Source organism: Legionella sp. 39-23 (genome assembly GCF_001897665.1).
Classification (GTDB): Bacteria; Pseudomonadota; Gammaproteobacteria; order Legionellales; family Legionellaceae; genus Legionella; species Legionella steelei.
On record NZ_MKTO01000007.1, the window covers coordinates 1 to 57,671 of the forward strand.

The following is a 57,671-nucleotide window of genomic DNA, read 5'->3' on the forward strand; positions in this document are numbered from 1 at the left end:
AAGATAAAAAAAATTGCTTTCGGCAAATAACCTGTAAAATGTAATAATTTCTTCCTTTGATAAAAGATGCGCCTATTTTAATCTTAGATGAAGCCACAAGTTCGCTGGATTCTTTAACTGAAAAACTGATCCAAGAATCATTACACATTGCAATGAGTAACCGAACAGTTCTCGTGATTGCCCATAGATTATCAACCATTTTATCTATGGATGATATCTTGGTTATGGACAATGGTAAAATTATCGAAATGGGCAACCATAAACAACTAATCGATGCCGGCGGTTTTTATAACAGACTACGGAATGCTCAAAGCGGACATAGTTTTATTTAAAATAGAATAAGAGGATTCAGCAGTAGAGAGGACGGTCCGGGACGTAAAATTATGCAAATTGAATATTGCTCAAAGGGGGCCGTCCCCATTTGTTCTCGTGTATGAAGAAATGAGCATTAATAAGGACACAAAAACCAAGTGCTCTCTTCTCCTTGAAAAGCTTGCCTGATTTGAGTTATTACCAAGAGATAAGAAATATTTAGACACGTTTTGGTCACAATTTACGAAATAACCAAGTGCCCTAAGGTGGAGAAAATTGAAGTAACTTATTGATTTTAAAACGATATAAATGGCGCGCTCGGAGGGACTCGAACCCCCGACACCTTGGTTCGAAGCCAAGTACTCTATCCAGCTGAGCTACGAGCGCAATGGGGTATGGTTTATGCATTTTGCCAAGGTACATTCTGGTTGATAGTGAAGATGAATAACCAGAATTGGTGGGCCGTGTAGGATTCGAACCTACGACACAGAGGTTAAAAGCCTCCTGCTCTACCACCTGAGCTAACGGCCCTTAAGGCAAAAATATTTTTTAACTGTACTCTAAAACTGGTGGGCCGTGTAGGATTCGAACCTACGACACAGAGGTTAAAAGCCTCCTGCTCTACCACCTGAGCTAACGGCCCTAAAGAGGCTGGAATAATACCGGATTAGCACAGAATTTCAAGTCTTTTTATAATGTTTCATATAATTTTGTTGCTTTTATGGAGCACAAATACTTTTTTTGGGCAAAATTGGCTTAATAAAAAACAGCGTTATTAATATGTTGCGCTTGAGAATGAATGTGTTTTTCTGTGGCCAGTATTGTCCAATTGTGCAATCTTAAGTGCTGAGCAATAGTTGGGGCTTTATCAACTGAGGTAATAAGCAATAAAACATCAGCGCCTAACGCACCACACCCTTTGATTGCTCGTATTCCAGGGTACTTTTTAAACTTATGAATCAATTTTAAACTATGTTCAGCTACCAAATTTAATTCAGTTAACTTTTGATGGTAGTCATTGATGGCCTTAATCAATTTGGGAGAATCAACCTGTTCGAAGGCCTGTTTTGCCTCATCAACTAACAAAGATAAATAATCAATCTGATCTGGTAGGGCCGTGTCTTGCAAATGATGATGCGTTGCAAGCTTCACGCCTGTGTGAATGAGAAAAAACGACAAGTCATGAAAGGGCCAATTGTAGGATTTTATTATTTTCTGCTGCTTATTAATGTACACACATCCTTGTTGTGATTGTGCGATTACATCATACCCACTCGGTTTTAAACCTTTTCCAGTCCAGGACGATTCGTAATAAGCATCAAGCATCTGATTTAAATCAGGCATTGAGTTATTTAAGAAACAATGCGCCAAATAGCTTGCTAAAAATTGTGCACTGGAGGCACCTAAGCCACCTCGACCTGCATAGGGGTCATTCCATAAAAGACCGTGCTCACAATTTTGTTTTAACCACCAATGTCCAGCTGGAGACTCGGGGTGGATTCCAGATAATTCTTTTTGGGTTCTAAGGATGAGTTCAAAACAAGGGGAGGTCGTAAGCAGAAGCGCAGACGCTTCTGCTACCGCAGCATATTCACCTAATAAAAAGGTTTTTGCAGGGATTAACCAGTTCATACTGCAATAGGTGTTTGTCTGATTTTTGCCAGTAAATCATGAGCATTGTTCAGGCTAATTCGTTTATGCAAATCTAGCCATTTTTGCAAATGTTCTTTAAGTAAGGGCATTTCTTTTTCATTGGCTCCCGCAGCCAAGAGCAAATTATCTATATGTAATTTCATGTGGCCTTGAATAATACCTTCGGTACATAATGCTTTAATAGCACCCAAATTTTGTACCAAACCTACCGCGGCAATGACTTGAGATAAGTCATTTGCCGAAGAAATATTCATCATACGCAAACACATTTTAGCCGTTGGATGCAATGAAGTGACACCACCTATGGTTCCTACAATAATTGGTGCGGTTAGTTGCCCCGTAAGTATTCCATCGTGATAGCGCCAACGAGTAATTGCTCTGTATTGTCCATCGCGTGCGGCGTAGGCGTGCACACCTGCTTCAACTGCGCGCCAATCATTGCCGGTTGCAATTAAGACAGGATCAATGCCATTCATTACGCCTTTGTTATGAGTTGCTGCGCGATAAGGATCCATTTCGGCAAAAAGAGATGCTTCATGTAGTTTTTGGCCGAGTTCTGGTTCGATGGTGTGAATAGTCACTTGAGCAGTTGTTAGCTTTTGATCATTCAAGTTAGATAAAATGCACATGGTAACTTCTTCGCCAGTTAACTGCTCTATAGGCGTTTTCAAGTATTCAAGAACTTGATTGATAATGTTAGCGCCCATGGCGTCACAACTATTCATGGTTAAATGAATGACGGCCATGTCGTGCTGATCTTCTCTTTTCAGCTGACGTAATTGAATATCCATGACACCGCCACCACGTTTGACCATGTTTTCAGCGACATCTTTATTCGCTTTATTGATTAGGTATGCGCGATTTTCATGAAAAATCTGAGAAAATTTAGAAAAATCTTTAACTTTTGCCAATTGAATTTGGCCTAAAATGCATTCACCGTGAACCCAGGTTTTTATTTCGCCGCACTGTCTAATCCATTTGGCTGACTTAGATAACGCCGCGATGATGGAGGTTTCTTCAACAGCCATAGGAATCACATAGTCTTGGCCATTAATGTTAAAATTGGTGGCTACTCCTAGAGGAAGCTGAAAATAACCGATGACGTTTTCAATCAGTTTGTCTGCTAAATTCAAGTCTTTGACGCCACCATTTTTAAGAAAACCAATGTCTTCGGAAGTGATTGCCCCTAAGGCTAACAAGCGTTTAAATCGCTCCTCTCGTGAAAGTTTGGAAAAACCACGAAAAAGCTCATCGGTATTAGAAGTTAAAGGCATGCTTTCTCCTTTGAGTAGCCGGCATTAACGCAAGTTTTATAATGCCATGTTTGCGTTGTTCAAATTGGCTGTAGTTGTCTTGCATACCTGAATTTTACTGTATTGAAAAAAATGAAAGCAATTTTATCATAAAACCAGACAGCAAACTACCTGAAAATCTTAAGTTGTATGATTTTGTTTTTATTTGTGTTTGTCTGTATCTGCTTGTTTAGATACCAAAGTATCTATTTCGTCATTTTTAGGTTTATGCATAAAAAATTATCTCATGGTTTTTTTTCTAACAAGGTCTTGTTTTTTTTAATTTAATTGTCCTAGTTTTTCTTTATCAGGGAGTGTAAATTACGCGCATTAAATTGGATTAAATTGTAGGGAGACGTGATGGGAAAAAACACAAAAGAACAAAAGGCTTTTAGTGCAGCTGAAAAGATAAGAACTACATTCATCGATCAATTGAAAAGATGCAAGTCTTTAAAGGAGTTAGAAGGATTTTTAAAAAAATATGAAGAGAAAAAAAGTAAAAGCACAAGAACAGTTAATTTAACCGAGCACCATCAAAAAACTATCAGTGACTTGGACCTAGAGATTGCAGGATTAATCTTAAAATTAAAGCAACGATTTGCACCAGTAACACAAATTGAACCCGTGGCGAGTATTCGTGCACACCATGAAGAAGAGAGAGGCCGTACGGAAGTTTTACCCGTCGCTAAAGAAGAAAGTGAAAAACAACATGTAGGCACTAAAGCCGAAGTAACTGTAGATGCTGCAAGCAAACCTTTAGAAGAACATCCTAAAACTTCTCTTACGATTTCTCGAAGCGGAGAAAAGAGACATAGGCCCGGTCATCAGGGAATGGACAGGAGGGGGCTCTCTAGACCTTCTAGTGTAGAGATTCAGCAATCTGGACATGATTCTGGAAGTGCCAAAAAACATCATAGCCATGTTGATTCGAGAACTAGAAGACATAGAGAAATACACCTTTCTGAAGTTCGTTTAAAATTAAAAACGCTGTATGCGAAAGAGAAAAAATATAAAGAAAAAGCCAAAGAATATCATGGCAAGGATCAAGTAAAAGAAAAGCAATATAAAGAGGCTGAGGCTGCTGCAAGAAGAATTCACCAGAAAATAACCAAATTTTGTAATCAGTACATTCTTGATGGAAATTGGGAATCTTTTAAATTACAAAGTCAAGGTCTACTCAGTAAAGATAGCGCCGATGTAAAAACACTTAAGACACATCGTGGTTGGTGGGAGAAGTTCTTGGACGATCTGGTCGAGCTCATTAATAAAGGGTTTGTTCGTGTTGGTTCTTCAATTCGTGTGGGTGAGTTATCGATATTTAAACCCGCAGCTGACGGAGGAAAGAAAATTGATGCATTAGCCAACACAATAAACTCTGTTCAGCTTCCGTAAGTACTTAATTTTTCTAAAAAAATAAAGTAGTCTGGGTTTTATTTAGTCGTCCGGACTACATTTTTTACCCTACCCGAATAACTTATTCTTGTGTTACCATGTCGAATTGTTTTTGCTCTTAAAGAACATTCACATTATTCTTGAGATTATTTTTCAAAAAAATGACTATGGTACAAAGCAGCGCGCAAATCACTTTTGATAAGGAACTTGCCAGATTTCACTGTATAGGTGCATGGTCTGTTTTGCAAATTGGAAATTTATTAAAAAGATTTAGTGCCGATGATTTGCCCAAGAAAGAAAAAATAGTCATTAGTGGAGAAGGGATTAGTCATTTTGATAGTGCAGGGGCTCTGGCACTCATTAAATGCATTGACATACTAGAACAACAAGAAAATAAGGTCGATCTCAGTCATTTTACTGAAGCACAACAACATCTGGTGGATTTAATTAAATCAAAAAAAGATGCTTTAGATTATCAAATTCCCGCTGAACCGAAAGAGAACATATTTTATCTAGTCGGTAAAGAGTCAGAGAATAAGCTACGTCAAGCAGATGGTCTTCTTAACTTAGTTGGTGATTTAACAACTAAAGTTATCGAAGCTTTTGGCAATTTGCGTCGATTTCAATTGCCGAGCATTATCACAAACATACATTCTACTGGCGTCACTGCGCTACCTATTCTTGCTTTACTTTCCTTTTTGATCGGGGTGGTTTTGGCTTACCAAATGGGGTTGCAATTGCAAACATACGGGGCCAACATCTTTATTGCTTATTTATCTGGAATGGCTGTTTTCCGTGAATTTGCACCGCTCATTACAGCAATTATTGTTGCTGGTCGTACTAGTTCTGCATTTACGGCGCAAATTGGTAGTATGAAACTCAATGAAGAAGTTGATGCGCTGCTCACTATGGGACTTTCTCCTACTGAATTACTCGTGCTTCCTAAAGTGATCGGATTATTGATTGCGTTTCCTTTATTGATTTTTTGGTCTGATATTTTTAGTATTTTAGGAGCAATGATCATGTCCAAAAGTCAACTAGGCATTAGCTTTGTTGATTTTTTACAACGACTAAAGGACTCTGTTGGACTGTCACAGTTGAATTTAGGACTTTATAAAGCACCGGCATTTGCATTGTTAATTGCGTTGGTTGGTTGTTTTCAAGGATTTAGGGTTGAGGCTGGCACGGAAAAAAATATTGGGAGCCAAACTACCAAAAGTGTAGTGCAGGCATTATTTCTGATTATTATTGCGGATGCAATTTACTCAATTATTTATAGCCGGATGCATTTATAGATGAGCGAACCCATTATCGAAATAAAAGGATTAAAGAATTATCTCGGCGGTCAGTGGGTACATTCCGATGTGAATTTGACCGTGGAAAAAGGAGAAATTTTAGCGATCATTGGTGGTTCGGGAAGTGGAAAAACGACGATACTACGTAGCTTGCTGATGTTAATGAAGCCTACGGCGGGTAACATTAAAATATTTGGTCAGGATATTAGCCAACTTGATGTACAGCAATCATCTTCGCTTCGTCGTCGTTGGGGCATGCTTTTTCAGCACAGTGCTCTATTTTCATCAATGAATGTGTTGGAAAATGTCATGTTTCCCATGCAAGAATTTACCAGTCTAGATTATGACTTCATGTATGAATTAGCCTTACTAAAAATCGCTTTAGTAGGGTTGCCTAAAGAGGCGGCAGGTAAGTTACCTTCTGAGTTGAGCGGGGGAATGCAACGAAGAGCAGCAGCGGCACGAGCCATTGCCATGGATCCAGAGTTGTTGTTTTTGGATGAACCGACTACGGGCTTGGATCCATTAAGTGCGAGATTGTTCGATGACTTAATTGTTTTTCTAAGAGATTCATTAAAACTCACTATAGTCATGGTCAGTCATGATATAGAGTCTTTAAAACGAACTACAGATCGCGTAGCCTTTATTGGCGATGGAAAAATTTTAAGTGTTGAGCCAATTAATGATTTAATGAAAAATAAAAATAAAAAAATTGCTGGTTATTTTAGTAAAGTGTAGGCATAACTGGAGACAGAATACTTGGAATCGAAAACCAATTACACCATAGTCGGTGTAGTCGTACTCACATTGTTCGTAGGACTGGTGGCGACCATGTTGTGGTTGTCTGTTGGTTTTAATCAAAAAAAATATACAACTTATACTGTTTACATGCACGAAGCAGCTTCTGGCCTGACGAAAGATGCCTCTGTAAAGTTCAACGGTGTGCAAGTGGGTTATGTAAAAGAAATCAGATTAAATCAAAGTGATCCAAGACAAGTCGAAATTTTATTGAATATTGAAGAAGATACACCAATTACTACCAGTACTTATGCGACATTAAACTCCCAAGGAATTACTGGTGTCAGCTACATTGGTTTAAGCGCAAGTACTTCTGATTTGACTCCAATTCAACAAATGCCCGGCGAACCTTTTCCAGTGATTCCTTCAAAACCTTCGGTCTTTAATCAATTAGATGGCATTTTAAAAAAGGTGTCTGAAGATATAAATACGGTAAGTGCTGAAGCACAACGTCTATTTAACGAAGAAAATGCAAAACATGTACGCCATATATTGGCTAATATCGATCATTTTTCTAAAGATTTGGCAGGTAATGGTAAAAATGTTAATGCTTTTATGGATAATCTTGCCAAGGCAAGTCGTGATTTTCCGCGCATGCTTGATGAGTTGCGAGTTGGGATATCTAAGTTTGAGACTATGGCAGACAGTTTAAGTAAGGCTGGGAATAGCGTATCAAAAACGATGGGATCAGGGAAAAATACGTTGGATAAAATTTCCCAGGAAGCGCTTCCCCCGGCTGTTGTTTTATTAAGAAGATTGAATGCAATTTCTGCAAATTTGGAAAAGGTGAGCAGTGAAATGCGTCAGAACCCTGCGGTGGTTATTCGTGGCAGTAAACCGCCACAACCTGGGCCTGGAGAATAAATGATGAAAAAGTTGACTGTTTTTCTTATAAGTTTAAGCGTGGTGTTGCTTAGTGCATGCTCGCCGGTGAAGGTCTCTGTAAAAAATCAATATCAGTTGAGTGCATACAGTACCAAACAGTTAGCAAAGAATCCGCTGCCGGTTACTTTATTAGTTACCGCACCAGAAGCTGCAGCAGGCTATCAAACCGAACAAATGCTTTATATTAAAAAGCCCTTCGAACTCGAGGCTTTTGCAAAAAATGCATGGGTAAATCCACCGGCAGATATGCTCTATCCCTTGATTCTACAGAGTTTACAACGAGCAAATCTTTTTAAAGCCGTTACGTCCAATGCGTATACTTTGGGTGTAGATTATCGAGTGGATACCCAATTGCTTTCACTTGAGCAAAATTTCCTCAAAAAACCAAGTGTACTAGAGCTTTCGGTCAAAATGGTTTTGACACATGTTAGTGATAATAGAGTGCTTGCTTCGCGGATTGTCAACTTACAGATTCCTTGTCCTAGTGATACTCCTTATGGTGGTGTCATTGCAGCCAATAAGGCAACACAATTGTTTACTGCGAGTCTTGCTCGTTTTGTGGTGTCTCATATTCAACAATAGAGTATCGTCATTTCTGTATATGTTGGGTAATTTTTTGTCAAAAATAGCTCAAACAAACGTAGGCTGGGCTACTAAGCCCAGCATGTAACAATGCCAATGTATGAACACTATGGATAAGCTGCTTGTTAATTGAGATTACAGTGATGGTTTTCATAATGAACATTTTGGAGCGTAGGAATTAACGCAACAAACGCTGGACTTAATAGCCCAGCCTGCAACCTATGATCGTACAGGTTGGTACGATGAATACTGTAGCCAAAAAATAAAAAGAATTGTACAATGTGTCCCCATGAGCCCTATATGGGATTTTGCGATTTATTAATAATAAAAAGAACAAAGGAGATTGAGGATGAAAGCCGGATCATTATGTAAATTGGGTCTGCTTGTAGCAAGTGCTGTTTTAGTTGCTGCGTGTTCTAAAACGCCAGGTAGTGCTGGAGTAGGTGTGACTGACGCTGAGGCTTCTGCTCAAGGTCTAGGACAATTTACTCATTTTGCTGGTCAAGAACCAGGTGAGTCTTACACAACTAAGGCACCTCATAATCAATTGTATTTGTTCTCCTACGATGACAGTAATTTGGCTCCCAAATATTTACCGTCTATTAACGCTCAGGCAGAATACCTGAAGACACATCCTGGTGCTCGTGTGTTAGTAGCTGGACACACTGATGAGCGTGGAAGCCGTGAATATAACGTAGCTCTTGGAGAGCGCCGCGCAAACACTGTAGCCGATATTTTACGGATGGCTGGTGTTAACAGACAACAAGTTCGTGTTGTGAGCTACGGTAAAGAGCGTCCAATTAATTTAGGACATGATGAAGCATCACACGCACAAAACCGACGTGTTGAATTTACTTATGAGGCAACAAGATGATTAATTGCAAAAAACACATTATCGCTGCAGGCTTTATGTTAATACTTCCTTTGGCTTGTTGGTCAGAGGCGCCTGTGGTCGATGATAGTGATAATTTTGCAATTAGTGAGGAACAACAGGCGTATGAAGCGCCTGTTGTTGGCTCAAAGTACAGTGAGCCACAAGAGAGCAGACAGTTTGATGTAGCTCGGAATGAGAATTACGCACTAGATAATTCTCAAATTGATGATGAACGTGCGCTGGCTAAAGATGATCAGGCAAATGATTCAAATAGTAATATCACAGATAATGCTAAGCTGATTGATAAAATCCAAAGCTTACAACAAGAAGTACAAGAACTTCGTGGACAATTAGAAGTACAAGCTCACGATTTAAAATTGTTACAGCAACAACAAGTTGCTTTTTATAAAGATTTAGATGCGCGTTTAAGTGGTGGAACCAGTTCTGCTAAAGCATCGCCAAGTAAAACATCAAATAAACCTGCCCTGGATCTTTCCGTTGGTTCTAAGGAGCCAGCCCCTAAAGCAGTTGTACCTGTATCAAATATTCAAACAAGTAAATCAGCACCAACACCAGTTCCAGTACCTGCTGTTTCTACTTCGAGAGCGAATCCTGCTGACGAACAAATTAGTTATTTGGCAGCTTATGAATTAGTAAAAAACAAGCGATTTGATGATGCCATCAGCTCTATGAATGTGTTTGTGCAAAAATATCCTAAGGGTGGTTATACGGCAAATGCTCAATATTGGCTTGGTGAACTTTATTTAGCGAAAAAAGATTATCCCAATGCCATTGAACATTTTAATGTGGTTTTACAACAATTCCCCACCTCAAGTAAGTCTGCTGCAAGTATGCTCAAGACTGGTTATGCCTATGCCGCACAGGGTAATAAGCAAGAGGCTCAGAAGTTCTTGCAACAAGTAGTAAGAGCTTATCCTGGTACACCTACTGCGCAATTGGCTAATTCAAAATTACGTACGATATGATTGAGGCTTGTTTACATTTCTATTATCCTAGCCAATCTATCCTGCTTTTCTGCACTTTAATGTCCACATACTGTGTGTATGCTGCATATCAGTGTGCGAAAATTAGGTTTTGGGGGTTCAATGTAGTGAAATGCAAACAGAGTCTTTTAACTTTTTTTATACATAGCTCCAAAATTCTGCTTTATCGGGGCTATGCTTATATGTTCACCCAAGCGACTTGAAATAGTTTATGGATTCCAAGGAGAAAATTATGTATTGGCTAGCCCATGCCCCAGCTAATATTGCTCTGATCAAATATATGGGAAAAAAGGATAATCATTCAAACAGTCCTGATAACCCGTCGATATCTTATACATTAAATGAGCTTATAAGTACTGTAAGACTTGAAAAAACAAGCTCAAAAAAAGATATTTGGGAACCGCTGATTATACCTGGTGGAATTGAGAATTTTGTTTTGTCTGCAGAGGGACAAAAAAGGTTTCTTAATCATTTAGTGCGCATAAAAGCATATTTTGATTATGACGGTGGTTTTTTGGTGCAGTCTTGCAATAATTTTCCTCACAGTAGTGGCATGGCAAGTTCTGCTTCAAGTTTTGCGGCGTTAACACGTTGTGCTGTTATTGCCTTAAGTGAGTTAACGAATAAACCCGTGCCTTCTATTGAAGAACAAGCGCAGTTAAGCCGTCTGGGATCTGGTTCATCGTGCCGATCTTTTTATTCTCCTTGGGCCTTATGGGAGGATAATGAGGTAAAAGCGGTCGATTTGCCTTATCAAGAATTAATTTACCAAGGTGTGGTGATTAGTAATAAGAAAAAAGAAGTTCCTTCCAGCGAAGCACATCAGCGGGTAAAAAGTAGTCCCTTTTATGAAACACGTAGTCAAAGAGCAAGAGAAAATTTAAAACTTTTGTTGGATGCATTAATGACTCAAGATTGGACCTCGGCTCATGATATATGCTGGCGAGAATTCCAAGATATGCATCGTTTGTTTAATACCTGCGAACAACCTTTTACGTACATGACAGAAAGTTGTGTCGATCTCTTGCACAAGCTCGAGGCTTTTTGGGATAAAAAAGGTGATGGTCCCATAGTGACTATGGATGCTGGGCCAAACATTCATTTATTATATCGCCCTGACCAAACAGAATTAGCACGTGAATTTAAACGTGATTATTTAGTAGGCAATTATGACGTTCTTTGATTTTGAAACCACAACTTTTGGCAAATGGATTTTAGCAGGTGAGCATGCGGTAGTACGAGGACATCCTGCCTTAGTATTTCCAATTAAGGAAAAAAAATTAACTTTGAGATACTCTGCTGCAGGCTCTTCTTTAGGAGCTGATTATACAGGGAGTAGTGGTGCTGATATGCAACTTCTGTTTTGGAGTGTGCTAGAGCATGGGATGCAGCTATTAGGGCGCTCCTTAAATCAAATCGACGGTCATTTTCATTTAGATAGTACAATTCCTGTGGGTGCAGGAATGGGGGCTTCAGCCGCTCTTTGTGTGGCAATGAGCCGTTGGTTTTGTACACAGAACATGATAGACCTAAGCCAGTGCAATGATTTTGCAAAGGAATTAGAGCATTTATTCCATGGAAAGAGTAGTGGACTTGATGTAGCAGGGGTTGCTGCGGAAAGCGGGGTTTATTTTAAAGCTGGGAGTATTATTCCACTGCAGCAAAAAATTTATCCTGAGTTTTTTTTATCTTCATGCAAACAAATTGGCATTACATCGCATTGTATCCACCAGGTCCAAAATTTATGGACTGAAAATCCTGTTTTGGCCCAGCAAATTGATGTGCAAATGGTCGATGCAGTTGAAGAAGCGAGAAAAGCCTTAGAGCAGGGTGATGACTATGCCATAAATTCTTTGACTCAGGCGATTAATAGGGCTGCTGATTGTTTTTATCAATGGAACCTGGTTAGCGAAAGCTTACAACAACATATGAATCGATTGATTGCAGAAGGAGCCCTCGCTGTAAAACCAACGGGATCAGGAGGAGGAGGGTTTGTGTTAAGTCTTTGGGAAAAGCAACCACCTGAGTATCTCGAATTGTTGGCTGTATAGTGTCTCATGTAACGAAAGGCTGTATTTGACACATCTTGTGAGAAAATCCAGCCTTTCACCAAAATTTAAGTGTACCCTCTGAACAGGCATCTAAGAGATATAAAGCCGTAACCCAGGATCAAAATGCATTAAGTGGGCAGCGATTGTCTAAACAGGAACTGATGATAGATTATTCTAATCTACGAATTGAAAATAGACTTCACTGGCTTTTACCATTCCGAGTTCATAACGAGCTTGCTCTTCCAGAGCTTGGTCACCGTTCTTTAACTCTCTGATATCTGCTTCAAGTACGCGGTTACGTGTTGTAAGTTTGTTATTTTCCTGCTCGTGAGCAGCCAATTTTTTTTCAAGATTATGCCACTGAATCAAATTTCCATCGCCCAGCCATAGCTTATGCTGTAAAACAACTAGAGAAACAATCAAAATGATAAACAAAGGGCGCATAGATTTTGCTTAATTAAAAGAGTGTCCTTTAACCATTGTATTACCATTTCGCAATGTGTAGCAATATCTGCTTGCGTAATTTTTATAGGGTTTTTTTAATATTGTAGCCTGGGTGCGGCGTAGCGAAACCCGGGACTCTACAACCACTATTTCCCGGGTTCCGCTACGCTGCACCCAGGCTACAAGTTCATAAATCAAATCAAAAATGTTTCCTTAAAATATTAAGCTCTTCATTTAATAAATCTATTTTTTCTAATAAATCTAATGCGAGTGCCACTCCGGGTAGATTAACTCCTAAATCTCGATGTAAGCGAAAGGCAGATTCAATTTTACGAAGATCCTTTTGATTTAATTTTAAGTGCTCTGGTTTTGTTGTTTTGCATGAAAATAAGCCATATTCGACCATTTCAATCAATAATTCTTTAGGTATATGATAGGTTTGGCATACCTCATTGAAAGAGATAGTTGTAGTTTCCTCAATAAGCACGCCAATGATTGTATTGTCTTGTTTCATGCTTATGCTCCCATCTTGTCACGTGGATTAAAAGGCATTACCTGTGCCATCTTCTTATACAGCTCTTTTGCGTCTTCAGTCGTTGGTGGCGGAGTAATAATTTTTAGAAGTACATATTGATGCCCAGTTGGGGCACCCGGTAACCCACGATTTTTCAGTCTTAATTTTTGTCCTCCTTGAGATCCAGGAGGAATTTTTAAATCGATTTTTCCTCCCAAAGTAGGAACTACAACTGTTGCTCCTAAAGCTGCTTCCCAAGGAGTAATCGGTAGCGTGAGATAGATATCACCCTCCATGACATCAAAAAGAGAATGTTTATCAACCTGTACCGTTAAATAAATATCTCCACGTGGGCCTCCTTGCATACCTGGTGCACCTTGACCTGCCAGACGAATTTGCTGACCTGATTTTACGCCTGCTGGTATTTTTACTTTCAAGGTTTGGCTGGCTTGCGCATCGAGCGCACTTGGAATCTGGATGTTTTTAACGATTCCTGTAAAGGCTTCTTCCAGGCTTATATTTATTTTTCCATGATAGTCCTGACCTGCCATCGGTTGCTGACGATAACGAGAATGGCCAAATAAAGTTTCAAATAAATCTTCATTTAATGGACCACTATAAAACTGTTCAGAATCTTCAGGATGTGAATAGGTATGCGTCCTTTGTTGGTGAAACGCTTTATTTTTTCTGTAATTATCATACTCTGCTTTTTTTACTGGGTCTCTTAACACTTCATAAGCTTCACCCATTTCTTTAAATTGCTCTTCAGCGTTGGGTTCTTTACTGATATCCGGATGGTATTTTCGAGCCAGTTTTCGATATGCCATCTTAATGTCTTTTTCAGAGGCATCCTCGCTTATTCCCATTATTTTGTAGTAGTCTTTATCCATGTTTTTATATCCAATTTTAAAATCATTTTTTATTTTTGTAACACGTATTCTCCTGGAGCATCAGGTAAATTCTTATCAATTTTAGGGGGGAATGTCTTTTCACCCGATTGTTTCACTAACCAATCATGCCAGGCAATCCACCATGAGCCTTTTCTATGCTCTGCTATTTCTAACCAATGCTTGGGAGAAATATATGTTTCTTCCTTTTTTTGTTCACGAATCAAATAACTGCGTCCTGGATGTCCGGGTTCGCTCACTATACCTGCATTATGACCTCCATTAGTCAAAACAAAAGTAATATCCTTTCGTTTAATCAATGAGTGAGTTTTATAGACGGATTTCCATGGACTCACATGGTCTTTCTCTGTACTGACTACGAATGCGGGTAATCTGATGTTTTCTGGTGCGATATGCTTTCCTTCAACAGTATATTGACCTTCAGAGAATTCATTTTTAAGGAATAATTTTTCAAGATATTCACTGTGCATTTTATAAGGCATGCGTGTTGTATCTGCATTCCAAGCCAATAGGGCGATCATACCTCTTTGGGTTCCATGCATGTAGTCTTGCACCATTTTCGACCAAATCAAGTCATACGAGCGTAGCATCTGGAAACTTCCAGCCATGAGTTTAGTATCTAAATAGCCTTTTTCCCACATAATGTTTTCCAAAAAAGATACCTGGCTGTTATTAATAAAGAGTAATAACTCGCCTGCCTCAGTAAAATCACCTTGAGCCGCGAGTAGTGACAGGCTTTTCAGTCGATGATCATGGTCTTTGGCCATAGTTGCTGCGGTAATCAAAGCTAAAGTCCCTCCAATACAATACCCCATTAAATGAATTTTTGTATTGGGGATTATGGTTGATATTTTATCGATCGCAGCCACAGCGCCTTGCCGATAATAATCATCGATTGCTAAATTCCTGTCTTTTGAAGTGGGATTGAGCCAGGAAACGATAAATACTGTATGTCCTTGTTGTACTAACCAATTTACTAAAGAGTTTTCTGGAAGGAGATCGAGTATATAATATTTCATGATCCAGGCAGGGAGAATTAACAAGGGTTCTTTATAAACTTGTTTGGTTTGCGCTTCATATTGAATGAGCTCAATCAAATGATTTTTAAAGACAACCTTACCTTTAGTCTGAGCAACTTGTTTTCCTGGGATAAAATGTTCAACGCCCGCCGGAGGACTCCCAGTTAATTTCTCAACGAAATCTTGTAAGCCCAATTGTGTACCACGAATTAAATTTTCTCCATATGAATTCAATGTCTCTTGCAGCAAATCTGGATTGGTCAAAACAAAATTGGAGGGGGATATCGCATCAAGAAGTTGTTTTATGGTGAATGATACAATGCGTTGGTTTGGCTCATTTAATCCAGGGATTTCGTTGGCTGCGTTTAAGCACCAATCTTCCATTTGTAAAAATTGTTCAGCCCACAAGCGCCATGGATAGAGGCTCCACTTATCCGTATGAAAACGCACGTCCTCACCATTGCCTGGTTTCTCATGATTTATAAGTCGTTTGCTAAAATCAGCACAATGCATCAAAGGATAAAGATTTAATTTCAAAAAAGTGCCTGGGGCCTGTAACAGTTGCGCCCCCCATGAAAAATAAGAAGTTGCTACAGAGGCTGGGCTGATGCTCGCAGTGAATTTCCCAAGATTGGCTTGAAAATATTTATCAATCAAATTAAATATATCGTAGGTAGCTGCCGCATTTTCTTTGCGATTAACAGTCGCAGAGGGTTTCTTTTTTACTTTTCCTTTTTGTGATGACTTATTTTCTTTTGTAGTAACATGAGCCATTTTTTTCATGGGTTCAGTCTTATCACCGTTATTATTATAAAATAGTATAGCCTCTGCGATATTTATTTGTATATTAATCAGTTAAAGTACATACTATTCACTTTACTTGAGTGTCTTTACCCAATACTACAGCGTCATTTTTACTAAGGTTGTAGCATGAAAATAAATCATTGCACTAAGTATGGTTGGATTGTTTGAATTGATATCGGAGACTTTTTATGCAAAAGTATGTACTTAATATTCTTGTTGTTTTTTTTCTATTTTCATTAGCTGGCTGTCAGTCAAATCAGGCGACCTCCAATATATTTAGACCTTTTACACCGTCAACTGCTACAAGCACAAATTTATCGCAAGCAGTGCAAGAAGCTTTGATGCGTAATGATGATCTTGCGATAGCTCATGTACGTGTTCAAACAAGACAGGATGTTGTGATTCTTACTGGCTATGTTAAGAAAATTCGTCAAAGTGATGTCGCAGAACAGATCGCTCGTCAGGTTCCAGGTGTACGTGCAGTAGAAAATAATATAATTATCCGTCCATAAGCTTAAATATTCTCCATTTGTACTATATTTATACAAAGGGTTAAGTGTATTCAAATGGAGAATAAAATGGCTGACCTAATTCATAATGCTTTGCCAACGCCAAGACGAGAAATGATCTATATTAGTCCAAACGATTCTGTAAAAAAAAGTATTGATATGATGACAGAATATGATATTGGAGCATTGGTTGTAATGGATAATGACAACCAATTAGTAGGTATAGTGAGTGAGCGGGATATTGTTCGTTCTTGCTTACACAGATGCATTAATCTGGAAACAGGAAAAGTTTCTGATGTGGTCAATAAGGACGTCACGATTCTTAACTCTAATGATGTCGTGGAAAAAGCGATGCAGGCAATGACTGCAACGAAAAGAAGACATGTGTTAATTCGTGACGAAACTGATGGGATTATAGCTATCTTATCCATTGGTGATGTGCTTTATCATTTATTGGAAGATAAGGCTAGAGTGATTGAGCAATTAGAAAATTACATCCATACCTATTAACAGAATTTTTTAGGATGATATAGTATCTTTTTTAATGTACTCATGGCTCATATGAAAACAGTCTTCAGATTGATTTTAATTTTTTTGATATTTCAAGCTCCTGCGTGGGCTACTGAGTTATCGCCCACATGGTATTCCAAAAGTACAGATAACCAAGTTGTTATCAACATCGAAATGTTTTTGTCATCCACATGCCCCCATTGTCAAAATGCGGATGCATTTTTTCGCGATCTAGAAGCGAAAAACCCTGATCTGCATGTTCAACGATATTATATTAACCAGGATAAAAATGCATTGGGTCGTTTTTATCAATTATTGAGTGCACAGCAAATGGATGATTTTGCTGTTCCATCAATCTACTTTTGTAATTCACGCTGGGTAGGATTTACCTCAGCAGAAACCACTGGAAAAGATTTATTACAAGGAATTAATTATTGTAAGCAACAAATTCAAAAAAAAGGTAAGCTAACGCAAACAACTGTAGATGCATTGCGACATTTAGCTAATGCAAATCGTTTTATTACCGGATTGGTAGAGAAACCATCTAGGTTACAGTTTACAACAACCATAGCATTTATGGATTCTTTTAGCCCTTGTGCATTCTTTTGTTTCGCTGGATTTCTTGCTTTTCTCTTTATTGAAACTCAAAAGAAAAAACAAATTATCGCGGGCTTCCTATTTATCTTTTCAGTAGCAATAGTTCATTATTTTCAACAGGCTTATCCCAATGTATTTTTTGAGCTATTGCCTTGGTTGCGTATTCCTGCTGCATTATTAGGAGCACTCACTATTTATTTTGTAATACATTATCTTAAAAAACAGTCTTCTAGTGTTTTATACTTTTTATTGGCTTTCTTATTAGGATTAATCACTACAATTTATCAACAAACTTGTGTGATGAATTGGGCGACCATCTTCCAACAATGGTTAAATGATCAGCATTTAACGGGTTCGCAAACAAGTTTGTATCAATTGCTTTATCAGGGAATATACATACTTCCTTTAATTTTGATTTTATTTATCTACTTAGTCTTACTTAAGGTGGAACGTTTTGCTGCATTAAGAACAAAATTTATCAACATTGGTTTATTGTTTCTGATCGCAATTGCAGTAAGTTTAATCGCTTATCCCTTTATCTTGCCATACTTTGGAGTATCTATGGTGACTTTATTTATCCTGGCGGTGTGTGGATACTTTTTAAATTTGACTTGATCTTATTTTGATGATTTGGGATTATCATCTCTCTTTGTTTTTCAGGTGATAACATGAGTAAGCTCATTGATATTCCAGTTGTTGTAGAGAGCGGGCAAAAATATAAAACATCTCATGGCGTAACAGCAATTAAAGATGGCGTCAAAGCAACAGAACATGCTTATGAGCGTTTGCCTAAACCTAAATGGTTACGCGTAGTAAACCATACTACTCCAGCATATCACCAGGTAAAAGAGCAAGTACAAAAGCATCGCCTATCTACTGTTTGCGAAGAAGCAAAATGCCCTAATATTTCTGAGTGTTGGTCGCATGGTACTGCAACAATCATGTTAATGGGATCTGTCTGTACACGCGCATGTCGTTTTTGTGCGGTAGATACAGGCAATCCTCATGGTTGGCTGGATGCACACGAACCAGAAAATACGGCAAATACCGTCGCATTAATGAATCTTGATTATGTGGTGTTAACTTCAGTAAATAGGGATGACTTGCCTGATGGCGGTGCTAATCATTATGCACGGACGATACAAGCGATTAAACAACGTTCTCCAAAAACTAAAGTTGAAGCATTAACCCCTGATTTTCAAGGTGTAGAAAAAGACATCGCAGTATTACTGGATAGTGGTGTTGATGTATTTGCACAAAATGTAGAAACTGTAGCGCGTTTGACACACCCAGTCCGTGATAATAGAGCAGGCTATAGTCAAACGTTGAATGTACTTGCATACGCGAAACGTTATCGACCTGATGTACTGACAAAAACCAGCTTAATGTTAGGTTTAGGTGAAACGGACGAGGAAATTGTGCAAACAATGGATGATCTACGCGCGCATAATGTAGATATTCTTACTCTAGGACAATATTTGCAGCCCACAAAAAACCATTTACCTATTGCACGTTATGTGACTCCCGAGACTTTTGCTGAACTAAGACAGATTGGATTGCAGAAAGGATTTTTTGAAGTAGCTTCTGGTCCATTGGTGCGTTCTAGCTATCGTGCAGATAGAATTTTTAAGCAAGATAATTTGGGTTTAGATAATTAATTTATTCAGCCTGAGTGAAGCAGCGCAGCGGAAACCGGGTTTTTCTGCAGATTCCGCGGGTTACAGCTTACGTCTTCACCCAAGCTAAAAACACTGAATCCCTACATAAGAGACATAGAGCTTGTTGCAGTAACTTTATGATCAGTAGGGCTGAGTTTATGCACTTGGTGTTGCAAGAGATTCACCACTTTATCTGCTACCGCATGGCTATAGGCAAGTACTTTTTTCTCATCCTTAGGATGTTTCAGTTTAATTTCTGCCAATTCAACAGCTAATTGATCAGCACATTCCTGGCACAAGTAAAAATCACTATCCACTACGTTTGAAAGTGGCGCAATATACTGGCTATGTTCCTGTGTAAAAGTTTTATTGATTTGAATTATCGTTTCTTTAGCTACTTTAGTGACAAGATCAGGTATTAACTCTTTTTTATAGGTTGTCAGTTGTTTGTTCAATTGAATGTTTAACAGGTTCTGAAATGAATAAAAATTCATAACCACTGGTGCTTTACTACTCAACTCTTGATTTAGCTGCATACTGAGTTTTAGATTAGATTCTTCAACAATTCCTGATTGAATAACCAAATCGGCTATCTTTTTTAGCTTTTGTTTTATATCTTCAATGACCTCTATAGGCTGTTTGAGCACAAAGTTACGAAAGGAAGTAATTTTTGGCAGAACTTTTTTTGCCTCTTTTTCATTGAGCGCGAGCTCAGGAGTTAATTCTGAGTTAATTAGTACATTGAATTTCATGAGCATGACTTCGGCTCGTAAAGCACGTGCTTTTCCGATTGCATATTCTCTTAGTGCTGGATTTAACTGATCTAGTTCGGGTGTTTCAAACTCAGTTGCCTTATTATTTAATTTTCCATTAAGCATGGCTTCTAATACCGCATTTTGAAAATAATCAAAAACTGCTTTTCTGTTTGTGTGTGTCATTTTTTCAGTACACCAACTGATATAAATTGGATCAAGTACATCCAACAGCCCTCGAATTTCTTGGATTAGCTGCGATTTTAAAGGATAAAGGCGATGATTTTTTTTATATTGCACCATGATATTAAGTGAGGTCGCCGATTGCAGGAGAATGGCCCCACGTGCTTTAGCGTCATTACTTGTTTTTTTCTCAAAGTAGGTTTCATACGCAACTGTATCTCCCCATAAAGAAGAATTCTCATGATCATTTTTGATTAGTTCATCCAAAATGATGCGAGCATACAAGGTGAGGGTGGCAGCGGATGCACTGTGCCTACGAATATTATTACGAGTTGAAAAGAGAGTAGAGCCTTCGAGTGCTTTATCTTTTCTATATTGAAAAAAAGTACTCTGTTGCCTTAGTATGGCGGCTTTAGGTTGAACAATTGTATCTTTTAGTTTATTAAGGTGCTCTAAGCTTTGATACGCCTCGGTAAATGTTCTGACATCTTTAATAATAACTGCCCCATCATCAATAATGACGCCAGGAAATTTTTTAAACATCTCGAGGTCTATTTTAGGTTCAAATCGAGAATAACTCTCTTTTTTAATACAATATAATAAGCATGTCGCTTTATGAGTTTTTTCATCCAGTTCCCATATTAAAGGGCTGCCTTGAAATGTAATATTTTGGAAATAAATCTTCATATAATCGTACACTATGATCAAAAAAACATAGAGTACGAATTATGTAAAGTACACGCAAGTGTCTTATTTACTTTAAGATTAAAAGAAGTGCCATTTGCATTTATTAACATCTTGAATGTTAAAATTAATGCAATAAAGCTTGGTACGTTTAACCTAAAATCACACCTCTTTTTCGCATGAACTTTTGTAAAACATACGCAAAAAGATACATGAGTGTGCCAAGTACCATAGCGGTTATTCCCAAAACTAAATAATAGTTTTCATAATAAGGTAGGCTTTCTATGGCCGAGTGAACAGTATTGGGTATTGCGACCCAAGCGGCAATCCTACCTGAGATGGCATGTGCCAGAGAACTTGCCAGGTACCATACCCCCATGGCAAAAGCAATTGAGTGTTTGTCACAATACAGACCAACCATACTTAAACCAATGGCGCTTACCCATAATTCTGCAATTGAAATGAGAATATAAGTTAATGCAATGTAATTGCCATTAATTATTCCATCTGTAGTAGTCGAAGCAGCAAATGCCATAACCAAAAGAGCAACTCCCGCAAGGGCGGTGCCTGCAGCAAATTGATAGGGAATTGTGAAGCGTGGGAACAGTTTATAAAAACGGGGCAACTGACTGCCAATAGCTAAGATAAGTAATGGATTTAGTATTTGATAATGAGCGGGAGATACCGTTAAACCAAATAAATTATGATCGGAATTATTTTCTGCGAACAAAATTAAGGTGCTATTCATTTGGTTGTAGATAACAAAAAATACGACTGCTTCAATGATGAGTAAAAGAGCAATCATTTGTTTGTCGCGAATGTTCCCTGTAAGGGTTAGCGTTTTCTTTAAAAACCATGCAATTCCTATCCCACAACCCGTAGCGATGATTGTGCTTGCAATATAAACATGAGAATAGGCAAATAAAGTCAGTACATAAATGGTAACTATGTAGGCAATTAAACGCAGGATGCCTGATTGAGACAGTTTGGATTGATCTTTGCCCCAAATCACATTTTCATAAATAGAGTAACGTTTTGCAAAATTTAACGCAGCAATTGACTTACCCACAAAGGCTAAGGTCAGTATGGAAAGTGGGCCATAACGGCTTTCAAAGAGTAATGGGGCAATTAGCGTTGCTAATAAAGCACCCACATTAATTGCTATGTAATAGTATGTCATGGCTGATTTTGCTTTAATCGCATCATCGGAATAAATATGCGACACCATGCTTGAGGAGGTTCCCATTAAGAGAGAGTTGGTCGCAGGAACAAATGCATAGGCAGCAATAAAAAAAGTGTCTCCTAGAGAACTTACGGTGTATCCACTAATCATGATGAGCAAATAAGCAGTGGCCAACATGATACTGCCGAGAAGTATTGATCGCCTGATTCCGACTACAGTATCAGCCATATACCCACCAAGCATAGGCATCAAATAGCCCATTGCATGAGCCACTCCAATAAATGCATATGCTTTGGCTTGGCTGTATCCTAAACCTTGAGACCATACGGGGCGAGTTAAAAATAGAACCATTATGGTATTAAGCGCATATACAGAAAACTGGCTCCAAAAGGTAATGTATATGATGTTACTGGCTTGTTTTTGTCGCAGAGCTAATTCAGGCAAATAGTTTTTCACTTCTTGAGAAATCATTTTTCCCTCATCACCTAAAGATAATTATTTCAGATTATCATTTTCTGGCAAGAACGACATCAATTATGTGAGTATCATGATAGGGGAAGGTGAATATTTTACTGAAAAGTCGCTTAAGCCTTTGAATTAAAAATATTTTTGGCAACATTCTAATGGATAATGTATTGAGAAACCAAGTACCTTCAATACCAAAAAGCGCTAATTCATCAATGGTATTCAGCGTTATGGGTATTTCCAAACGTTGATGTGCAATGACTTCGAATTGATGTTGTTGAAATGCTTGCATCAATTCATTGTTATTGGCGGCAACCGTGGTATTTTTTACAATGGATTTATAATAATGACCAACAACACTACTTAAGATGGAGTCTTCCGTAATAAATTCAGCGAGGCGTTGTTGCGCGACTGGAAACGAATCATAGGTTGTAGTAATCATTGAAAAATGACCATTTGCGCGGGTCAGTAGTTTCGCCTCATTAAATAAAACCTTAATGGGGATATAGGCATTAATAAAATGCGCTAGGATTAAATCTTGGCTATGAGGGGGGAGGAACTTATTGGCTTGTGCTGCACTTCCTTCTATAGTAATTACAGGTAATGTTTCGCGAGCTCGTTTTAACATTTCAGAGGAAACATCAATTCCTGTAAATTCGGCTTGCGGCATTATTTGTTGTAGTTTTTTGAGAAATGCACCATCACCAATACCCAAATCAAGAACTTTATAATGAGGCTTCATACCCAAATAAAAGCTTTTCATTTGTTCAATTGCTACTTGATGACTCTGGCTAATTGCACCAAAACGATTGGCTATAGCATAGTGTTCCGCGATGTCGTTGTACATGGCCTTCAAGGACATGCAAAAATTCCGGTTTAAAAAGGTTTGGTAAGTATATCCTTAAATGGAGGAAATTTGCGACTGCTGACCAAGGAAAAATTTATAGATAATTTATTGTTATCTTTTAATGTATTAGTATATAGTGCTCGTCATCAGTTGATAATGAAGCAAATGCGGTTGAATTTTCAGGATTTATTATGCCTAAGATATTAGTTACTGGTGCCACGGGATTCATTGGAAGAAAATTAGTGCCCGCTCTTATCAGTGCTGGTCATGATGTTCGATGTGCAGTATCTCAAAATGTTAATTGGCTCAAAGCCGAACAAATCAAAGTGAATAAATTAGAATCAGAGACTGATTGGAGCGAAGCACTTTCTGGAATCGATGTAGTTATTCATTTAGCAGCCAGAGTCCATGTAATGAAGGAAAAAAATGCTTCAGACTCCGATGATTATTATAAAATAAATAGTGAAGCAACAAAAAATTTTGCAGAACAGGCAGCGAAACATCAAGTAAAACGATTTATATTTTTGAGTTCAATTAAAGTAAATGGTGAGTTTACATTAAAGGGGCAACCCTTTTCTGAAGAAAGCAAAGCACAACCGGAAGATCCTTACGGGCACAGCAAGTTATATGCTGAGCAATATTTACAAACAATCAGCCAAAATTCTTCTTTGGAAGTGGTTATTCTTAGACCGCCATTAGTTTATGGACCAGAGGTTAAGGCTAATTTTTTAAAAATGCTGCACTTAGTTAAGAAGAGAATGCCTTTACCTTTTGCGAGCATACAGAATAAGCGTCATTTTATTTTTATTGAGAATTTGGTTTCGGCATTATGTATTTCAGTTACTCATCCCGCAGCGGCTAATCAGACCTATTTGGTTGCTGATGATGATTCATTTTCTGTACCCTCATTAATGCATCTCATCGCACAAAAAATGAATACAAAAACTCGCTTAATTCCTGTGCCTGAACGTTTGCTGGAAAAAAGTTTTCAGCTTTTAGGAATGAAAAAATTGAGTAATCGCTTACTTTCATCCTTAGAGATCAATAACAACAAAATCAAATCAGAGTTAGGCTGGAAGCCTCCTGTTAGTTCGGATGAAGGATTGAAAAAAACTGTTGAATGGTATCAAAGTGAATTTAGTTCTTAGTATCTTTTTTTTAACGTGTTCCATTGTACTGACAAAAGTATTCTGTGTTTTTGCACAGAATACCCGTCTTATGGATAAACCCAATAATCGCTCCATGCATACTATCCCAACAATCAGGGGTGGAGGACTTATTTTTATTGGGTTGTCTGTGCTGGCTTTGCCTCTTCTTTGCTATGTGACACATACATCTGTTTTTGAGCAGTTACCGTTCATGCTCTGTATTTTTTTTCTTGCGGCAATTAGTTTTCTTGATGACTTATATAATTTATCAGTAAAACCGAGGTTTTTTGCCCAAAGTGGTGTTGCCTTATTCATTGCTCTTTTTATACGACCTGAGCAATTGGATTTTGGTTTTATTGCAGTTCACTATTCTTTTTTTATTATCCCGTTTATTTTTTTCGCGGTTATCTGGGCCATTAACCATTTTAATTTTATGGATGGCATTGATGGTTTTTGTGCATTGCAATCTGTTTTTTTATTTTGTGCCTATGCAATTCTCTTCGGTATGATGCATGCGACGTTTTACCAAAGTTTTTGCCTTATACTAATTTTTAGCCTTATAGGCTTTTTATTTTTTAATTTCCCACCCGCAAAATTGTTTATGGGAGATGTTGGTAGTGCGACTTTAGGATTGATTACTTTTTGTATCGCGTTAATCGCACAACAAAAATTTCAAATCCCAATTTTTTATTGGTTTATGCTAAACGGTTTATTTCTTTTTGATTCGACTATTACTTTATTGCGCAGAATGATTCATAAAGAAAACTGGTCTGCAGCGCATAAAAAACATGCTTATCAGCGATTAAGACAGTCAGGGGTTAGTGTTCCAACAATTTTATTGGGACAAACAGTAATGAATGTATCCTTTTTAGTTTTGGTGTTGCTGATTCAGGAGCATAGGATTCATTTTGGATTTTTATTCATGCAAATTATTATTATGTTGTTCATATATTATCTAATTGAACGAAAGTTTCCAATGTATCCAACAGCACTTACTTATTAATTTTACTTAGGGTTTTATTTGCCTTCTAAAATCGCATCATTTTGCCTCAAACTAGCGAATTGTAAATAAACCTTAGTTAAAAATGGATTTTTTCTAGTAAAAAAGTAAAATTAATCGATTTCTTAATACTGCGTTAATAATCACAGTGTAAAATTAAATTCGAATAGCAAATATAAATTTGTTTTTAGTCGTTTTTGGCTATCAAGAATACCATGGATTGCGTTCTGTGGAGGAATAGGTAGCTGCTTTGTTAGGGAGATTTTTATGTTAATTTTAACTCGACGAATTGGTGAAACATTAATCATAGGTGATGATGTTAATATTACCGTACTAGGTGTAAAAGGTAATCAAGTACGTCTCGGTATTAATGCACCTAAAGATGTATCTGTCCATCGTGAAGAAATTTATTTACGCATACAGCAAGAAAAACAATCAGACGAATCTGAAGAAGCAGTATAATCGATTTCCTCGCAGCTCATCCGGTTCCGAGCACTTAAAAATGCTCGGGACAAACTTTCCGTTATCCATTCTGTTGTAACTGCTTATGATTTTTGGTGAAGTGAAGTATCTCCTGAGGAGAGAAAGTGCTTTAAGCCTGACTCATCTTGTAGTATTAATTGTCCTAACTCATTAATTCCGCAAGCAAGCCCAGAAAAAGTATTTGCCGATTGAGTTACTTGAATATTCTTTCCGAATAAATAATCCGATTTACTCCACTCATCCATAAAGTAATTAAGATCATGGTGAATAAACTTGATTAAATAAGTTTCTAAATTGGTCATCAGTTTTGCAATAAGGAAATTACGATCAAAATGTTTCTGAGTTATTTCATATAGTGAGCACCAGGGTTTATCTGGAAGAGGATGGTTCTTGGTGTCTGAATTGACGTTTAAGCCAATACCAATAATGACTTGAATATTACCGTTCGATTCGGCCAATATTTCAATCAAACTACCGCATAATTTTTTGTTAGCCCATAAAATATCATTGGGCCATTTAATCTTAATGTTGGATGATATGTCTAACTCGTTTAACGTTGCCACAATGGCCAAACTGGTCACTAAACTTAATCCAGAAAGTTTGGTGAGATCATAGTTGAGGTCCCAACGACTCGAACAATATATATTTTCTCCAAAAGGTGAGTGCCAGTGCCTTCCAAATCGACCTCTGCCCTGAGTTTGTATTTCGGCACAACAAATATCAACTGAATGTGCCAGGGGTAAATCTTTAAGATAACGATTTGTTGAATCAATGCTGGTAAATAGGTGTAACTTGAACGGAGTTGTTCGTTGTGCTGCTGCAAGATGTTCTGCAATCTGTTGTTTATTCAATAAAATCAATTGATTGGGAAGTTGGTAACCTTGATGCCTTATGCGTTTTACAGGGATTCCTGATTCAATTAAATGATTAATTTGTTTCCATATAGCGGAACGAGTAATACCCAGCGCTATCCCTAGCTCAGAGCCACTGTGGCATTCGCCATCACCAAGTAATTGTAATAATGTGAGTTGTGAAGAAGTAAAGTGCATTGATAGAAACCTAAAAAATCAAGCGAGCATCTTGTTGAAGATGAATAAATCCATGTCTAATTTCCCTAACGGTGGGATGATGACATAAAGCACCGCTACAGGCTACTTCTGGCATAAAAGAGCGTAATTGCCACGTCATATTATGCAATGGATCATTCACCAGCTGTTTTGTTGGTATCGATATGGGTACGCTAAAATGTTTGGTTGGATACGAAAGGCCTAAGCCACAGGCTTTAATAAATGCTTCTTTTTGTGCCCAAACATGGAAGAATACAGCAGGTTTTAAAGCGAGTGGAACTCTAATAAATTCTTCATACTCATGATCGGAAAATAAAGTTTTGGCAATGCCCTCATAAGGCCGAGCAGAATATTTTTCTATGTCCACGCCTAAGGGAAAACCTTTTCCCACTGCAAGTAGTGCTAAATCACCGGTGTGGCTTATATTAAATTGCAGTTTTGTTGTATTAATGACCTCTGGTTTTCCATGATTATTATAAGTAAATTCCAACTCTTCTGGAGGCATATTAAGGTAACTTGCCAGGATAATTCTCAAAGTAGCACGAGCAGTAGAGAAGCGGCGTTTATGCCTGCTGAAATAGAATCGTTCCGCACGTGCTTGCTCTTCGTGATTTAATAGTTCATATGCATTATTTAATTCATGCACTAAAGAAAATTGCCAAAGATCAATTCGAGCCTCATTTAAGACGCAGTTTTGTGTATTTAAAGGGTTGAATCCTGTGATGATCATATACGTTGTTTGAATCTGGCATCAATTGTCGGTTAAGGTTATCATATACCATGATTATTTAATTCACCAAAGAGTATTCAATGAGCCGACAGTTTTTGGATTTTGAGCAACCCATCGAAGAGTTGAATCAAAAAATTGAAGCACTTCGTATGTTAGGACATGATAACGAAGTGAATTTAAGTGACGAAATAGCACGATTGCAGGCAAAATGTTCTGATTTAACAGTACAAGTTTTTTCAAACCTGGAACCTTGGCAAATAGCGCAAATGGCAAGGCATCCACTGAGACCACAGACTACTGATTATATTGAACGTATTTTTACTGATTTTCAGGAGTTACACGGCGATAGAAGTTGTTCTGCGGCCCCTGCAATTATTGGTGGTTTGGCACGTTTAAATGGTGAGCCAGTTATGGTGCTTGGCCATCAAAAAGGCAAACGCACCAAAGAGAAAGTATATCGTAATTTTGGTATGGCTCGTCCAGAAGAGTATCGAAAAGCGTTGCGCTTAATGAACATGGCTGAAAAATTCAAATTACCTATTTTTACGTTTATTGATACAGCAGGAGCATACCCGGGGATTGGTGCTGAAGAGCGCAATCAATCTGAAGCAATTGCTCGAAACCTCTTTGTGATGTCAAATCTTAAAACGCCAATTATCTGCGTGGTAACCGGAGAAGCAGGTTCTGGTGGTGCATTGGCAATCGGTGTTGGTGACCGTGTGTTAATGCTGCAATTCGGTATTTATTCCGTAATTTCTCCTGAAGGTTGTGCTTCTATTCTTTGGAAGGATGCATCTAAAGCAAGTGAAGCAGCTCGTGCGATGAGAATCACTGCAGATAAAATTATGGAAAATAAGTTAATCGATATGGTAGTACCTGAGCCATTGGGGGGGGCGCACCGTAATGTCGATGAAATGGCAGCACGTTTAAAAGATATTTTGCTTAGTGAGTTGCGTACTTTAAAGAAATTGCCTCTGGACCAACTCGTCGAAAACAGATATCAGAAATTTATGGCTATGGGAGCAACTGATTAAGCCTCTATTGAATGTCGAGTGGTTTTCTCGCCTAAGTCATTTTAATAAATTAATTGTAGGGTTTAGTGGTGGGCTTGATTCAACGGTGCTTTTACATGTTCTTGCGTCCCACCCATCTTTACTCACTAAATTAGTTGCAGTGCATGTTAATCATGGTATTAGTGCTCATGCATCTCTTTGGCAAACACACTGTCAGCAGGTTTGCCATAATTTAGATATTCCTTTCATGACTCAATCCGTGCAATTTGATCGTGCTGCCAATATCGAAGAGGGCGCACGTATTGCTCGTTATGCTGTTTTTTCTTCCTTGATGACAGAACAAGACTGCTTGATTTTAGGACATCATTTAGATGACCAAGCTGAAACAGTGCTTTTGCAACTATTTCGTGGTGCCGGCGTAGATGGTTTGGCTGCGATGTCGGATTTTGGTCAATTTGAGTTAGGGGGAATGGCTCGACCTTTTTTAAGTCATTCTCGCGAGCAACTTGAGCATTATGCTGTTTTGCATCAATTAAGTTGGATTGAAGATGAGAGTAATCAAGACATCAATTATTCACGAAATTACCTACGCCAACAAGTTATCCCTTTGTTGCAAAAGAAATGGCCGGGAGTAGTGGGGAATATTGCAAGAGCTGCGCTTCATTGTCAGCAAGCCAAAAGAAATTTAGATACGTTGGCGGCACAAGATGTTAGTCCTCTTTCCACATCCACCATAGTAGCGTTTGGAAAGAAGTCTACTGCATTGGAAGAAAATTCAGACGTATTAACAAACAATGTCTTATTAATCACCTCATTAAAAGAACTGAGTCGTGATCGTATAGCGAATGCGCTTAGAGTGTGGTTGAAAAATAATCGGGTTCAATTGCCATCAACAGCCACCTTTGGGCGGTTGATTGATGAGGTGATCTTCGCAAGTTCTGACGCAATGCCCGAGGTGAGTTGGGCTGACGTGAGTGTGCGTCGTTATCAAGGTCATCTCTATTTAGATAGAAAAAAAACCAAAAAACCGTTGCCTTGTGTTGCATGGTCCGTATTTCCTTCACCGTTAATTATCGCTGATGCAGGGATTAATTTGTTGGCAAAAAAAAGCAATCAAGGTCTAGTGATTCCTGAAAATACGCAAATATTTGTGCGATTTAGGCAAGGAGGTGAAGAGTTTTTCTGGCATGGACAAACCAAGCGGTTAAAAAAATTATTCCAAGAGTGGGGTGTTTCGCCCTGGTTAAGAGAACGAGTTCCTTTGATTTATTTTAATGACACACTTGCAGCGATCGTTGGTTATGCGATGAGCGATTTATTTTTTTCTAAAGAATCTGCGAATGCATGGGTTTTCGTTAATAACTATTAAAAATTGTTTTAATTTTCATTAATCTGACTTAGATTAATAAAAGAAATAATTAAATATTAAATTCTGCCTCTCATGAAAAATATCTTAGACATAAAGTCATTACTTGCACTCAGTGGCAAACCCGGCAATATACCAGAAAACCTGATGGCATTTTTTTTATATTTAAAAAAAGTGAGGCGATTGAAAAAAAGTGGGGATCATTTTAATGCATTTGCAATGAGTTACGATGAAATAGATGGGTTAACAGAGATTATTGAGCGAATGGTAAAGGATTGTGGCGAAGACTTACGATTTCAAATTGCTATTTCAAAATGGGACGGAAGTGAAAGGTTAAATCATTGGTCCTTTTTAGAGTTCAATTTTAAAGGATCAGAAACGCCTCCTACTTTAGATATTTTGATTTGTGATCCCTTAGGCTTCATGCGATCTATAGTTTTAGTTAGCTCATTAAGCAGCAAAATGCGGTTTGGCGCTTTAAGTAAATTATGTTCATTGAAGATTTATATTCCTGTTGACACATTACAAATAGCAGGTCGTGCATGTGCTTATTTTGTGGCCGATAGTATTTCAATGTTATCCAATCAGGACAAGTACAGCCCGATTTATGATTATATGAGTACTCATCAACAAGAACCAAAAATGAAAGAAGCAATAAATATATTGGCGCTTATTCGTGAATCCCTCACTAATTGTTATACAGAGGAGGAACTTGATGATATCTATAATTTTAAGATAGCAGTTAGCTCCTTACCAGTCAGGCTATTACGTACAAAACACTCAATCGCCGAATTAGAAAAAGAAGTTCTCTATTCAGAAGAACATAAAGAAGAGGTTGTCAACGGGAAGGGTGAAACTGCCTGGGGCTCCATTAGTAAGAATTTATTTTTTGTTAAAGGTAGAGTTAGTGATGAGGAATATCGAAACATGAGAGTTAATAAAAAAATGGAAAAACTAGAGGGAATTGTAAGTGAGTTAACCTCCTCTACTACAGAGGAGGAGTTTTTATTATTTTATGAGACCATGCATGAACATCAGTTATCCAGTTTAGAGAAATTGGTAGAACAGAATGTCAGAATAGATAGTTATGCCTGCTCTTAGCACTCTGGTAAATTAACAGCCAAACCACCCATAGACGTTTCCTTATAGATGCTTTGCATGTCCATTCCAGTTTGTTTCATAGTCTTGATCACTTTATCCAGCGAAATTTGATGTTGGCCATCGCCAATAAGTGCCATACGTGTTGCATTTACAGCCTTCACAGCACCCATAGCGTTACGTTCAATACATGGTATTTGTACTAAACCTAAAACCGGGTCGCAGGTCATTCCTAAATGATGCTCCATTGCAATTTCTGCGGCATTTTCTACTTGTGCTACAGTACCACCAAGAACGGCTGTAAGACCTGCTGCTGCCATAGAAGAGGCGACACCAACCTCACCCTGGCATCCTACCTCAGCTCCAGAAATGGAAGCCCCTTTTTTATAAAGTATGCCTATAGCTGCTGCAGTGAGAAAATAGGTGTATATGACTTCATTGCTCATTTTATCATGTGCATGCTGACAATATTTAAGGACAGCAGGAATAATACCCGCAGCACCATTTGTTGGCGCCGTAACGATACGTCCACCAGCCGCATTCTCTTCATTGACTGCCATAGCATAAAGATTTAACCAGTTCATGATATCTGATTGTTCGAAAATACTTTTTACACCCTTTTCATTCATAAGCTTTTGATATAAATCAGGGGCGCGTCTTTTTAAATTAAGTCCACCTGGTAAAATACCATCATGCTCGCACCCATTAGCGATACAGTCATTCATCACTTTGGCAATGGCCAGAATGCCATGATGAATTTCCTCTGTACTGCGCCATGTTTTTTCGTTAATCAGCATTAATTCTGCAACGCTTAAATCATTTTGTTGGCATAACTCTAAGAGTTGGGCTGCGGTTGAAAATGGATATGGAGGTGGATTCGTATCCTCAGTGGTTTTGGAAAAATCTTCTTCGGTGGTAATAAAGCCACCACCAATTGAGTAATAAACCTGGTCAATCAATAAATTATTCTGATTGTCGAAAGCAGAAAACCGCATTCCATTAGAATGTTTTGGCAAGAGCTCTTTTTGCAAAAAAAGAAAATCAGTCGATTCATTAAAGTTAATATTTTTCTTGCCTGCTAAATTGAGTGTATGTGTGCTAAGAATTTCATGCATGCGTGGCACCATGGATTCAGGAGCTACAGTCTCAGGGGCTTTGTTTTCTAACCCATTTAAAATGGCTTTATCTGTTCCATGGCCTTTACCTGTTAAAGCCAGTGAACCATAGAGTTCCGTTTTAACGCGTTGTACCTGATTCATGAGCTGCTTGTCTTCAAGCAATTTTAAAAAGGCATTTGCAGCAAGCATAGGGCCGACAGTATGAGAGCTTGAAGGGCCAATTCCAATTGAAAATAAATCAAATACACTGATGTTCATGTGAGTTAATCTCTTGTTAAAATTAGTGCAAAGTGTAGAGGGATCTAAATTATTTGTCTATTTTAATTATAGTGAACATCTTGACTTTATGTTCGGTAGCATTATTTTGCTGGGAGCATTCTGTAACTGATCTGCATTAAGGACAGCCTCAATACAAGAAACTTTATAATATAGTTACAATTAATCGCGTTTAAATACTGGTAATTTCATGTGAATTTAGGCAGAATTATGATGCATTTTAGAATGTAATATCTTCTTATAAAACAATCGGTGAAGATATGCACAACAGAAAGACTACAAGGGGATTCTTTATGAAGATGAAATTGGTCACTGCAGCCATTATGGGGCTGGCAATGTCTACCACAATGGCTGCTACTGATGCTACATCGCTTGTTACGGATAAGGATAAATTATCTTATAGTATTGGTGCTGATTTAGGAAAAAACTTCAAAAATCAAGGTATTGATATTAATCCGGAAGCATTAGCAAAAGGAATGCAAGATGGAATGTCTGGTGCCCAATTGATTTTGACTGAACAACAAATGAAAGATGTTCTGAACAAATTTCAGAAAGATTTGATGGCAAAGCGTAGCGCTGAGTTTAATAAGAAAGCTGAAGAAAACAAATCTAAAGGTGAAGCGTTCTTATCAACCAACAAATCAAAATCTGGTGTTGTTGCATTACCAAGCGGCTTGCAATATAAAATTATTGAAGCAGGCACAGGAGCTAAACCAGGTAAATCTGATACAGTAACTGTTGAATATACTGGTACTTTAATTGATGGTACTGTATTTGATAGCACTGAAAAAACAGGCAAACCTGCTACATTCCAAGTATCACAAGTGATTCCTGGTTGGACTGAAGCATTGCAATTAATGCCTGCTGGTTCTACTTGGGAAGTTTTTGTACCTTCAGATTTAGCTTATGGCCCACGTAGTGTAGGTGGTCCTATTGGTCCAAATGAAACTTTGATTTTCAAAATTCATTTGATCTCTGTGAAAAAATCTGCCTAATTAATGAGAAGGGAATTTCCCTCCTTATCGTACCTCACTCCTAAACGCAGGAGTGAGGTTTTCCTAGAGATAAATTCTCCCGCCTTCTAAGAGATCCGCAAAGTGAATAAACGTCTACTTATTGTTTTCATTTTAGGTTTTTCCTCTGGTTTGCCAATGGCGTTAATCAGCAGTACTTTGCAGGCCTGGTTTGCATACAGCGGGATGTCAATTTTTGCTACTGGAACATTAAGTTTAATTAGTTTGCCCTATGCTTATCGTATTTTCTGGGGACCTATCCTAGACCGTTATTCTCTCTTTAGTATGGGTAAAAGACGAAGTTGGATCTTGAGTATGCAATTTTTATTGCTTCTTGGGTTTAACTTAATGGCTTGGTTTACTCCAGAGCAATATCCTAAGCTAATGGCTTTTTTGGCTCTGATTTTAGCGTGTTTTTCTGCGACTCAAGATGTCGCAATTGATGCACATAGAGCAGAATACTTACCAACCAGTGAACATGCTTTAGGTGCTTCTTTAGCCGTATTGGGATATCGAATAGCGTTATTGTTATCAGGCGGTTTGGCTTTAGTTATGGCAGAGAAATTAGGCTGGGCTTTTACCTACCGTTTTATGGGTTTCATCATGATTGCTGGCATGTTTGCTGTCTTTTTTAGTGAAGAGCCCAGTGTTGCAATCAAAGAGAAAGGTAATTTTGCTTTATCTTTTTTAGCTCCTGTCCGGGAATTAATATCCCGTCCGGGGATTATTCCTCTGTTGCTGTTTATTTTTTGTTATAAGTTGGGTGAGGCATTTACCACGACTACCAGTGGTATCGTCATGCCTTTTTTAATTCAAGGACTCGGCTTTTCTTTAGAGACTATTGGCTACATCAATAAAATGCTAGGTGTCGGCTCCATTTTACTTGGAGGTTTGTGCGCAGGATTTTTATTGATGCGCTATTCTTTATATCGCTCATTATTTTTCTTTGGATTGCTGCAAGCACTGACTAACGTTCTATTTGTTGCTTTGGCAATGATAGGGAAGAATATTACTTTATTGGCAATCGCAGTATTTTTTGACAATTTTGCGGCGGGAATGGGATCTACAGCCCTTGTTGCCTTATTCATGCGTTTAGTGGACAAACAATATACTGGAACTCAATTTTCTATGCTTGTTGCTCTATCTACATTGCCGCGTATTATTTCCGGGCCTTTTGCTGCAACGATTCAAATAGCAATAGGCTGGGTAGGTTTGTATCAACTCTCAATTTTGTTTGCTTTGGCATTCATTCCCTTTTTAATGATGATCAAAGAGCAAACTAAAGAAAATCGACAAGACGTGGCTGAAGTAGAAAAAGAGGGTGAGCTAAATCCCATTCGATAGTGAATTCTGTTTACATATATTTTTTATTTAATTTGATAACAACACCACTGACTCCTACCAAGAGTAATCCAATAACAATCAAGGTAATTGGCCAGCCTACGGCGTGAGGGAAATGTTGGCTTGAAAAATACAAAATGTAGCCTAAAGTTGCCAAGCTTGCCATAAAGAGTAAGACACGGCTGCTTTCGATAATCGCCATATAAATTAATCCACAAGCTAATCCTAAATAGAGAATTTCATAGGGTTGATCTTTAACAATATCAAAGGTCACTGAGAGTAGGGTCAGTGATGAAATGAAAAAGAGTATTCCAGCGATGCTTTGGTATTTTGAATGATTGATAAACGAACTGACAGCCAATAATGAGCTACTAAGCACAAGCCATTTTAAGCGTTCTGGTATCCCCAGCAATTCAAATATTGCCAGGAAAAAGGAATAGAGACAAATCAAAGTAATAAAAGCGAGTACGGTCAGCCGGGTGCTTATAAATGCAATGCCATGTTGTAGAAAAAGAATGAGACTGACAATGAGTACACCCCGTGTTGGCATTAGTATCGAAGTATATTGTGATAAAAGGGTAAGTAAGCCACCGGCCTCAAGAATTGCGGCAACAAGAAATAGTGGGGTTGTAGTTCTAGATGATTTATCTTGATAGTAAAGCCCCAGAAGAAAAGTTAAAAATCCAAAACCTAAATTTAAAATAATACGGTTGTTATCTGTTGTGCTAGCAAAAATAATGCATCCAAATACAACTGTGGTGAGTGTAAGAATGAATGTTTTATCCCATAAAATCGCAAGACGTTGATGGATAAAGTAGATAATTGCAATGATTAACATCCACCATATTGGCAAAATCAAATTATATTCCTGTAATAAGATGGTAAGTCCTATTGGTTCAAGAAATAAGGCAATCAGAAATAATGGTGTCGAAGCTTTTTGGTAATTAGAGTGTTTTAAGCATAAAAATGCCAAAATAAATGATGAGAAACCAAAACCTAGAGTCAGGGTTATGCGTTCATAGATATTGAAATCCCCCCATTTCATGGCAATCAATGCGCAAATCCCTGCAAAGATTAAAATGCCGCCAATATAACTATATAGTTTATTTAGCCAACTATTTTGATCTCGAGGGTTTGTCGTTGGGTTGGGCTTTAGAGCAAAGGCGATTTCCTTAACATCAATTTGATATTGTTTCGCAAGGTCAACAATCTTTTGTAATGCCTGTTCTTTATTCATGGTTTAACCCAACCAATAAATTGAACATTATTTGAAGTAAAATATTGTCCTAAATTTAGGTTGGATAATTTAACGCACGTAGAGTTTTTTTTAAGGCAAATAGAACTATTTTTATAATTGTTACCAATCAGAAGATCGGACAATAACCCGGTATTTAAATTATTATTACCTATGTACAAAATATATCCGTCGGGAGACTCCAGTGATGTATCCAGTTTAAATTGTTTGGCCGATTGCACCAAGTCTTCTTTAAAAGTTGAGCTATCATTAAAGTTTGGGAAATCTAATGGAAGCTCTCGCACTTTTTGTGTTTTTGCATCAAAGAGGTAGAGTTTTTTTATTGCCCAATAAGAATTATTTTGGACTTTTGTATATTGAGCTACCAATTGATCATTTTTAACAATTAGATTAACTTGCACTGGAAAGGACCCAGAAGACGAGTCCAGGACAGAAAATAAGAGACTATAACGTGGCGGATCAGTTTTAAACCAAGGAATATTTGAAACAACAAAAACAAGTATGAGGAGAATGGGTAATGACAGTCCTGCAATCAAAGTCAAATGACTTTTAATCCACTTAGTCGACATCTTCATTCCTTAAGTTGTATCGAGCTGTTTGCGCTTCTTTATAGTATAGGCAGTTTTTTTTAGTTACGAATTGGCAGCCTAACTACGATCAGAATATGGCCATCTATGCGAAAAACCTTTGATGGAGCCTGTTGTCAATTTAATATTGACTTAATAATAATAAATTATAATAAAAATATCTCAACAAGACTTAAATTTAAACAATGAAGCGACATTATTGCACTGCTAGTGATAGTTTAGATCAAAATAAAAACAAAATGTATAAGGTACATATCGATAATAAGGAAATTTCATCAGTCACTTCGGGTAAAGACAACACAGAATTAACTATAAGACTTCCGAAGATGTCAGATTTAGATTATATAGAAGAAAATGGATTAATAATGACCAAAACCATAGATGAAGAAGCTGTTTCTGCTGTAGAACAGGCAGGAAGCTATCTTGACGAGGATGATAAAATTCATATCCCTCTTATTTTATTGTGCAATGGAAAGATTGCTTGCTATCTGCAATTGGTAATATCCCCTGCAACAAAGGAAGCTACCATTGATTGGTTAGGTACAACACCTCCTTTACGAGGAAAAGGATTTGCAAAACTATTCTTATTAACTATTCTGAATCTTCTCGAAAAATATGGGATAGAACAAATTGATTTAACTTCAAGTGAAGAGGGAATGTCCTTGTATTTAAAATGCGGCTTTTTGCCAATCGATGAAAAACTTCTTATTTTTTTAAAGCCGGGACAAAGTTTATTACAATCGATTCCACAAGTTCTGAATTATGTGCATGCTCATGAAGATGGGACTATTAATACAGTGATGTCTCTAGATTTCACTGAGGTATATTGTCAGCAAATATTACAAAACTATTTAGCTGAAAATAGAACGATGCTTGCAAAAATTAATAATGATCCTGAGGTGGAAATGTTATTAAAAGTAGCATGCGCTATTGATAATAGTGTTTCTTCACAAGAAGAGCAAGAGAATGATCCGATTCACTTTTCTTCATATAAACATACATTTTTTAATATGGAAAAAAATAGTGGCGCAGCGCTGCAATTTGATTTGGCTCACTATGTGAACCAAGGACCTATGCAACCTGCAACTGAATTAACGGACACTGTTGCAAAACAATTACAGTTTTGAAATGAAGTGTTGTCAACTAACTTGGTACCTAGGGTGGGACTCGAACCCACACGGTGTCACCACCACCGGATTTTGAATCCGGCGCGTCTACCAATTCCGCCACCCAGGCATTTGAGCGGCCATTATAACAAAGAAATAAATTCTCACAATGGGTTTTAGTATATTATTATTTAAAAATAACTAATTATTAAGCGGGTTTTATGAGGAAATATCATTTTGTTATTCTTAGTTTTTTTCTTGCACAATTTGCAGCACATAGTTATGCAACGAGTTGTCCTGATCCTGAAACAACCTCTTTAAAATGGGGTGTACCACCCGCACCATGGATGGTAAATCCTTATTCCCCTAATCCTCCTCAAGGAGAGAAAAATACCCGTTTTGTACGTGCAAATATTTTAGTTGCTGGTTATGGACAAGGGGTGATTTGTACTTATAAGAACTCAGTAGGGGAATATTCCATTTGGTGGCAGGTTCTTACTAAAATCCCATCACGTCTTGATTACCATTGGATTGAAACATTGAATGGTTTTGTTTGTACTCAAGGATTAGAGCAATGTCTGTTTTACAACGCCTGATTTGATGAGGTCCTATAAATTGGTTTGGTTGATTTTGTACTAAAATTAACTATATATTTTTTTAATCATCAAAAAAGGAGTCCTGATCATGGATTTGAGTACACTTACGAACCAAAGCCCTAAAGTTATGGCTGTGGTAGAAGCTATAAAAAACGATCCTAATTTTTTTAGTGAGTTAAAAGATAATCCTCAGCAAGCATTAAGTAAAATTGGTGTGGAGCTCAGTGAGGAGGAAATGGGTCTCGTGCAAAAATTAGGTGACTTAAAAGAGCTTGAAGCAGAGGCTGAAAGTTTTTTTGCCAAAATTAAGGGACTTTTTGGGTTTAAAGAAAAAGACAGTAATTAAATTTAAAGCAAATTAAATTATGTGCGTCATTTATGGCCTGGGCGTTATTTTTTCATGTCCATATTTCGGGTGCTAGCGTTTATGTAGTTTTAATAAATATGGTCTATATTATTAATGTCATAGACGAAAACGGAGTTTCAAATGAAAAATATGAATTGGGCTTCTAGATGGACAAACCAGCTTATTGCTGTTCTTTTTTTATTGAGCAGTCCTTTAGCTGGCGCGTATGCGGCATGTTGTTCAGGCCACGGCGGGGTTGCTTCTTGTAATAAAACTACCGGATTTCAAATGTGTAAGGATGGTACGGCCTCTCCAACGTGTAAGTGTACGAAGTCAAAAGCTGCAACGACAACAACAACCAAACCAAAAGCTAACAAAACAACTACCACTACAACACCAACCACAACAAACAAAACGACTACGACTACAACGAAACCTAAAAGTCACTGGTGGAGTGGAAAGTCAACAACTACTAAACCTACAACAAGTACAACACCTAAAAGTACTACAACCAATGGTACAAGTAGTAAAGGGTGCTGTTCGAAACATGGTGGGGTAAACCAATGCAATAAATCCACTGGTTTTCTAACCTGTAAAGATGGTTCGCAATCACCTAGCTGTGCTTGTCATTAAACCATTATATTTCATAACCCAACTACGTGGTAATTGTAGCCTGGGTGCAGCATAGCGGAACCCAGGGTTGTCTGAATAAATTTCCCGGGTTCCGCTACGCTACACCCAGGCTACGTTTTTTGGGTTTCAACTCAGACGACAACTCTGTATTATATTATGCATTGGATTTGTGGAAGCCCTGTACTTCTTGAGAAAGAAGCGACATGTACTCTTCACAACTGATAAGCTTGTCCTGTTTGTTGTTTTACAGCCGACTGTTACGTATTTTGTAATGCGTGTTCAGTAGACTGTGTCACTGGTGGCTGATTAGGGGCTGTATTGCTTTGTTGTACTTTTTGCGCTGGATCGATATTCTCATTAGTCACTGCTGTATTTGTGCGCGCTTGATCATTCAGTTTCGCAATAATTCGCGTAATTCCAAATTCACCGCTAGATTTACGCTCCATAGTTAAATAAACATTCAGCAGCTGTGTCGCTTTTACTTGATCGTTTTGATAAATAACTTGTAACGGTAACTCGAAGCTCCATTGATTATTTGTCATTCCAGTGAGTTTTGCTTGGCCGAGCACTTTACTACTCATAATCAAGTTTTGTGATTTAATTGCTGCTAAGTTGCCCGATTTATCTAAAGCATTCTTAAAGTGCTCCCAGCCTTGAGCTGTATAACAGGGCTCCAATTTTTGTAATTCAGTCTCTATCGTTGCAGAACTAAAATTGAAAGATTGGGCTGCGGCTTGCTCTGCCCATTTTGTAACCAAATTTTCATCAATCTTCGTCGTGGCGTCAGGAACTTTGTAATCACAATTAATTATCTTGGGCTTTGGTGGCACGGAGGGCGCATTAAAAATAATTTTTGGAACTTGAGTTGATTGAGAAAGTTCACGTTTGGAGGATGGAGGAGTCGCATTCGGGACGGCTTTCATTTGTAAAATTGCGAGCTCCCCATCCATTTTCCTGCCTATCGTTAAATTAACATCAACTTGTTGGGTCATTTGATTCTTATCATTTTGATAGACTACTACTTGCATTGGCAAGGTAACATTCCACTGATTGTTTTTATTTTCGCTAAGTTGTGGTTCCATATCGCTGTCTGGATTTTGATTTTTAATGATTTTTATTTTATCTAAATTGTGTAATGCTAAATTAAATCCGATGCTTCCTTTTTCCTTAAGATAGGAGAGCACTTTAGGTAGTTTAGTACCCAAAACATCTGATTTAATATCAAGAAATTGATTTTCGGCCTGCTCTTTTGCGGTATCTAAATAGTGTAATACAGAATTCAATCCAATGGTTTCTTGTTCTTTCAAATAGGATGCTAATTGAGGCAATTTAGTATCCAAGATCTCCGATTGAATCGTCAGAAACTGATTTTTGGCCCATTCAAATTCATCTGCATTAAGCGGTTTTTCTCCTTCCACAACCGCTATGGGATTTTTATTATCATCAGAAGTTAAGTTTTGTGCATCTAAGCTTTGATATTTTTGTCCTTCAATAAGATATTGGAGGGGGTTGCTATTATCATGATCTAGTTTGAAGCACAGTTCGGCCTGGTTTGGGGCATCATCCTTCTCTGCGACGGATGATTTTGAATTCGTAACGAATAATGAGGCCACAAAAGAAGCAGCCAGTTTTTGTAGGTTATCCACATTATTGATTTGATGAGTCACGCTCAAAGCAACACTGTTTAACGCCTCTCTTACGGTGATTGCTTTTTGAGATAATGCAGGCAAACGTGGCGTTGTGATCATCTGGACTATCCCGAGTTTAAATGCGTTTCTCCAGCTGATAGTTATGTACACATTGAGAAAATGGGTTACCTCTTCTTTATCGTTTTTATAAAAAACTTTAATGGGTACGTTCATTTTCCATTGGTTTTCCTGGGTATCAATAAATTGAATTTCTCCATCTAATGCGCTGCTCACCTTTAGATTTTGTGTTTTAATTGAATTAATATTTCCTGAATCTTGTAATGCATTCATGAAGCTAGCCCATCCATTTTGCGTATAACATGCTTTTAAATTCTTCAATTGAGAATCAAAAGACAGGAAATTAAAATCAAAAGAATGGAGCACGGCGTATTCTGCCCAGCTTACAATTAAGGTTTTATCAATTTTTTTGGTTTCTGCAGAAATTCTATAATCACAATTGATTTCGATTGATTGCGACTTTTTTGTTGTAATGTAGGATTTGGTATCCGTGGATGTTTTTTCAGAAATAACGCTTGGGGTTTGTGCTGCATGTACTGGCACACAGACTAGATTAAATAACACCCCACAAGCTATAATTTTTTTCATGAGATAACATCCTTATTAATATCAACAATTTTTTGCTAACGTCCTGTAATTATAGATAATATTCTTGATTATACTTTTTTATTAGGATTTGTTTTCACTTCTAATATTTGTTCTGAGCCTATTCTATTTTAAGAGTGTATTAGAGAGTACAAAAATTTCAACATGGCTCAAGAGATCTTACAACAATCTTGTTACCACTAAATGCAGATTTCAAGCATCCATGCCTTTATTTTACATATGAATTGGGGCCTAGATACGGTTTTCCGTAATATCTATCATCATTTGCAGGGATTTTTTGGCATTATCAATAACCCATTGCTGATCATGTGCCGCTAATCTATGTCTGCTTCCAGTGAATTCATTGACCACATCTCCTGCTTTAACTTCATTATACGACATGGTTTTTCCTTGTCTTAGTAAATCGACAAGAGCAACAAGATGAGGGGGATCATTGCGGGACATGGTAGCACAACCACAACCTATACCTTTTTCATTTTCTTTTTTAGGGGCTTCAGCCAAATTAACTACTGCGATATTTAAATTTTTACAATGTTGCTTTAGATTTTCTACCATATGATTTTCAGTGCCAATAGCATAACGTTTGGTTTTAGCTCGATCATGAACCACATAATCCCAGATAAAGGCTGTAGACCCCGAATGTTGTGCCACTTGGATTACTGAATTGCGGCACTCAGGATGTACGATAGTAGCATATCCTTGATTATGCCAATAATCACACATTTCGGGTTGATAATGCGTGTGTACAGCACATTGGCTTGCAAATAGAATGAGCTGTGAGTCATCAAATTGTTTTAGCGTTTTTGCATCTTGATTTGCAAGTGAATATTGAGCTCCTGCAGTTCCACCTGGCCAATAAGCAAGATTTTTTATGCCTAACCAATAAGCTACGTTTTCTCCCATATGTTGATCGGGAATAAATAGAATTTTTTTATTTTGCTTCAGGGCCCATTGAAATATTTTTTTTACATTTGAACTAGTACATACAGCGCCACCTTGGGCACCAGTAAGTGCCTTGACTCGGCCTGAAGTATTCATATAGCACACAGGTAAAATATTCTCAGCGCCATAACGTTCATTTAAATCGAGAAAAGCAGGTTCCACCATAAAGTCTTTCGCAAGCATCTCCATCGTGCAACCAGATTTAGGATTAGTAATATAAACTTGCTGGTTTTTGTTCGCTAAAATACTGATTGACTCGGCCATGAAATGCACCGCCGATTCGATAATAACGGATTTTTCAGGATGCTCAGCGGCCATCAAAGCCAATTGGTAGGAATCACCAATAAGTCCACCAAATTGCTCAACTAAACGGACAATATCGCCACCCATGTAATAATGTGCCAAGAGTAATAGCCGTTCTCCAAAATGATCCTGTGCTTTTTTGAGATAAGGTGTCATCCAAGCTAAAACAGTGGTGAGCTTACGATCAGGCAATGCCTGGTATTCTTGAGCATAGGGGATAAATTCTTCTTGATACCAGTCGATAGGGTAGTCACTTTGGCAAATGCTCATATCATTGCTGATGGGCATTAATGTAGTTTCAGGTGTATAAAGGGTGGGGTTTTTAAACATCTTTTGCCTCAAAATCATTTTAATGTGTCGCTTTTCTAATGTAGCCCGGTGCAGCGTAACCGGGGTTTCGCTGCACCTTGGTTACATTTGGTATTATTCTGGCGAAGTATCCTGTAATCCAAGTTTAGCAATACTTTCTTGTGCCTCAGCTTTTTTATTTGGGTAATCTTCTCGGAAGTGACCACCACGTGATTCCCGTCTTGCTAGAGCAGCTCTGACAATTAATTCAGCATTGAGAATAATGTTTCTTAGCTCAATAAAATCTCGGGTGATACAATGCTTCCAATAATACTCTTCAATTATTTTTTTTCGCTTCATTATTAATTGTAGTAGATCTTCAAGTCCTGCCTCAGTACGAACTATACCTGCATAAGAAGTCATTTCTCCTCTTAAGCCACGCCACTGCGCATTGATTTGACTGGCTCGCCTGGCATTAACTTCACTTGGGGCACTCCAGTTTGGAATATGTTCTGTGTATTTCCAGGGAGCAGAAATGTCTTTTAAAGTACATCGTGCGGCATTAGAACCCATGACTAAGGCTTCAAGTAACGAATTACTTGCAAGGCGATTCGCACCGTGCAAACCAGTAAAAGCCACTTCCCCTATGGCATAGAGGCGTTTTAAATCGGTGCGGCCATCAATATCGGTAAGTATACCACCACACTGATAATGTGCCGCAGGTACAACAGGGATCATGTCCTGACTCATATCGATACCAATGGACAGTAGCGTCGTATATATCTGAGGAAAACGTTTTTTCAAAAACTCTTTGGATTGATGGGTTATATCAAGGTAAACATATCCCATTTGGCTGCGTTCAATTTCACTAAAAATGGCGCGTGCAACGACATCACGTGTTGCCAACTCCATTTGCTCAGGGGCGTAGTGTTTCATGAACCGCTCCCCTGTTTCAGCATTTTTAAGAAAGCCTCCTTCACCACGCACTGCTTCTGAGATGAGGAAATTATTTAAAGAATGATGATGTAATAGGGTAGGGTGAAATTGATAGAATTCCATATTGCCAATACGTGCTCCAGCACGATACGCCATAGCCACACCATCTCCAGTGGCAACCATGGGGTTGGTTGTATATCTGTATGTTTTACCTGCGCCTCCAGTGGCCAGTACCACACAATTGGCCAAAAACGTATGAATTTGATTTGCCGCACAATCTAAAACATAAGCCCCTAAAACTTCTCCTTGAATATCCGTGCGATGGGGGTGGTAATGAGTAATCAGATTCACAGCGACATGATGTTCAAAAAAATGAATCTGCTCTTTTTGTACTGCAAGTTGATTCATTGTTTGAGTTATAGATAAGCCTGTTTGATCACCACAATTAAAAATACGTCGATGAGAATGTCCACCTTCTTGTGCTAAATGAAAACTACCTTTGTTGTCTTGCTTGAAATGAACGTTGTATTCGCCCAATTGCTTTATTGTATCTGGGCCTTGACGAATAATAAATTCAACAGCCGGTGCATAACACAATCCATCACCGGCAATTAGGGTATCTGAAATATGGGATTCCAGGGAGTCTTCTGCTGAAAAAGCAGCAGCAATGCCACCTTGAGCATAACGACTATTGCATTCAATGGCTTCTGCCTTGCTAATTAATGCAATGTTTAAACGTGGTTGCAGACTAAGGAGCTGCAAACAATATTGCAATCCTGCCAGTCCTGTACCAATAACAAGCACATCAAACTCGAAGGTTCGTCCTTGTTGTGAGTGGGTATCACTCATAAAAAGGCCTTTACTAATTGAGTTGCTAGCCCCGTATAGTTCTCTGGTTTCAGTTTAAGCAGTTGCTCTTTCGCTTCTTCGGGTATGGAAAGTCCCTTAATGAATACTTTGAGACTTTGCTCATCAATTCCATGTCCGCGCGTTAACGATTTTAATTGTTCATAAGCATCAGGCACATTATAGCGGCGCATCATAGTTTGTACTGCTTCAGCGAGTACTTCCCAGTTTGACTTTAAATCTTCTTGCAAAGCGCGCTTATTGATTTGTAATTTATCATTACCTTTAGCCAAAGAGAGATACGCGATTAAGCTGTACGAAAATCCCATACCTATATTACGTAAAACTGTAGAGTCGGATAAATCGCGCTGCAGTCTTGATTGAGTGAGTTTATTGGCAAAATGAATAAAGAGGGCATTAGCCATCCCCAGGTTTCCTTCTGCATTTTCAAAATCAATAGGATTTACCTTATGCGGCATAGTGGAAGAACCGACTTCACCTTCTATTGTTTTTTGTTTGAAGTAGCCAAGAGAAATATAGCTCCAGATGTCTTGGGTATAGTCCAGTAAGATATTATTAATACGCATCATAATTTGTGATACTTCAGCCAAACCATCATGCGGCTCAATTTGTGTGGTATACGCATTAAAAGACAAACCTAGAGAGGTAACGAAGTTAGCGCAATGTTTACGCCAGTCTACTTCAGGGTAAGCCACAACATGTGCATTATAGTTACCAACAGCACCGTTGAATTTACCAGGAATCAAGACTTCACATAATTGTTGTTGCGGTCTTTTGAGACGAGCCACAAAATTGATTAGCTCTTTCCCCATCGTTGTCGGTGTTGCGGGTTGTCCATGTGTTCTAGATAACATAGATACATCGCCATGTTGTTTTCCTAGAAGTGTAATGCCGCCCATGATTTCAGCAAGCGTGGGTTGAATGACTTGCGCAATGGCTTGTTTTACCATTAAGGCATAAGCTAAATTGTTGATGTCTTCTGAGGTACAAGCAAAGTGTATGAAAGGAATAATTGCTTTCAAACTGTTATTCTGCTGGAGCTTATCTTTTAGATAATATTCTATTGCTTTAACATCATGATTGGTTTGCTTTTCAAATTCTTTAATCTTGATTGCTTCAGCTTCATCAAAATTGGCCATAAGATCATTGAGAAAATCTTTAGCTTTCTGATCTAACGGAGGGACTTCAGGAATAGAATTATTCGCAGCCAAAGATTCAAGCCAACGAACTTCTACAGTGAGGCGATAATAAATTAAAGCGAATTCACTAAAGTAGGGACTCAAAGCCCGTGTTTTATTAATGTAACGTCCATCGATTGGAGAGATCGCATTTAAAGCAGTAAGAGTCATGAGTAGCTAGCCCTAATGGTAAAGCACATATAATATTAGATGCGCGAGCAGATGTGAATTAAAGTGAGGAATTTTATCAGAAAATTGATATTTTTTTAATATGTTTGTGTATAATAGTTTCATTTTTGCAAATGAGTTACAACATTTTATGAAAACCGTTATTGAATCTTATCAAGTAGGTCTGTTTCACAAGAAATATTGGTTACAAAATATTATATCAGGAATAATTGTAGGCGTTGTTGCTTTGCCTTTGGCAATGGCATTTGCTATTGCCTCGGGTGTTAGGCCGGAGCAGGGAATTTATACAGCAATTATTGCTGGGATAATTGTTTCGGTTATGGGCGGGAGCCGGTTACAAATTGCAGGCCCTACAGGTGCTTTTATCGTGGTACTTTCAGGGATTACTGCAAAATATGGAGTGTCCGGACTGCAAATTTCCACGCTGATTGCGGGGTTCATGTTATTATTTTTTGGACTTGCTCGTTTAGGCGGTATTATTAAATTTATCCCGGCACCTGTGATTATTGGGTTTACTGCAGGAATCGGTGTAGTGATTTGGGTAGGACAATGGCACTACTTTTTTGGTCTTCCCTCTGGAGGCAGTGGCCATTTCCATGAAAAGTTATGGTATTTATTAAACTCTTTTCCACAACTTAATCTATCTACAACTCTTTTGGGATTTTTCTCGTTATTCTTAGTCATTTTTTCCAATAGAGTTCCTGGGCTAAAGCGTGTTCCTGGTCCACTTGTCGCTTTATTAGTCATATCCATATTACAGGCCATCTTTCATTTTTCTGGGGTAGCAACCATAGGTTCCTCATTTGGAGGGATCCCACAAGGCTTGCCAGAATTTAAACTACCCGAGCTGACTGTCGATAGAGTGATTGAATTGATAGGGCCGGCATTCACTATTGCTATGCTGGGTGCGATAGAATCTCTTTTATCCGCAGTTGTTGCTGACGGGATGGCAGGGACAAAACATAATTCCAACCAAGAGCTTATTGGGCAAGGAATCGCTAATATTTTTGCACCTTTGTTTGGTGGATTTGCAGCAACAGGAGCTATTGCACGTACCGCAACAAACATTCGTAATGGTGGTAATAGTCCTTTGGCAGGGATAATTCATGCACTCACTTTGGTTTTAATTATTCTTTTCTTAGCTCCTTTGGCAGTAAATATTCCGCTAACCGTATTGGCGGCAATTTTATTTGTTGTCGCTTGGAATATGAGTGAGGTAAAACATTTTATTAAATTAGTACAACGCGCTCCCAAAGCGGACGTTGTGATTTTGCTGGTAACTTTTTTTCTTACAGTGTTTGTTGATTTAGTCGTTGCAGTAAATATAGGCGTCATTCTTGCTGTGTTGCATTTCATTCGACGGATGGCTTCCAGTGTTGAAGTACAACAAATGACTCAGGAAGAGCTAGCTCATGAATTGGCAGGGCAAAATATGGATGCTTTGCCTGAGGGCGTATTGGTTTATGCTGTAGAAGGGCCTTTTTTCTTTGCTGCTACTGAAGCATTTCAACATGCCTTAGCAGTAACCCATACTGATCCCAAGACCTTAATCATTAGAATGCGTTGGGTACCCTTTATGGATGTTACTGGTTTGCAAACTCTGGAAGAGGTTATTGAGGATTTACAAGAACGAAAAGTGCGGGTGATTGTCAGTGGGGCTAATTCACGAGTAGAGGAAAAACTACGCAAAGGGGGTATTGTGACGCTTCTGGGTGACAAGAATTTCCATAAAGATTTTTCACAAGCCTTAGCTGCATGTAACGTATAGTTTGACTTTTGTATAGGGTACTCATACCTTGGATTAAGGAAATTATCTACTGAATCTGTGGGTATGAGTATGAATATTGTCTCACAATAAAGTTTCTCATTCCCATAGCCGCACATTTTCAGTAAGATAATGATCATTTTACATGGCTTGGGGTAGTTATGACTGTCAAAACACATATTATCGATTTAGCACATCTTGGCATGCACGACCTAGAGCAGGTTGGCGGGAAAAATGCTTCTCTTGGAGAGATGATCAGTCATTTATCCTCAGCAGGGGTTGCTGTCCCAGGCGGTTTTGCAACAACTGCAGACTCATTCAAAGAGTTTTTGGCTCAGGATAATTTAGATAAAAAAATCTATGCAAAATTAGCAACCTTAGATGCAGATAATGTGCAGCAATTGGCTGTCATAGGAAAAGAAATCAGGGAAATGATTATCAATACACCATTTACTCCTGATTTTGAGCGCTCAGTGCGTGTGGCATACGAGCAACTGGCAAAATCTATAGGCCATGATAATTTTAGTGTGGCGGTTCGTTCATCAGCAACAGCAGAAGACTTGCCTGATGCTTCCTTTGCTGGTCAGCAAGAAACATTTTTAAATGTAAAGGGAATTGATGAAGTTCTGCTCTCAATAAAGCATGTTTTTGCATCCTTATACAACGATCGAGCAATTACTTATCGTACTCATCATCAGTTTGAACACCACGAAGTCGCTTTATCTGCAGGTATTCAACAGATGATTCGTAGTGATCTGGCTGTAAGTGGTGTGATGTTTACCATGGATACCGAATCGGGTTTTGATCAGGTAGTATTTATTACTTCATCCTATGGGTTAGGTGAAATGGTTGTTCAGGGAGCAGTCAATCCTGATGAATATTACGTACATAAGCCAGGAGTAAAAGCAGGCAGACCGGCTGTTATCCGCCGTAATCTGGGAAGTAAAGCGTTAAAGATGATTTATTGTGATGATCCCAGCAAGAAACAACGAGTTAAAACGGTCGATGTTGATGCCAAAGAACGATTGTTATTTTCTTTAACCCAAAATGAAGTGGAAAGTTTGGCACGTCAAGCTTTGATTATTGAAGAGCATTATGGCAGGCCTATGGATATAGAGTGGGCAAAGGATGGTTTGAATGGGCAACTATATATTTTACAAGCACGTCCGGAAACAGTAAAAAGCCGTGATAACAAACAAATATTGGAGCGTTATACCTTACAGAAAAAAGGAGAGGTATTGGCTGAGGGACGCAGTATAGGACAACGTATAGGCCAAGGTAAAGCACGAATTATTAAAGACGTCAGCGAAATGGACCGCGTGCAACCGGGCGATGTGTTGATTTCAGATATGACGGATCCTGATTGGGAGCCCGTAATGAAACGTGCTTCTGCTATTGTGACCAACCGTGGTGGTAGAACGTGCCATGCTGCGATTATTGCGCGGGAATTGGGTATTCCTGCTGTAGTCGGATGTGGGGATGCTACGAAAACCATACATGATGGTGATGAAGTGACAGTGAGCTGTGCTGAAGGGGATAATGGTTATGTTTACGCAGGTATATTACCTTATGAACTGATACGTCTTGATGTAGAAACCATGCCTGAGTTACCGATGAAAGTCATGTTAAATGTGGGTAATCCTGAAAGAGCGTTTACATTCCAATCGATTCCTAACTCAGGAGTAGGCCTGGCGCGCTTAGAGTTTTTAATTTCGAATACAATTGGTATTCATCCGCGTGCATTACTGGATTTTGACCGTTTAAAAGATAAAGAGTTAAAACAATTTATTACTGAGAAAACAGCGGCTTATGCTTCTCCTGTTGAATATTATATTGAACGATTAAAAGAGGGGATTGCAACAATCGCTGCTGCATTTTATCCCAAACCTGTAATTGTACGATTATCAGATTTCAAATCAAATGAGTATGCCAATCTTATTGGTGGTAATTTATATGAACCACATGAAGAAAATCCAATGTTGGGTTTTAGAGGCGCATCACGCTATGTTTCTGAATCATTTGCTGAGTGTTTTGCTTTGGAGTGTAAAGCGGTCCGACGAGTTCGAGAAGAAATGGGATTAACTAATGTCGAAGTGATGATCCCTTTCGTAAGGACAGTTTCTGAGGCGGGTAATGTGATTCAGGTTTTAAAACAACATGGACTTGAGCGAGGTAAGAATGGATTGCGTGTGATCATGATGTGCGAACTCCCTTCCAATGCATTATTAGCAGAAAAATTCTTAGAACACTTTGATGGCTTTTCTATTGGTTCTAATGACTTAACGCAATTAACATTAGGTTTAGACAGAGACTCTGGATTGATTGCCGCGCAATTTGATGAGCGCAATGATGCAGTAAAAGCTTTGTTGCACATGGCAATTTCTGAGTGTAAAAAGGCTAATAAATATATAGGTATTTGTGGCCAGGGCCCCTCAGACCATCAGGATTTTGCACTGTGGTTGATGAACGAGGGAATAGAGAGTGTTTCACTCAACCCTGATTCTGTTTTGGAAACGTGTTTATTTTTGGCAAAGCAATAAGCTTCTATAGATCTCTTTACTTGCCGCGCCTCATACGCGGTATCCAGAAAGGTATCCTGGTTGCTTGCAACCAGGATCTATTGAGGTATGCTCTAAGGAAATCGGGTTGCAAGCAACCAGGCTACATCGTAGCAAATTGCTTAAGTGCTCTTTTGCCTAAATAGGTTATCAAGTGGCGTATTATAGCGAGGTATGGAATCGTAATGCAGCGTTTAAAAAGGTGGTTTTTTCTTGCCGGAATATGTCCTGCGATGGCTTTTGCCTCTGCTGATCCTGGGCATGTGGATCCGGTTGCGTTTGTATTACTTGGTGTGACTACTATTTTTTTCTTTGCAATTATTGGACGATATACAGCAAGACGTTTACATCAGCCTAGTGTTCTTGGTGAATTGGTGATAGGGATCCTTATTGGCAATTTATTCTATTATTACGGATTTCCATTAGCTGTTTTATTACGAGAAGGCTCTTCAATTTTTGATATAGTCAAAGCAATACTTGAAGGGGTTTCGTTAAATCAAGCAGTTACATCGATTATACCTAACTCAAATTATGCGCAACAAGTAGTCAATGCGTTAAGCGGACCTCATGGAGCTGATTATTTGAAAATCGCCTATATCGTGGATATTTTTTCGCGTTATGGAGTTATTTTTCTCCTTTTTATGGTGGGTTTGGAAAGCTCCATAGAAGAAATAAAGCATACAGGCCGTGATTCATTTTTTGTCGCGTTGCTTGGGGTGATTGCGCCCATGCTTCTGGGTTTTGGTGTCGCCTATCTATTAATACCTAATGGTACCTATCAATCTGATTTATTTATTGCAGCTACTCTGAGTGCGACCAGTATAGGAATTACAGCCCGGGTACTGACTGAAATGAAAAAATTACGTACCCGAGAAGCAAAAATTATTTTGGGTGCAGCGATGTTGGATGATGTGATGGGCCTGATTATATTGGCCGTGGTCAGCTCTTTAGTAATTAGTGGGGTCGTAGATATGATGGTTGTATTGCGCATTATTGTGAGCGCAGTACTGTTTTTTGCGGGTACTTTATTTTTAGGTCCAATCGTTTTACGTAAGGCTATCCATTTTTTTCGTTTTCTTGAACCCTGGGAGTCAAAGTTATTTATTTCTTTCCTTTTTATTATGATGCTCTCTTGGTTAGCTTCTGTGCTACAACTTGCAACAATTATTGGTGCTTTTACAGCTGGAATTATTCTTCATGATGACTATTTTGATGGTAAGCCTTTAAGCAAGCAAGAAAATCGTAGTATTTACCATCTATTATCTCCTTTGGAAACGATATTGGCTCCTATGTTTTTTATCGTGATTGGTATCCAGGTTAAATTAGAAAGTTTTTATCACTGGAATGTGATTATTTTGGCAAGTGGCTTAATCGTTGCTGCTGTAGTTGGCAAATTACTCTGTGGTTATGGGGCGCGCACTTCAAATGATCGATTGCTTATTGGTATTGGGATGTTACCACGCGGTGAAGTAGGTTTAGTTTTCGCTTCTATTGGTCGAACTCTAGGTGTCATTTCCGATGATTTATTCTCTGCAATAGTTTTGATGGTTATGATTACTACGTTTATAGCTCCTGTGTTATTAAAAGCACGTTATACAGCGAAGGATAGGAAACTAGCACATGAATAAAGCTTTTTTAGAGGTTGAGTCCGATGTAACGCGTGCATTACGTGAGGATGTAGGTGCTGGAGATGTTACTGCGAGTTTATTACCTCCTCAGCTTCAGGTTGAGGCAGAAATTATTTCTCGAGAACCGATGGTCGTTTGTGGCCAAGCTTGGGTTAATGAGGTATTCAATCAGCTTGATGAGCAAATCAAGCTGGAGTGGCGTGTTGCTGAAGGTGAGTGGTTAACACAAGCATCTACGCTATGTACTTTATATGGGCCAGGAAAAAGTATTTTAACAGGTGAACGTACTGCATTGAATTTTTTACAGACTCTTTCAGCTACAGCAACGCAAACGCATCGATATGCACAAAAGCTTCGTGGTACACCGACTCGATTGCTGGATACGCGTAAAACCATTCCGGGCTTAAGAATGGCGCAAAAATATGCAGTGACGTGTGGCGGTGGTTTTAATCATCGCATGGGACTGTATGATGCTGTTTTAATTAAAGAAAATCATATTGCTGCCTGCGGTTCAGTAGCCAAAGCGGTTGCATTGGCAAGACAGAACCATAAAGAAATTTTAGTTGAAGTAGAAGTCGAAACTCTAGATGAGTTGCGTGAAGCAATTTGTGCTCATCCAGATCGAATTATGCTGGATAATTTTAGCGAGAAAATGCTTGAAAAAGCAGTTAGAATGAATCAGCCAAAACATTGTACTTTAGAAGTGTCTGGGGGCGTTACTCTGGAAAACATTGCTGCAATAGGTCGATTAGGTGTTGATTTTATTTCCGTTGGTGCAATTACCAAATCAATTCAAGCCATAGACTTGAGTTTACTTATTAGGAAGATTTTATGATGCCAATGATTGTTTTTACAGGAGGCGGTACAGCAGGGCATGTAGCGCCTAATATGGCGTTGATACGTGAATTGAGTCGTAAAGGTTGGGAAATTGCCTATATAGGTTCTGCTAGTGGTATTGAAAAACAGATGATAGAACCACTCAAAATCCCATTTTATAGCATAAGTAGTGGTAAATTACGTCGATACCTCAGTGTAAAAAACTTATTGGATCCGTTTAAGATCATATTGGGTATCGTGCAATCTTTTTTCTTACTTAATAAGTTAAAGCCGGATGTGATTTTTTCCAAGGGAGGATTTGTTGCATTTCCGGTTGTAGTCGGCGCTTGGTTAAATCGGATTCCTGTTGTTGCTCATGAGTCGGATATGAGTCCTGGACTTGCTAATCGGCTTTGTTTTCCCTTTGTTCATAAAATTTGTCTGACTTTTGAGGCGGGCAAAAAACATTTTAAAAAACAGGATAAAATTGAAATAACCGGAACGCCTATCCGTGAGCAGTTGTTTGCGGGTAATGGTGACCGTGGCCTTCAGTTATGTGGATTTAATGCGGACAAACCATGTCTCTTAGTTATCGGCGGCAGTTTGGGGGCCGGCTCCATCAATCGAAGCATTCGTGATTCTTTAGAGCAATTAACTCAAGAATATCAAATTATCCATATATGTGGAAAAGGGAAATTAGAGCCTTCTTTAATGGCTCGAGAAGGGTACAAACAATTTGAATATGCAAATGAGGAGTTAGCTGATTTGTTTGCTGCAGCCTCAATTGTTATTTCACGCGCAGGTGCGAATTCTCTTTATGAAATTTTGGCTTTAGGCAAGCCCCATATTTTAATTCCTTTATCGGCTGAAGTGAGTCGGGGAGATCAAATCCAAAATGCTCGATATTTCCAAGGATTGGACATTAGTCTCGTAATTGAAGACAAATCTTTAAATACAGATACTTTGCTGCAAAGCTTACATGAACTGGAGAAGAATAAAAGGGATATTATTAATAAAATCAATGCACTAAATATTAAGTCGGCTACGGAGCAAATTGTAGCTATTATTGAGGAGCAAGTTCATGTTCAATCCGCAAGCACTGTATGATTTTGTATGTCACCAATGGGAAAAGGAAATTATCCCTAGCTTATGTGATTACATAAAAATTCCTAATAAATCACCTCATTTTGATCCAAAATGGCAAGAACATGGGTTAATGGAGCAGGCGGTTACCCATATTGCTAATTGGTGTAAGGCCCATGCGCCTAAAGGAATGATGTTAGAAGTGATGCGGTTAGAAGGTCGTACCCCTTTAATTTTTATCGAAGTTCCTGGACAAATCGATGAAACAGTTTTGTTGTATGGTCACCTTGATAAGCAACCTGAAATGTCAGGATGGAGTGACGATTTACATCCATGGAAACCGGTATTAAAAAATGGACGCTTATATGGACGAGGTGCTGCAGATGATGGTTATTCTGCATATGCTTCGTTAACTGCGATTAGCGCTTTGCAGAAACAAGGTTTATCTATTCCACGTTGTATCTTAATTATTGAAGCCTGTGAAGAAAGTGGAAGTTACGATCTACCTTATTATATTGAATTGCTCAATGAGCGCATTGGTAAACCCAAGTTAGTCATTTGTCTTGATTCTGGAGCTGGTAATTACGAGCAATTATGGATGACGACTTCATTGCGTGGCAACTTGGTTGGTGAACTGTCGGTTGAGTTAATTCGTGAAGGTGTTCATTCTGGGGCTGCAAGCGGTATCGTTGCAGACAGTTTTCGGGTGGCTCGTCAACTCATTAGTCGTCTCGAAGATGAAGTTTCAGGAGAAATCAAATTACACGAATTATATTGTGACATTCCTGCAGAACGAACGCAGCAAGCAGAGAAGTGTGCCCAGGTTTTGGGCGATTCAGTTTATGCTGAGTTTCCATTATATGCTGGTGTCGAGCCAGTAACAAAAGATAGAAAACAGTTAATTTTGAATCGAACCTGGAAGCCTGCATTAACAGTTACTGGCGCTAATGGATTTCCTGCTATAGCGGATGCGGGGAATGTTTTGCGTCCACAAACGGCATTAAAGTTGTCTATGCGCCTGCCGCCTTTAGTCGATCCGAAAGTTGCTGCCACGGTGATCTCTGATACATTAACTAAAAATCCTCCCTATCATGCCAAAGTGAGTTTTAAATTAGGGGATGGCTCACAAGGATGGAATGCACCTGAGCTTGCTTCTTGGCTGGAAAAAGCAGCAGATGAAGCTTCAATGACTTACTATGACAAGCCAGCTGCTTACTTTGGGGAAGGTGGTACCATTCCTTTTATGGGAATGTTAGGAAAGAAATTTCCCGAGGCTCAATTTATGATTACTGGCGTTTTAGGGCCTCAGTCTAATGCACACGGACCTAATGAATTCCTGCACTTAGATATGGTAAAAAAATTAACTGCATGTGTTGCTTACGTACTTTATCATGCGAGTTAATCATACGAGCCCTGCTGAACAGCTAATATAGTTGTTAATCTTTCTTCATTGCTAAATCAATTTCCCTTCTCCCCTCAGGGGAGAAGGTGCCCGTAGGGCGGATGAGGGTAAATTTTCGTTACTCATTGAACCTAAAGCAAAAAATAAAAAAAACTCTCGACAGCAAGCCAAAATCTTGGGATACTTTTGCCGGCTCTGGATCGAGCCATTTAGTCCAACAATTAGGAGAAAATTATGAAAGCAAAATTTATTGCTGCTGTATTGTCATTATCTGTAGTTACTCTTTCTGCTCATGCAGTTATTCCCAAAGAATCATCTGTTAAGAAAAAACCTCCTGTCGTAATTCATAAAATTGATCTCAATACTGCGGATTTATCTATGATTACTGGTTCAGTAAAGGGTATAGGCAAAAAACGGGCTGAAGCAATTATTGCTTATCGAAAAAGCCATCATGGCTTTAAGTCTTTGGAAGAGCTTGCCGATGTGAAGGGCTTAGGGCAGCGATTTGTGACTGCGAATCGAGATAAATTAAATCAAGTGTTTGTTATTAATAAAATAGAATAAAAAACATACTGAAAAAACAATTTTTTTATGCCACTGTCGTAAGTGTTAATTAGTACAGCAGTGACAGATAATAGTCGTAATTGCTTACATAATAGCGTCAACTTAGGGGTAATCTGGGTGAAGGTCCGAAGCCCGGATTCACTTCGTTTCACCCAGGCTACAAGTACATTATGAACGTTTGGTGTGCTTAGGTTGACGCTATTACATGAATGCTTACAATAAATCAAATTATTTAGCAGACGTGTGTTGGTGCCTTAATTTGATCTAATTCATCTTTCAAACGGTTAATTCCACTCTTAAAGAAGGTAAAACTTGTTGCTCCGCGAACCGGGATAAATCCTCTTTTATGATGAATTGCTTTAAGGAATTTTCCTATATCACTTTCGTTACCATTTTCTTTGCTTAATTCATCACTGATTTCACCTTCAGATAAGGTGGATAATTTATTTTTGTCTTCAATAGACAACTGCTGAAAAGCTGTTTCAATTGCTTTAGTTTTCTTATGTGGATCGGATGAGAAAAAGCCAGCTCGTGCCAAAATTCCATTATTGATTGTTTCTATAAACTCATTAATCTTTTGCAAGAGTATAATTTCAGTGCTTACCGCTGATAAATCTTGATCTTGGCTCTTAATTATTCTTTCTTTTATTTTGAACGTATCTGCTTTATTTAAGCGCAATCTTCCAAGAGCGATCAATAGATCCGATTTTATACCATTAAAATTAGATGGCTTGGGTTGTTCAACAATAACTTCCTTAGGCAACGGTTGTTTTGCTTTACGTAACTCTTCTTCGAGTTGTGCATTTTCTTGCTGCAATGTCTCTAATCGAGTTCGAAGCTGAGTCACTTCGGATGGAACTTCACTTGATGACTCCGTGGAGTGTTTTCCTATTTCTGGCTGTTGGCGCAATAAGCTATTTTCTTTGCTTAAGGCTTCTAATTGCTGTTTAAGAGAAGTAATAGTTTGCTCTTGTTCTTGTGCAGAGCTTAGTTTTTCTCTTAACCCTTCATTTTCTTTTTGAACAACCTTTAATTGTTCATTCAACTTTTCTAAAGTGGCACTTTTTTCTTGAACCTGAATCTCAGTTCTACCTATTTCTCTCTCTAACTTCTCGATTGTTTCTTTGGAAGTAGACTCAACTTTTTGTAATCGCACGAGTTCTATACGTTGTTGCTCAAGCTTTTCATTCGCTGCACTTAATTCACGCGTAAGAGTTTCATTTTGTTGCTGAATGTTTTTTAGGCGTTGCTCGGATGTATCTAAAGTAGTCACTTTTTCTCGTAAAGTGTCACTTGTCTTTTCTAATTCTGCTCTAGAAGTAGCTAATTCTTTTTTTGTTTTATCTAAAGCTGCTTGCCATTGAGCAGCATAAACTGAGATAAGTTGAGTGAGTGCCATGGCTTTTATTGCTTCAGCCCGTTCCGGTTCTTTGACTAGAAGACTTTGTC

52 protein-coding genes and 4 tRNA genes (1 of these 56 running past the window's edge) are annotated in these 57,671 nt (G+C 38.4%); 33 read left to right on the top strand and 23 right to left on the bottom strand.

Annotated elements, in window-relative coordinates; genetic code table 11:
* The first annotated feature begins 56 nt into the window (after window positions 1–56).
* Window positions 57–332 (top strand): hypothetical protein, encoded by a 276-nt coding sequence (locus tag BGO44_RS03670; RefSeq protein ID WP_273197004.1) that lies wholly within the window; start codon window positions 57–59, stop codon window positions 330–332.
* Between the two features lie 290 nt (window positions 333–622).
* Here BGO44_RS03670 and BGO44_RS03675 read toward each other — a convergent pair.
* The 5 genes from BGO44_RS03675 to BGO44_RS03695 all read right to left on the bottom strand — a co-directional run bounded on the left by BGO44_RS03675 (window position 623) and on the right by BGO44_RS03695 (window position 3,239).
* A tRNA-Arg gene (locus BGO44_RS03675) sits at window positions 623–699 on the bottom strand.
* Window positions 700–767: 68 nt separating this feature from the next.
* Window positions 768–843, bottom strand: a tRNA-Lys gene (locus BGO44_RS03680).
* 36 nt (window positions 844–879) lie between these two features.
* Window positions 880–955 (bottom strand) — tRNA-Lys (locus BGO44_RS03685).
* A 113-nt stretch (window positions 956–1,068) separates the two neighbouring features.
* Window positions 1,069–1,944: a mevalonate kinase family protein gene (locus BGO44_RS03690; RefSeq protein WP_273197005.1), complete on the bottom strand. Its 876-nt coding sequence runs from the start codon at window positions 1,942–1,944 to the stop codon at window positions 1,069–1,071.
* Window positions 1,941–3,239 carry a hydroxymethylglutaryl-CoA reductase, degradative gene (locus tag BGO44_RS03695; RefSeq protein ID WP_058510970.1) on the bottom strand — a complete coding sequence of 433 codons (1,299 nt, stop codon included), beginning with the start codon at window positions 3,237–3,239 and terminating at the stop codon, window positions 1,941–1,943. The genes BGO44_RS03690 and BGO44_RS03695 overlap by 4 nt, the downstream gene beginning before the upstream one ends.
* Window positions 3,240–3,617: 378 nt before the next feature.
* Between BGO44_RS03695 and BGO44_RS03700 the strand changes: the two genes are divergently transcribed.
* From BGO44_RS03700 to BGO44_RS03740, 9 genes are all read left to right on the top strand, one after another.
* A complete protein-coding gene (locus BGO44_RS03700; protein ID WP_058510969.1) occupies window positions 3,618–4,649 on the top strand; it encodes a hypothetical protein in 1,032 nt (343 codons plus the stop codon).
* Window positions 4,650–4,816: 167 nt separating this feature from the next.
* Complete coding sequence (locus BGO44_RS03705; RefSeq protein ID WP_058510968.1) at window positions 4,817–5,944, top strand: MlaE family ABC transporter permease; 1,128 nt, start codon at window positions 4,817–4,819, stop codon at window positions 5,942–5,944.
* Entirely contained in the window at window positions 5,945–6,682 is a 738-nt protein-coding gene (locus tag BGO44_RS03710; protein WP_058510967.1) for an ABC transporter ATP-binding protein, read from the top strand.
* A 21-nt stretch (window positions 6,683–6,703) separates the two neighbouring features.
* On the top strand, window positions 6,704–7,606 hold the full coding sequence (locus BGO44_RS03715) for an MlaD family protein (RefSeq protein WP_273197011.1): 903 nt from the start codon (window positions 6,704–6,706) through the stop codon (window positions 7,604–7,606).
* Between the two features lie 3 nt (window positions 7,607–7,609).
* Complete coding sequence (locus BGO44_RS03720; RefSeq protein ID WP_058511718.1) at window positions 7,610–8,209, top strand: ABC-type transport auxiliary lipoprotein family protein; 600 nt, start codon at window positions 7,610–7,612, stop codon at window positions 8,207–8,209.
* A 349-nt stretch (window positions 8,210–8,558) separates the two neighbouring features.
* Window positions 8,559–9,083 (top strand): peptidoglycan-associated lipoprotein Pal, encoded by a 525-nt coding sequence (pal, locus tag BGO44_RS03725; protein WP_058510965.1) that lies wholly within the window; start codon window positions 8,559–8,561, stop codon window positions 9,081–9,083.
* Entirely contained in the window at window positions 9,080–10,069 is a 990-nt protein-coding gene (gene ybgF, locus BGO44_RS03730; protein WP_273197013.1) for a tol-pal system protein YbgF, read from the top strand. Before pal ends, ybgF begins: the two co-directional genes overlap by 4 nt.
* 250 nt (window positions 10,070–10,319) lie before the next feature.
* Window positions 10,320–11,270, top strand: coding sequence for a diphosphomevalonate decarboxylase (locus BGO44_RS03735; RefSeq protein WP_058510963.1), 951 nt, complete (start codon window positions 10,320–10,322; stop codon window positions 11,268–11,270).
* Window positions 11,257–12,138, top strand: coding sequence for a mevalonate kinase family protein (locus BGO44_RS03740; RefSeq protein WP_273197015.1), 882 nt, complete (start codon window positions 11,257–11,259; stop codon window positions 12,136–12,138). The genes BGO44_RS03735 and BGO44_RS03740 overlap by 14 nt, the downstream gene beginning before the upstream one ends.
* A 174-nt stretch (window positions 12,139–12,312) precedes the next feature.
* On the opposite strand, the gene ftsB is transcribed toward BGO44_RS03740, so the two are convergent.
* From ftsB to BGO44_RS03760, 4 genes are all read right to left on the bottom strand, one after another.
* Window positions 12,313–12,582 (bottom strand): cell division protein FtsB, encoded by a 270-nt coding sequence (ftsB, locus tag BGO44_RS03745; protein WP_058510961.1) that lies wholly within the window; start codon window positions 12,580–12,582, stop codon window positions 12,313–12,315.
* A gap of 199 nt (window positions 12,583–12,781) precedes the next feature.
* A complete protein-coding gene (locus BGO44_RS03750; RefSeq protein ID WP_273199412.1) occupies window positions 12,782–13,096 on the bottom strand; it encodes a chaperone modulator CbpM in 315 nt (104 codons plus the stop codon).
* Between the two features lie 2 nt (window positions 13,097–13,098).
* Window positions 13,099–13,986, bottom strand: a complete 888-nt coding sequence (locus BGO44_RS03755) for a DnaJ C-terminal domain-containing protein (RefSeq protein WP_273199410.1) — start codon at window positions 13,984–13,986, stop codon at window positions 13,099–13,101.
* Between the two features lie 29 nt (window positions 13,987–14,015).
* A complete protein-coding gene (locus BGO44_RS03760; RefSeq protein ID WP_273199409.1) occupies window positions 14,016–15,806 on the bottom strand; it encodes a PHA/PHB synthase family protein in 1,791 nt (596 codons plus the stop codon).
* A gap of 209 nt (window positions 15,807–16,015) precedes the next feature.
* On the opposite strand from BGO44_RS03760, the gene BGO44_RS03765 reads away from it, so the two are divergent.
* The 4 genes from BGO44_RS03765 to lipA all read left to right on the top strand — a co-directional run bounded on the left by BGO44_RS03765 (window position 16,016) and on the right by lipA (window position 19,101).
* Window positions 16,016–16,339: a BON domain-containing protein gene (locus BGO44_RS03765; protein WP_058510957.1), complete on the top strand. Its 324-nt coding sequence runs from the start codon at window positions 16,016–16,018 to the stop codon at window positions 16,337–16,339.
* Between the two features lie 66 nt (window positions 16,340–16,405).
* Window positions 16,406–16,846: a CBS domain-containing protein gene (locus BGO44_RS03770; RefSeq protein ID WP_058510956.1), complete on the top strand. Its 441-nt coding sequence runs from the start codon at window positions 16,406–16,408 to the stop codon at window positions 16,844–16,846.
* A gap of 51 nt (window positions 16,847–16,897) precedes the next feature.
* Window positions 16,898–18,058, top strand: a complete 1,161-nt coding sequence (locus BGO44_RS03775; RefSeq protein WP_286822654.1) for a hypothetical protein — start codon at window positions 16,898–16,900, stop codon at window positions 18,056–18,058.
* A gap of 53 nt (window positions 18,059–18,111) precedes the next feature.
* Window positions 18,112–19,101 (top strand): lipoyl synthase, encoded by a 990-nt coding sequence (lipA, locus tag BGO44_RS03780; protein ID WP_058510955.1) that lies wholly within the window; start codon window positions 18,112–18,114, stop codon window positions 19,099–19,101.
* Between the two features lie 101 nt (window positions 19,102–19,202).
* Here the strand turns inward: lipA and BGO44_RS03785 are convergent, their stop codons facing one another.
* From BGO44_RS03785 to BGO44_RS03795, 3 genes are all read right to left on the bottom strand, one after another.
* Window positions 19,203–20,579, bottom strand: a complete 1,377-nt coding sequence (locus BGO44_RS03785) for a hypothetical protein (RefSeq protein WP_273199407.1) — start codon at window positions 20,577–20,579, stop codon at window positions 19,203–19,205.
* 292 nt (window positions 20,580–20,871) lie between these two features.
* Window positions 20,872–22,374 carry a peptide MFS transporter gene (locus BGO44_RS03790; RefSeq protein WP_058510953.1) on the bottom strand — a complete coding sequence of 501 codons (1,503 nt, stop codon included), beginning with the start codon at window positions 22,372–22,374 and terminating at the stop codon, window positions 20,872–20,874.
* Between the two features lie 37 nt (window positions 22,375–22,411).
* Window positions 22,412–23,230: a class I SAM-dependent methyltransferase gene (locus BGO44_RS03795; protein ID WP_058510952.1), complete on the bottom strand. Its 819-nt coding sequence runs from the start codon at window positions 23,228–23,230 to the stop codon at window positions 22,412–22,414.
* 176 nt (window positions 23,231–23,406) lie between these two features.
* Between BGO44_RS03795 and BGO44_RS03800 the strand changes: the two genes are divergently transcribed.
* From BGO44_RS03800 to csrA, 3 genes are all read left to right on the top strand, one after another.
* Entirely contained in the window at window positions 23,407–24,363 is a 957-nt protein-coding gene (locus BGO44_RS03800) for a UDP-glucose 4-epimerase family protein (protein ID WP_273199406.1), read from the top strand.
* The gene (locus BGO44_RS03805; RefSeq protein ID WP_193393401.1) at window positions 24,347–25,366 is read left to right on the top strand and encodes an MraY family glycosyltransferase; all 1,020 of its coding nucleotides are present in this window, start codon (window positions 24,347–24,349) and stop codon (window positions 25,364–25,366) included. Before BGO44_RS03800 ends, BGO44_RS03805 begins: the two co-directional genes overlap by 17 nt.
* A 264-nt stretch (window positions 25,367–25,630) precedes the next feature.
* Complete coding sequence (csrA, locus tag BGO44_RS03810) at window positions 25,631–25,825, top strand: carbon storage regulator CsrA (protein ID WP_010654169.1); 195 nt, start codon at window positions 25,631–25,633, stop codon at window positions 25,823–25,825.
* Between the two features lie 83 nt (window positions 25,826–25,908).
* Here the strand turns inward: csrA and BGO44_RS03815 are convergent, their stop codons facing one another.
* Both BGO44_RS03815 and BGO44_RS03820 read right to left on the bottom strand, forming a co-directional pair.
* Window positions 25,909–26,895 (bottom strand): biotin--[acetyl-CoA-carboxylase] ligase, encoded by a 987-nt coding sequence (locus tag BGO44_RS03815; RefSeq protein WP_273199405.1) that lies wholly within the window; start codon window positions 26,893–26,895, stop codon window positions 25,909–25,911.
* A 10-nt stretch (window positions 26,896–26,905) separates the two neighbouring features.
* Window positions 26,906–27,643 carry a 4'-phosphopantetheinyl transferase family protein gene (locus BGO44_RS03820; protein WP_058510949.1) on the bottom strand — a complete coding sequence of 246 codons (738 nt, stop codon included), beginning with the start codon at window positions 27,641–27,643 and terminating at the stop codon, window positions 26,906–26,908.
* Window positions 27,644–27,723: 80 nt separating this feature from the next.
* Here BGO44_RS03820 and BGO44_RS03825 point away from each other — a divergent pair, with 80 nt between their 5' ends.
* From BGO44_RS03825 to BGO44_RS03835, 3 genes are all read left to right on the top strand, one after another.
* Window positions 27,724–28,677 (top strand): acetyl-CoA carboxylase carboxyltransferase subunit alpha, encoded by a 954-nt coding sequence (locus tag BGO44_RS03825; RefSeq protein ID WP_058510948.1) that lies wholly within the window; start codon window positions 27,724–27,726, stop codon window positions 28,675–28,677.
* Complete coding sequence (gene tilS, locus BGO44_RS03830) at window positions 28,670–30,025, top strand: tRNA lysidine(34) synthetase TilS (RefSeq protein WP_058510947.1); 1,356 nt, start codon at window positions 28,670–28,672, stop codon at window positions 30,023–30,025. The genes BGO44_RS03825 and tilS overlap by 8 nt, the downstream gene beginning before the upstream one ends.
* Window positions 30,026–30,097: 72 nt before the next feature.
* A complete protein-coding gene (locus tag BGO44_RS03835) occupies window positions 30,098–31,123 on the top strand; it encodes a hypothetical protein (RefSeq protein ID WP_058510946.1) in 1,026 nt (341 codons plus the stop codon).
* Here the strand turns inward: BGO44_RS03835 and BGO44_RS03840 are convergent.
* Window positions 31,120–32,496, bottom strand: a complete 1,377-nt coding sequence (locus BGO44_RS03840) for an L-serine ammonia-lyase (protein WP_058510945.1) — start codon at window positions 32,494–32,496, stop codon at window positions 31,120–31,122. The genes BGO44_RS03835 and BGO44_RS03840 overlap by 4 nt on opposite strands.
* Before the next feature lie 311 nt (window positions 32,497–32,807).
* Here BGO44_RS03840 and bamJ point away from each other — a divergent pair, with 311 nt between their 5' ends.
* Together bamJ and BGO44_RS03850 are read left to right on the top strand one after the other, a co-directional pair.
* Window positions 32,808–33,509, top strand: a complete 702-nt coding sequence (bamJ, locus tag BGO44_RS03845) for a BamJ family beta-barrel-assembly machinery protein (RefSeq protein WP_058510944.1) — start codon at window positions 32,808–32,810, stop codon at window positions 33,507–33,509.
* 102 nt (window positions 33,510–33,611) lie between these two features.
* Entirely contained in the window at window positions 33,612–34,871 is a 1,260-nt protein-coding gene (locus tag BGO44_RS03850; RefSeq protein WP_058510943.1) for an AmpG family muropeptide MFS transporter, read from the top strand.
* A 10-nt stretch (window positions 34,872–34,881) separates the two neighbouring features.
* Here the strand turns inward: BGO44_RS03850 and BGO44_RS03855 are convergent, their stop codons facing one another.
* On the bottom strand, window positions 34,882–36,105 hold the full coding sequence (locus tag BGO44_RS03855; protein WP_058510942.1) for a hypothetical protein: 1,224 nt from the start codon (window positions 36,103–36,105) through the stop codon (window positions 34,882–34,884).
* Window positions 36,102–36,692 carry a hypothetical protein gene (locus tag BGO44_RS03860; RefSeq protein ID WP_058510941.1) on the bottom strand — a complete coding sequence of 197 codons (591 nt, stop codon included), beginning with the start codon at window positions 36,690–36,692 and terminating at the stop codon, window positions 36,102–36,104. The genes BGO44_RS03855 and BGO44_RS03860 overlap by 4 nt, the downstream gene beginning before the upstream one ends.
* A 257-nt stretch (window positions 36,693–36,949) precedes the next feature.
* On the opposite strand from BGO44_RS03860, the gene BGO44_RS03865 reads away from it, so the two are divergent.
* Complete coding sequence (locus tag BGO44_RS03865; RefSeq protein WP_193393400.1) at window positions 36,950–37,837, top strand: GNAT family N-acetyltransferase; 888 nt, start codon at window positions 36,950–36,952, stop codon at window positions 37,835–37,837.
* 22 nt (window positions 37,838–37,859) lie between these two features.
* On the opposite strand, the gene BGO44_RS03870 is transcribed toward BGO44_RS03865, so the two are convergent.
* Window positions 37,860–37,946: transfer RNA gene (locus tag BGO44_RS03870), tRNA-Leu, on the bottom strand.
* 91 nt (window positions 37,947–38,037) lie between these two features.
* Between BGO44_RS03870 and BGO44_RS03875 the strand changes: the two genes are divergently transcribed.
* The 3 genes from BGO44_RS03875 (at window position 38,038) to BGO44_RS03885 (ending at window position 39,391) form a co-directional block, all read left to right on the top strand.
* The gene (locus BGO44_RS03875) at window positions 38,038–38,412 is read left to right on the top strand and encodes a DUF3757 domain-containing protein (protein ID WP_058510927.1); all 375 of its coding nucleotides are present in this window, start codon (window positions 38,038–38,040) and stop codon (window positions 38,410–38,412) included.
* A gap of 88 nt (window positions 38,413–38,500) precedes the next feature.
* Window positions 38,501–38,758, top strand: coding sequence for a hypothetical protein (locus BGO44_RS03880; RefSeq protein WP_058510926.1), 258 nt, complete (start codon window positions 38,501–38,503; stop codon window positions 38,756–38,758).
* Window positions 38,759–38,899: 141 nt separating this feature from the next.
* Window positions 38,900–39,391, top strand: coding sequence for a hypothetical protein (locus tag BGO44_RS03885; RefSeq protein ID WP_273199404.1), 492 nt, complete (start codon window positions 38,900–38,902; stop codon window positions 39,389–39,391).
* 257 nt (window positions 39,392–39,648) lie between these two features.
* Here the strand turns inward: BGO44_RS03885 and BGO44_RS03890 are convergent, their stop codons facing one another.
* The 4 genes from BGO44_RS03890 to purB all read right to left on the bottom strand — a co-directional run bounded on the left by BGO44_RS03890 (window position 39,649) and on the right by purB (window position 46,388).
* Window positions 39,649–41,685: a DotI/IcmL family type IV secretion protein gene (locus tag BGO44_RS03890; protein WP_273199403.1), complete on the bottom strand. Its 2,037-nt coding sequence runs from the start codon at window positions 41,683–41,685 to the stop codon at window positions 39,649–39,651.
* Between the two features lie 249 nt (window positions 41,686–41,934).
* Window positions 41,935–43,278 (bottom strand): quinolinate synthase NadA, encoded by a 1,344-nt coding sequence (gene nadA, locus BGO44_RS03895; RefSeq protein WP_058510923.1) that lies wholly within the window; start codon window positions 43,276–43,278, stop codon window positions 41,935–41,937.
* A 93-nt stretch (window positions 43,279–43,371) separates the two neighbouring features.
* Window positions 43,372–45,021 (bottom strand): L-aspartate oxidase, encoded by a 1,650-nt coding sequence (gene nadB / locus BGO44_RS03900; protein WP_058510922.1) that lies wholly within the window; start codon window positions 45,019–45,021, stop codon window positions 43,372–43,374.
* Window positions 45,018–46,388 carry an adenylosuccinate lyase gene (gene purB, locus BGO44_RS03905; protein ID WP_058510921.1) on the bottom strand — a complete coding sequence of 457 codons (1,371 nt, stop codon included), beginning with the start codon at window positions 46,386–46,388 and terminating at the stop codon, window positions 45,018–45,020. The genes nadB and purB overlap by 4 nt, the downstream gene beginning before the upstream one ends.
* Before the next feature lie 148 nt (window positions 46,389–46,536).
* Between purB and BGO44_RS03910 the strand changes: the two genes are divergently transcribed.
* The 7 genes from BGO44_RS03910 (at window position 46,537) to BGO44_RS03940 (ending at window position 56,222) form a co-directional block, all read left to right on the top strand.
* Window positions 46,537–48,174, top strand: coding sequence for a SulP family inorganic anion transporter (locus tag BGO44_RS03910; protein WP_273199402.1), 1,638 nt, complete (start codon window positions 46,537–46,539; stop codon window positions 48,172–48,174).
* 158 nt (window positions 48,175–48,332) lie between these two features.
* Window positions 48,333–50,711, top strand: a complete 2,379-nt coding sequence (gene ppsA / locus BGO44_RS03915) for a phosphoenolpyruvate synthase (protein ID WP_058510920.1) — start codon at window positions 48,333–48,335, stop codon at window positions 50,709–50,711.
* 203 nt (window positions 50,712–50,914) lie between these two features.
* The gene (locus tag BGO44_RS03920; protein WP_058510919.1) at window positions 50,915–52,357 is read left to right on the top strand and encodes a cation:proton antiporter; all 1,443 of its coding nucleotides are present in this window, start codon (window positions 50,915–50,917) and stop codon (window positions 52,355–52,357) included.
* The gene (gene nadC, locus BGO44_RS03925; protein ID WP_273199401.1) at window positions 52,350–53,192 is read left to right on the top strand and encodes a carboxylating nicotinate-nucleotide diphosphorylase; all 843 of its coding nucleotides are present in this window, start codon (window positions 52,350–52,352) and stop codon (window positions 53,190–53,192) included. Before BGO44_RS03920 ends, nadC begins: the two co-directional genes overlap by 8 nt.
* Complete coding sequence (gene murG, locus BGO44_RS03930; protein WP_058510917.1) at window positions 53,189–54,280, top strand: undecaprenyldiphospho-muramoylpentapeptide beta-N-acetylglucosaminyltransferase; 1,092 nt, start codon at window positions 53,189–53,191, stop codon at window positions 54,278–54,280. The genes nadC and murG overlap by 4 nt, the downstream gene beginning before the upstream one ends.
* Window positions 54,255–55,658, top strand: coding sequence for a M20 family metallopeptidase (locus BGO44_RS03935; RefSeq protein ID WP_058510916.1), 1,404 nt, complete (start codon window positions 54,255–54,257; stop codon window positions 55,656–55,658). Before murG ends, BGO44_RS03935 begins: the two co-directional genes overlap by 26 nt.
* 234 nt (window positions 55,659–55,892) lie before the next feature.
* On the top strand, window positions 55,893–56,222 hold the full coding sequence (locus BGO44_RS03940) for a ComEA family DNA-binding protein (RefSeq protein ID WP_058510915.1): 330 nt from the start codon (window positions 55,893–55,895) through the stop codon (window positions 56,220–56,222).
* A gap of 232 nt (window positions 56,223–56,454) precedes the next feature.
* On the opposite strand, the gene BGO44_RS03945 is transcribed toward BGO44_RS03940, so the two are convergent.
* A protein-coding gene (locus BGO44_RS03945; protein WP_273199399.1) for a coiled-coil domain-containing protein crosses the window boundary here: on the bottom strand, window positions 56,455–57,671 show its 3' portion. Its footprint extends 916 nt past the window's final position; the window shows 1,217 of its 2,133 coding nt (coding positions 917–2,133); its start codon lies beyond the right edge, outside the window; its stop codon occupies window positions 56,455–56,457.

Excerpts from the sequence above, each read along its gene's own strand:
- BGO44_RS03935 (WP_058510916.1), top strand. The coding sequence starts at position 54,255 with ATGTTCAATCCGCAAGCACTGTATGATTTTGTATGTCACCAATGGGAA.
- BGO44_RS03720 (WP_058511718.1), top strand. The coding sequence starts at position 7,610 with ATGAAAAAGTTGACTGTTTTTCTTATAAGTTTAAGCGTGGTGTTGCTT.
- csrA (WP_010654169.1), top strand. The coding sequence starts at position 25,631 with ATGTTAATTTTAACTCGACGAATTGGTGAAACATTAATCATAGGTGAT.
- BGO44_RS03885 (WP_273199404.1), top strand. The coding sequence starts at position 38,900 with ATGAAAAATATGAATTGGGCTTCTAGATGGACAAACCAGCTTATTGCT.
- ftsB (WP_058510961.1), bottom strand. The coding sequence starts at position 12,582 with ATGCGCCCTTTGTTTATCATTTTGATTGTTTCTCTAGTTGTTTTACAG.
- nadB (WP_058510922.1), bottom strand. The coding sequence starts at position 45,021 with ATGAGTGATACCCACTCACAACAAGGACGAACCTTCGAGTTTGATGTG.
- BGO44_RS03940 (WP_058510915.1), top strand. The coding sequence starts at position 55,893 with ATGAAAGCAAAATTTATTGCTGCTGTATTGTCATTATCTGTAGTTACT.
- BGO44_RS03910 (WP_273199402.1), top strand. The coding sequence starts at position 46,537 with ATGAAAACCGTTATTGAATCTTATCAAGTAGGTCTGTTTCACAAGAAA.
- BGO44_RS03695 (WP_058510970.1), bottom strand. The coding sequence starts at position 3,239 with ATGCCTTTAACTTCTAATACCGATGAGCTTTTTCGTGGTTTTTCCAAA.
- BGO44_RS03840 (WP_058510945.1), bottom strand. The coding sequence starts at position 32,496 with ATGAACATCAGTGTATTTGATTTATTTTCAATTGGAATTGGCCCTTCA.
- BGO44_RS03775 (WP_286822654.1), top strand. The coding sequence starts at position 16,898 with ATGAAAACAGTCTTCAGATTGATTTTAATTTTTTTGATATTTCAAGCT.
- BGO44_RS03880 (WP_058510926.1), top strand. The coding sequence starts at position 38,501 with ATGGATTTGAGTACACTTACGAACCAAAGCCCTAAAGTTATGGCTGTG.
- BGO44_RS03765 (WP_058510957.1), top strand. The coding sequence starts at position 16,016 with ATGCAAAAGTATGTACTTAATATTCTTGTTGTTTTTTTTCTATTTTCA.
- nadC (WP_273199401.1), top strand. The coding sequence starts at position 52,350 with ATGAATAAAGCTTTTTTAGAGGTTGAGTCCGATGTAACGCGTGCATTA.
- BGO44_RS03690 (WP_273197005.1), bottom strand. The coding sequence starts at position 1,944 with ATGAACTGGTTAATCCCTGCAAAAACCTTTTTATTAGGTGAATATGCT.
- BGO44_RS03890 (WP_273199403.1), bottom strand. The coding sequence starts at position 41,685 with ATGAAAAAAATTATAGCTTGTGGGGTGTTATTTAATCTAGTCTGTGTG.
- BGO44_RS03755 (WP_273199410.1), bottom strand. The coding sequence starts at position 13,986 with ATGGATAAAGACTACTACAAAATAATGGGAATAAGCGAGGATGCCTCT.
- BGO44_RS03710 (WP_058510967.1), top strand. The coding sequence starts at position 5,945 with ATGAGCGAACCCATTATCGAAATAAAAGGATTAAAGAATTATCTCGGC.
- ppsA (WP_058510920.1), top strand. The coding sequence starts at position 48,333 with ATGACTGTCAAAACACATATTATCGATTTAGCACATCTTGGCATGCAC.
- BGO44_RS03760 (WP_273199409.1), bottom strand. The coding sequence starts at position 15,806 with ATGAAAAAAATGGCTCATGTTACTACAAAAGAAAATAAGTCATCACAA.
- BGO44_RS03770 (WP_058510956.1), top strand. The coding sequence starts at position 16,406 with ATGGCTGACCTAATTCATAATGCTTTGCCAACGCCAAGACGAGAAATG.
- BGO44_RS03860 (WP_058510941.1), bottom strand. The coding sequence starts at position 36,692 with ATGTCGACTAAGTGGATTAAAAGTCATTTGACTTTGATTGCAGGACTG.
- BGO44_RS03920 (WP_058510919.1), top strand. The coding sequence starts at position 50,915 with ATGCAGCGTTTAAAAAGGTGGTTTTTTCTTGCCGGAATATGTCCTGCG.
- BGO44_RS03795 (WP_058510952.1), bottom strand. The coding sequence starts at position 23,230 with ATGTCCTTGAAGGCCATGTACAACGACATCGCGGAACACTATGCTATA.
- BGO44_RS03740 (WP_273197015.1), top strand. The coding sequence starts at position 11,257 with ATGACGTTCTTTGATTTTGAAACCACAACTTTTGGCAAATGGATTTTA.
- lipA (WP_058510955.1), top strand. The coding sequence starts at position 18,112 with ATGAGTAAGCTCATTGATATTCCAGTTGTTGTAGAGAGCGGGCAAAAA.
- BGO44_RS03790 (WP_058510953.1), bottom strand. The coding sequence starts at position 22,374 with ATGATTTCTCAAGAAGTGAAAAACTATTTGCCTGAATTAGCTCTGCGA.
- BGO44_RS03815 (WP_273199405.1), bottom strand. The coding sequence starts at position 26,895 with ATGCACTTTACTTCTTCACAACTCACATTATTACAATTACTTGGTGAT.
- bamJ (WP_058510944.1), top strand. The coding sequence starts at position 32,808 with ATGAAGATGAAATTGGTCACTGCAGCCATTATGGGGCTGGCAATGTCT.
- BGO44_RS03825 (WP_058510948.1), top strand. The coding sequence starts at position 27,724 with ATGAGCCGACAGTTTTTGGATTTTGAGCAACCCATCGAAGAGTTGAAT.
- BGO44_RS03785 (WP_273199407.1), bottom strand. The coding sequence starts at position 20,579 with ATGTTTAAAAAATTTCCTGGCGTCATTATTGATGATGGGGCAGTTATT.
- purB (WP_058510921.1), bottom strand. The coding sequence starts at position 46,388 with ATGACTCTTACTGCTTTAAATGCGATCTCTCCAATCGATGGACGTTAC.
- BGO44_RS03835 (WP_058510946.1), top strand. The coding sequence starts at position 30,098 with ATGAAAAATATCTTAGACATAAAGTCATTACTTGCACTCAGTGGCAAA.
- BGO44_RS03865 (WP_193393400.1), top strand. The coding sequence starts at position 36,950 with ATGTATAAGGTACATATCGATAATAAGGAAATTTCATCAGTCACTTCG.
- BGO44_RS03800 (WP_273199406.1), top strand. The coding sequence starts at position 23,407 with ATGCCTAAGATATTAGTTACTGGTGCCACGGGATTCATTGGAAGAAAA.
- ybgF (WP_273197013.1), top strand. The coding sequence starts at position 9,080 with ATGATTAATTGCAAAAAACACATTATCGCTGCAGGCTTTATGTTAATA.
- BGO44_RS03705 (WP_058510968.1), top strand. The coding sequence starts at position 4,817 with ATGGTACAAAGCAGCGCGCAAATCACTTTTGATAAGGAACTTGCCAGA.
- BGO44_RS03875 (WP_058510927.1), top strand. The coding sequence starts at position 38,038 with ATGAGGAAATATCATTTTGTTATTCTTAGTTTTTTTCTTGCACAATTT.
- murG (WP_058510917.1), top strand. The coding sequence starts at position 53,189 with ATGATGCCAATGATTGTTTTTACAGGAGGCGGTACAGCAGGGCATGTA.
- BGO44_RS03750 (WP_273199412.1), bottom strand. The coding sequence starts at position 13,096 with ATGAAACAAGACAATACAATCATTGGCGTGCTTATTGAGGAAACTACA.
- BGO44_RS03735 (WP_058510963.1), top strand. The coding sequence starts at position 10,320 with ATGTATTGGCTAGCCCATGCCCCAGCTAATATTGCTCTGATCAAATAT.
- BGO44_RS03820 (WP_058510949.1), bottom strand. The coding sequence starts at position 27,643 with ATGATCATCACAGGATTCAACCCTTTAAATACACAAAACTGCGTCTTA.
- pal (WP_058510965.1), top strand. The coding sequence starts at position 8,559 with ATGAAAGCCGGATCATTATGTAAATTGGGTCTGCTTGTAGCAAGTGCT.
- BGO44_RS03700 (WP_058510969.1), top strand. The coding sequence starts at position 3,618 with ATGGGAAAAAACACAAAAGAACAAAAGGCTTTTAGTGCAGCTGAAAAG.
- nadA (WP_058510923.1), bottom strand. The coding sequence starts at position 43,278 with ATGTTTAAAAACCCCACCCTTTATACACCTGAAACTACATTAATGCCC.
- BGO44_RS03855 (WP_058510942.1), bottom strand. The coding sequence starts at position 36,105 with ATGAATAAAGAACAGGCATTACAAAAGATTGTTGACCTTGCGAAACAA.